The sequence below is a fragment of the Amycolatopsis circi genome (assembly GCF_003385235.1).
GTDB classification, from domain to species: Bacteria; Actinomycetota; Actinomycetes; order Mycobacteriales; family Pseudonocardiaceae; genus Amycolatopsis; species Amycolatopsis circi.
In genome coordinates this window covers 1-55,681 of record NZ_PQIA01000017.1, presented here as the reverse complement: position 1 = coordinate 55,681, position 55,681 = coordinate 1, and the positions used below count along the sequence as shown (strand labels likewise).

The 55,681-nt window shown below is 69.2% G+C and carries 56 protein-coding genes and 1 tRNA gene (1 of these 57 cut by a window edge); 31 read left to right on the top strand and 26 right to left on the bottom strand.

Translation table 11 applies throughout. The annotated features are described in order from the left end of the window. On the bottom strand, positions 1-176 hold the 5' portion of the coding sequence (locus D0D37_RS09440) for a hypothetical protein (protein WP_116200138.1). It extends 238 nt beyond the left edge of the window; only the first 176 of its 414 coding nucleotides appear in the window; the start codon lies at positions 174-176; the stop codon falls past the left edge of the window. Between the two features lie 81 nt (positions 177-257). Here D0D37_RS09440 and D0D37_RS09435 point away from each other — a divergent pair, with 81 nt between their 5' ends. From D0D37_RS09435 to D0D37_RS09405, 7 genes are all read left to right on the top strand, one after another. Further along, on the top strand, positions 258-1,256 hold the full coding sequence (locus tag D0D37_RS09435; protein WP_341867977.1) for a SurA N-terminal domain-containing protein: 999 nt from the start codon (positions 258-260) through the stop codon (positions 1,254-1,256). Beyond that, complete coding sequence (locus tag D0D37_RS09430) at positions 1,253-2,167, top strand: nucleoside triphosphate pyrophosphohydrolase (RefSeq protein WP_116200140.1); 915 nt, start codon at positions 1,253-1,255, stop codon at positions 2,165-2,167. Before D0D37_RS09435 ends, D0D37_RS09430 begins: the two co-directional genes overlap by 4 nt. A gap of 804 nt (positions 2,168-2,971) precedes the next feature. Then, a complete protein-coding gene (locus D0D37_RS09425; protein ID WP_116200141.1) occupies positions 2,972-3,526 on the top strand; it encodes an RNA polymerase sigma factor in 555 nt (184 codons plus the stop codon). Between the two features lie 29 nt (positions 3,527-3,555). Then, positions 3,556-4,344, top strand: coding sequence for a zf-HC2 domain-containing protein (locus D0D37_RS09420; protein WP_116200142.1), 789 nt, complete (start codon positions 3,556-3,558; stop codon positions 4,342-4,344). A 21-nt stretch (positions 4,345-4,365) separates the two neighbouring features. Further along, the gene (locus D0D37_RS09415; protein ID WP_116200143.1) at positions 4,366-5,169 is read left to right on the top strand and encodes an ABC transporter ATP-binding protein; all 804 of its coding nucleotides are present in this window, start codon (positions 4,366-4,368) and stop codon (positions 5,167-5,169) included. Beyond that, on the top strand, positions 5,169-6,515 hold the full coding sequence (locus tag D0D37_RS09410; protein WP_116200144.1) for a hypothetical protein: 1,347 nt from the start codon (positions 5,169-5,171) through the stop codon (positions 6,513-6,515). The genes D0D37_RS09415 and D0D37_RS09410 overlap by 1 nt, the downstream gene beginning before the upstream one ends. Further along, on the top strand, positions 6,515-7,078 hold the full coding sequence (locus D0D37_RS09405) for a hypothetical protein (protein WP_116200145.1): 564 nt from the start codon (positions 6,515-6,517) through the stop codon (positions 7,076-7,078). Before D0D37_RS09410 ends, D0D37_RS09405 begins: the two co-directional genes overlap by 1 nt. A gap of 77 nt (positions 7,079-7,155) precedes the next feature. On the opposite strand, the gene D0D37_RS09400 is transcribed toward D0D37_RS09405, so the two are convergent. The 5 genes from D0D37_RS09400 to efeU (D0D37_RS09380) all read right to left on the bottom strand — a co-directional run bounded on the left by D0D37_RS09400 (position 7,156) and on the right by efeU (D0D37_RS09380) (position 12,017). Continuing rightward, positions 7,156-7,566: a PPOX class F420-dependent oxidoreductase gene (locus tag D0D37_RS09400; RefSeq protein ID WP_116200146.1), complete on the bottom strand. Its 411-nt coding sequence runs from the start codon at positions 7,564-7,566 to the stop codon at positions 7,156-7,158. Between the two features lie 4 nt (positions 7,567-7,570). Then, positions 7,571-8,635, bottom strand: a complete 1,065-nt coding sequence (locus D0D37_RS09395) for an LLM class flavin-dependent oxidoreductase (protein ID WP_244223449.1) — start codon at positions 8,633-8,635, stop codon at positions 7,571-7,573. 105 nt (positions 8,636-8,740) lie between these two features. After that, positions 8,741-10,015 carry an iron uptake transporter deferrochelatase/peroxidase subunit gene (gene efeB / locus D0D37_RS09390; RefSeq protein WP_116200147.1) on the bottom strand — a complete coding sequence of 425 codons (1,275 nt, stop codon included), beginning with the start codon at positions 10,013-10,015 and terminating at the stop codon, positions 8,741-8,743. Then, a complete protein-coding gene (gene efeO / locus D0D37_RS09385; RefSeq protein ID WP_162834134.1) occupies positions 10,012-11,163 on the bottom strand; it encodes an iron uptake system protein EfeO in 1,152 nt (383 codons plus the stop codon). The genes efeB (D0D37_RS09390) and efeO (D0D37_RS09385) overlap by 4 nt, the downstream gene beginning before the upstream one ends. A gap of 2 nt (positions 11,164-11,165) precedes the next feature. Next, positions 11,166-12,017 carry an iron uptake transporter permease EfeU gene (gene efeU, locus D0D37_RS09380; protein WP_116200149.1) on the bottom strand — a complete coding sequence of 284 codons (852 nt, stop codon included), beginning with the start codon at positions 12,015-12,017 and terminating at the stop codon, positions 11,166-11,168. Between the two features lie 624 nt (positions 12,018-12,641). On the opposite strand from efeU (D0D37_RS09380), the gene efeU (D0D37_RS09375) reads away from it, so the two are divergent. From efeU (D0D37_RS09375) to D0D37_RS09355, 5 genes are all read left to right on the top strand, one after another. After that, positions 12,642-13,493, top strand: a complete 852-nt coding sequence (efeU, locus tag D0D37_RS09375) for an iron uptake transporter permease EfeU (RefSeq protein WP_116200149.1) — start codon at positions 12,642-12,644, stop codon at positions 13,491-13,493. A 2-nt stretch (positions 13,494-13,495) separates the two neighbouring features. Continuing rightward, positions 13,496-14,647: an iron uptake system protein EfeO gene (gene efeO, locus D0D37_RS09370; protein ID WP_162834134.1), complete on the top strand. Its 1,152-nt coding sequence runs from the start codon at positions 13,496-13,498 to the stop codon at positions 14,645-14,647. Beyond that, the gene (gene efeB, locus D0D37_RS09365; protein WP_116200147.1) at positions 14,644-15,918 is read left to right on the top strand and encodes an iron uptake transporter deferrochelatase/peroxidase subunit; all 1,275 of its coding nucleotides are present in this window, start codon (positions 14,644-14,646) and stop codon (positions 15,916-15,918) included. Before efeO (D0D37_RS09370) ends, efeB (D0D37_RS09365) begins: the two co-directional genes overlap by 4 nt. A 105-nt stretch (positions 15,919-16,023) precedes the next feature. Beyond that, positions 16,024-17,088, top strand: a complete 1,065-nt coding sequence (locus D0D37_RS09360; RefSeq protein WP_244223449.1) for an LLM class flavin-dependent oxidoreductase — start codon at positions 16,024-16,026, stop codon at positions 17,086-17,088. 4 nt (positions 17,089-17,092) lie between these two features. Next, positions 17,093-17,503: a PPOX class F420-dependent oxidoreductase gene (locus tag D0D37_RS09355; RefSeq protein ID WP_116200146.1), complete on the top strand. Its 411-nt coding sequence runs from the start codon at positions 17,093-17,095 to the stop codon at positions 17,501-17,503. Positions 17,504-17,580: 77 nt separating this feature from the next. On the opposite strand, the gene D0D37_RS09350 is transcribed toward D0D37_RS09355, so the two are convergent. The 7 genes from D0D37_RS09350 to D0D37_RS09320 form a co-directional block, all read right to left on the bottom strand. Continuing rightward, on the bottom strand, positions 17,581-18,144 hold the full coding sequence (locus D0D37_RS09350; RefSeq protein WP_116200145.1) for a hypothetical protein: 564 nt from the start codon (positions 18,142-18,144) through the stop codon (positions 17,581-17,583). Next, positions 18,144-19,490: a hypothetical protein gene (locus tag D0D37_RS09345; protein ID WP_116200144.1), complete on the bottom strand. Its 1,347-nt coding sequence runs from the start codon at positions 19,488-19,490 to the stop codon at positions 18,144-18,146. Before D0D37_RS09345 ends, D0D37_RS09350 begins: the two co-directional genes overlap by 1 nt. Continuing rightward, entirely contained in the window at positions 19,490-20,293 is an 804-nt protein-coding gene (locus tag D0D37_RS09340; protein WP_116200143.1) for an ABC transporter ATP-binding protein, read from the bottom strand. Before D0D37_RS09340 ends, D0D37_RS09345 begins: the two co-directional genes overlap by 1 nt. Positions 20,294-20,314: 21 nt before the next feature. After that, a complete protein-coding gene (locus tag D0D37_RS09335; protein WP_116200142.1) occupies positions 20,315-21,103 on the bottom strand; it encodes a zf-HC2 domain-containing protein in 789 nt (262 codons plus the stop codon). Positions 21,104-21,132: 29 nt separating this feature from the next. Further along, entirely contained in the window at positions 21,133-21,687 is a 555-nt protein-coding gene (locus tag D0D37_RS09330; RefSeq protein WP_116200141.1) for an RNA polymerase sigma factor, read from the bottom strand. An 804-nt stretch (positions 21,688-22,491) separates the two neighbouring features. Further along, positions 22,492-23,406: a nucleoside triphosphate pyrophosphohydrolase gene (locus D0D37_RS09325; protein WP_116200140.1), complete on the bottom strand. Its 915-nt coding sequence runs from the start codon at positions 23,404-23,406 to the stop codon at positions 22,492-22,494. Further along, entirely contained in the window at positions 23,403-24,401 is a 999-nt protein-coding gene (locus tag D0D37_RS09320) for a SurA N-terminal domain-containing protein (RefSeq protein WP_341867977.1), read from the bottom strand. The genes D0D37_RS09325 and D0D37_RS09320 overlap by 4 nt, the downstream gene beginning before the upstream one ends. A gap of 81 nt (positions 24,402-24,482) precedes the next feature. Here D0D37_RS09320 and D0D37_RS09315 point away from each other — a divergent pair, with 81 nt between their 5' ends. After that, positions 24,483-24,896, top strand: a complete 414-nt coding sequence (locus D0D37_RS09315) for a hypothetical protein (protein WP_116200138.1) — start codon at positions 24,483-24,485, stop codon at positions 24,894-24,896. Positions 24,897-24,902: 6 nt separating this feature from the next. Here D0D37_RS09315 and D0D37_RS09310 read toward each other — a convergent pair whose 3' ends face one another. Next, positions 24,903-25,694 (bottom strand): NAD(P)H-binding protein, encoded by a 792-nt coding sequence (locus tag D0D37_RS09310; protein WP_116200137.1) that lies wholly within the window; start codon positions 25,692-25,694, stop codon positions 24,903-24,905. A 110-nt stretch (positions 25,695-25,804) separates the two neighbouring features. On the opposite strand from D0D37_RS09310, the gene D0D37_RS09305 reads away from it, so the two are divergent. Beyond that, entirely contained in the window at positions 25,805-26,686 is an 882-nt protein-coding gene (locus tag D0D37_RS09305; RefSeq protein WP_116200136.1) for a LysR family transcriptional regulator, read from the top strand. Between the two features lie 3 nt (positions 26,687-26,689). Here D0D37_RS09305 and mfd read toward each other — a convergent pair whose 3' ends face one another. Both mfd and D0D37_RS09295 read right to left on the bottom strand, forming a co-directional pair. Further along, positions 26,690-30,250, bottom strand: a complete 3,561-nt coding sequence (gene mfd / locus D0D37_RS09300) for a transcription-repair coupling factor (protein WP_116200155.1) — start codon at positions 30,248-30,250, stop codon at positions 26,690-26,692. Between the two features lie 24 nt (positions 30,251-30,274). Continuing rightward, entirely contained in the window at positions 30,275-31,216 is a 942-nt protein-coding gene (locus tag D0D37_RS09295; protein WP_116200150.1) for an LLM class flavin-dependent oxidoreductase, read from the bottom strand. An 88-nt stretch (positions 31,217-31,304) separates the two neighbouring features. Here D0D37_RS09295 and D0D37_RS09290 point away from each other — a divergent pair, with 88 nt between their 5' ends. Continuing rightward, complete coding sequence (locus D0D37_RS09290; protein ID WP_116200135.1) at positions 31,305-32,081, top strand: helix-turn-helix transcriptional regulator; 777 nt, start codon at positions 31,305-31,307, stop codon at positions 32,079-32,081. Here D0D37_RS09290 and D0D37_RS09285 read toward each other — a convergent pair. Next, on the bottom strand, positions 32,059-32,565 hold the full coding sequence (locus tag D0D37_RS09285) for a DedA family protein (protein ID WP_116200134.1): 507 nt from the start codon (positions 32,563-32,565) through the stop codon (positions 32,059-32,061). The genes D0D37_RS09290 and D0D37_RS09285 overlap by 23 nt on opposite strands. Beyond that, on the bottom strand, positions 32,537-33,142 hold the full coding sequence (locus tag D0D37_RS09280) for a class I SAM-dependent methyltransferase (protein WP_116200154.1): 606 nt from the start codon (positions 33,140-33,142) through the stop codon (positions 32,537-32,539). The genes D0D37_RS09285 and D0D37_RS09280 overlap by 29 nt, the downstream gene beginning before the upstream one ends. A 146-nt stretch (positions 33,143-33,288) precedes the next feature. Here D0D37_RS09280 and D0D37_RS09275 point away from each other — a divergent pair, with 146 nt between their 5' ends. The 3 genes from D0D37_RS09275 to D0D37_RS09265 are packed head-to-tail and all read left to right on the top strand — an operon-like array spanning position 33,289 to position 36,239. After that, positions 33,289-34,413 (top strand): sensor histidine kinase, encoded by a 1,125-nt coding sequence (locus tag D0D37_RS09275; RefSeq protein ID WP_116200133.1) that lies wholly within the window; start codon positions 33,289-33,291, stop codon positions 34,411-34,413. Beyond that, positions 34,410-35,063 (top strand): response regulator, encoded by a 654-nt coding sequence (locus D0D37_RS09270; protein ID WP_037820214.1) that lies wholly within the window; start codon positions 34,410-34,412, stop codon positions 35,061-35,063. The genes D0D37_RS09275 and D0D37_RS09270 overlap by 4 nt, the downstream gene beginning before the upstream one ends. Positions 35,064-35,081: 18 nt before the next feature. Beyond that, entirely contained in the window at positions 35,082-36,239 is a 1,158-nt protein-coding gene (locus tag D0D37_RS09265) for a PQQ-dependent sugar dehydrogenase (protein WP_116200132.1), read from the top strand. Positions 36,240-36,241: 2 nt separating this feature from the next. Here D0D37_RS09265 and D0D37_RS09260 read toward each other — a convergent pair whose 3' ends face one another. Further along, a complete protein-coding gene (locus tag D0D37_RS09260) occupies positions 36,242-36,958 on the bottom strand; it encodes an SDR family NAD(P)-dependent oxidoreductase (protein WP_116200131.1) in 717 nt (238 codons plus the stop codon). 30 nt (positions 36,959-36,988) lie between these two features. On the opposite strand from D0D37_RS09260, the gene D0D37_RS09255 reads away from it, so the two are divergent. Genes D0D37_RS09255 through D0D37_RS09245 form a run of 3 tightly spaced genes read left to right on the top strand, consistent with a single transcriptional unit; the run spans position 36,989 to position 38,311 of the window. Beyond that, on the top strand, positions 36,989-37,522 hold the full coding sequence (locus D0D37_RS09255) for a MarR family winged helix-turn-helix transcriptional regulator (protein WP_116200130.1): 534 nt from the start codon (positions 36,989-36,991) through the stop codon (positions 37,520-37,522). 10 nt (positions 37,523-37,532) lie between these two features. After that, complete coding sequence (locus D0D37_RS09250) at positions 37,533-37,931, top strand: NUDIX hydrolase (RefSeq protein WP_116200153.1); 399 nt, start codon at positions 37,533-37,535, stop codon at positions 37,929-37,931. Beyond that, complete coding sequence (locus tag D0D37_RS09245) at positions 37,931-38,311, top strand: VOC family protein (RefSeq protein WP_116200129.1); 381 nt, start codon at positions 37,931-37,933, stop codon at positions 38,309-38,311. The genes D0D37_RS09250 and D0D37_RS09245 overlap by 1 nt, the downstream gene beginning before the upstream one ends. 4 nt (positions 38,312-38,315) lie before the next feature. Here D0D37_RS09245 and D0D37_RS09240 read toward each other — a convergent pair whose 3' ends face one another. Both D0D37_RS09240 and D0D37_RS09235 read right to left on the bottom strand, forming a co-directional pair. Further along, the gene (locus D0D37_RS09240; protein ID WP_162834135.1) at positions 38,316-38,906 is read right to left on the bottom strand and encodes a TetR/AcrR family transcriptional regulator; all 591 of its coding nucleotides are present in this window, start codon (positions 38,904-38,906) and stop codon (positions 38,316-38,318) included. A gap of 139 nt (positions 38,907-39,045) precedes the next feature. Further along, positions 39,046-39,999: an acyl-CoA desaturase gene (locus tag D0D37_RS09235; protein WP_116200128.1), complete on the bottom strand. Its 954-nt coding sequence runs from the start codon at positions 39,997-39,999 to the stop codon at positions 39,046-39,048. Positions 40,000-40,196: 197 nt separating this feature from the next. Here D0D37_RS09235 and D0D37_RS09230 point away from each other — a divergent pair. From D0D37_RS09230 to D0D37_RS09215, 4 genes are all read left to right on the top strand, one after another. Beyond that, positions 40,197-40,268: transfer RNA gene (locus D0D37_RS09230), tRNA-Gln, on the top strand. A gap of 90 nt (positions 40,269-40,358) precedes the next feature. After that, positions 40,359-42,038: a GGDEF domain-containing protein gene (locus D0D37_RS09225; protein ID WP_116200127.1), complete on the top strand. Its 1,680-nt coding sequence runs from the start codon at positions 40,359-40,361 to the stop codon at positions 42,036-42,038. Between the two features lie 45 nt (positions 42,039-42,083). After that, positions 42,084-43,580, top strand: coding sequence for a bifunctional UDP-N-acetylglucosamine diphosphorylase/glucosamine-1-phosphate N-acetyltransferase GlmU (gene glmU / locus D0D37_RS09220; RefSeq protein ID WP_116200126.1), 1,497 nt, complete (start codon positions 42,084-42,086; stop codon positions 43,578-43,580). Continuing rightward, entirely contained in the window at positions 43,577-44,557 is a 981-nt protein-coding gene (locus D0D37_RS09215; protein ID WP_116200125.1) for a ribose-phosphate diphosphokinase, read from the top strand. Before glmU ends, D0D37_RS09215 begins: the two co-directional genes overlap by 4 nt. 1,186 nt (positions 44,558-45,743) lie before the next feature. Here the strand turns inward: D0D37_RS09215 and D0D37_RS09205 are convergent. After that, on the bottom strand, positions 45,744-46,169 hold the full coding sequence (locus tag D0D37_RS09205; RefSeq protein ID WP_116200123.1) for a pyridoxamine 5'-phosphate oxidase family protein: 426 nt from the start codon (positions 46,167-46,169) through the stop codon (positions 45,744-45,746). A 96-nt stretch (positions 46,170-46,265) separates the two neighbouring features. Here D0D37_RS09205 and D0D37_RS09200 point away from each other — a divergent pair, with 96 nt between their 5' ends. Further along, positions 46,266-47,138 (top strand): TIGR03621 family F420-dependent LLM class oxidoreductase, encoded by an 873-nt coding sequence (locus D0D37_RS09200; RefSeq protein ID WP_116200122.1) that lies wholly within the window; start codon positions 46,266-46,268, stop codon positions 47,136-47,138. Here the strand turns inward: D0D37_RS09200 and D0D37_RS09195 are convergent. Further along, positions 47,074-47,751 (bottom strand): TetR/AcrR family transcriptional regulator, encoded by a 678-nt coding sequence (locus D0D37_RS09195; RefSeq protein ID WP_116200121.1) that lies wholly within the window; start codon positions 47,749-47,751, stop codon positions 47,074-47,076. The two genes, D0D37_RS09200 and D0D37_RS09195, sit on opposite strands and share 65 nt — an antisense overlap. A 110-nt stretch (positions 47,752-47,861) precedes the next feature. Between D0D37_RS09195 and D0D37_RS09190 the strand changes: the two genes are divergently transcribed. Next, complete coding sequence (locus tag D0D37_RS09190; protein WP_116200120.1) at positions 47,862-48,710, top strand: esterase/lipase family protein; 849 nt, start codon at positions 47,862-47,864, stop codon at positions 48,708-48,710. A 48-nt stretch (positions 48,711-48,758) separates the two neighbouring features. Here D0D37_RS09190 and D0D37_RS09185 read toward each other — a convergent pair whose 3' ends face one another. Beyond that, a complete protein-coding gene (locus D0D37_RS09185; protein ID WP_116200119.1) occupies positions 48,759-49,403 on the bottom strand; it encodes an NAD(P)-dependent oxidoreductase in 645 nt (214 codons plus the stop codon). A gap of 102 nt (positions 49,404-49,505) precedes the next feature. After that, positions 49,506-50,621, bottom strand: a complete 1,116-nt coding sequence (locus tag D0D37_RS09180; protein WP_208719875.1) for a hypothetical protein — start codon at positions 50,619-50,621, stop codon at positions 49,506-49,508. Positions 50,622-50,946: 325 nt separating this feature from the next. On the opposite strand from D0D37_RS09180, the gene D0D37_RS09175 reads away from it, so the two are divergent. The 3 genes from D0D37_RS09175 (at position 50,947) to D0D37_RS09165 (ending at position 52,835) form a co-directional block, all read left to right on the top strand. Then, complete coding sequence (locus D0D37_RS09175; protein ID WP_116200117.1) at positions 50,947-51,546, top strand: 50S ribosomal protein L25/general stress protein Ctc; 600 nt, start codon at positions 50,947-50,949, stop codon at positions 51,544-51,546. 10 nt (positions 51,547-51,556) lie between these two features. Beyond that, positions 51,557-52,150: an aminoacyl-tRNA hydrolase gene (pth, locus tag D0D37_RS09170; RefSeq protein WP_116200116.1), complete on the top strand. Its 594-nt coding sequence runs from the start codon at positions 51,557-51,559 to the stop codon at positions 52,148-52,150. Between the two features lie 316 nt (positions 52,151-52,466). After that, complete coding sequence (locus D0D37_RS09165) at positions 52,467-52,835, top strand: DivIVA domain-containing protein (protein ID WP_116200115.1); 369 nt, start codon at positions 52,467-52,469, stop codon at positions 52,833-52,835. A 110-nt stretch (positions 52,836-52,945) separates the two neighbouring features. On the opposite strand, the gene D0D37_RS09160 is transcribed toward D0D37_RS09165, so the two are convergent. Continuing rightward, positions 52,946-54,634 (bottom strand): fatty acyl-AMP ligase, encoded by a 1,689-nt coding sequence (locus D0D37_RS09160; protein ID WP_116200114.1) that lies wholly within the window; start codon positions 54,632-54,634, stop codon positions 52,946-52,948. A gap of 259 nt (positions 54,635-54,893) precedes the next feature. Between D0D37_RS09160 and D0D37_RS09155 the strand changes: the two genes are divergently transcribed. Further along, the coding region (locus D0D37_RS09155; protein ID WP_162834133.1) for a DDE-type integrase/transposase/recombinase at positions 54,894-55,681 on the top strand (788 nt) is incomplete at its 3' end.

Sequence of the window (55,681 nt, the reverse complement as noted above, 5' to 3'; positions counted from 1 at the left end):
TTCTCCTCCGAGGAAAACTCGATCTCCAGCGTGACGCCCCAGCGGTGGACGTGCCACGTCCATTGCTCGGCGCCGTTGGTCAGCGCGGCCTCGGTCAGCCGGTCGCCGTGAGCGCGTTGCCACGCGCTCGCCGCGAAGGCCCCGTCGAGGACTTCGATCGACAACCAAGAGTCCATATGTCGACAATAGCCCGCTGAATGCCTCGATGGTGTTGTGTTTCGAGGCCATGTGAGAGGGTAGGGCCTGTGATGCGGATCATGGGGCGCCGTCGTGCGCTGGGCGCCGTTCTCGCCGGAACTCTCCTCCTCGCCGGATGCGGTACCGGCCCTAGTCAGGTGGGCACCGCCGCGGTCGTCGACGGTCAGGTCACCACCATCGACCAGGTTCAGGCGCTGCTCGACCGCGCCGTGCAGGAGCAGCCGTACGCCCGGCAGCTCGCCGGGCGGCACCAGCTCGACCTCGTCGGGCGCGAGATCGTCCGGCAGTCGCTGCTGCACGAGGTCGTCGTGAAGGCCGCGCAGAAGGAAGGCATCTCGGTCGACGAGAACACCGTCAGCGAGGCCATGCAACAAGATCCGCTCGCGTCGCCGGTGCCCGAGTCCGTCACGCAAGATCAGTCCGCGGCTGTCACCCAGCTCGTCTGGCTGCTGCGCGATCACCGCGAGGCCGTGACCGACCAGTACTTGCAGCAGAGGATCGCGCTGAAGTACCTGCCGACGCTGTCGGTGAACTTCGACTACACCAGCATCGGCGCGCCGACCTCGGAGAGCCAGGCCCCGTCGATCGACCCGAAGGCCGCGCGCAGCCAGGCCATCGCCAAGGCCGAGGAGTACGCGGCCAACCCGGGCGCGATCCAGGCCGACATCCGCGGCGGCGCGCAGGGCAACGTCGGCCAGCAAGCTCCCGCGCTCTCGTCGCCGCAGGACGCCGCGACCGTGCTGTTCGGCGTTCCCGCGAACACCGCCATCGCGTTCCAGCCGAACCCGGCGAGCGCGCCGACCTGGTGGGTCACCGCCGTGGTGCGGAAGCGGACGACGGACGCGAAGGTCGCCACCGACCAGGTCCAGCAGCCGACCGCGGCCCAGCTGGGTGCGATCGGCGTGCGGATGCTCCAGCCGTATGTTGGCAACGTGGACTTCAAAATCAACCCGCGCTACGGCGTGTGGGACCCGGTCGGCATGAACCTCGCCCCCAGCGCGGCCGAGGTCACGGGCGTGGCCGTGCCGTTGCGCGGCGGTGCTCCGGCGCAGCAGTGACCGGCACCGTAGTCCTGGTCCGGGGAGCGACCCTCCCTGCGGCCGCCTTGCCACTTCTGCGCACCGCTGCCGTGTACGCCGCGACCGACGTCGACGCCGCGCAGCTCGGTGTCCCGCCGGTAGGCCAGTCCTTCGCGGACATCGTGCTGCTCGCCGCTTCCCCCGCCGAACCGACCGCGGCCGCGATGCTCGCTGACGGCGCGCAGCTGATCGAAACGCCCGTGCCGCCGCTGGTCGAAGCGGTCGAGGTCATGGACCGCCTGCGCTCCCCGGGCGGCTGCCCATGGGACGCCCGGCAGACGCACGAATCCCTGCGGCAGTACCTGGTCGAGGAAGCGTACGAACTGCTGGAAGCCATCGAGGACAACGACCGCGCGGCGTTGCGCGAGGAACTAGGCGACGTCCTGCTGCAGGTCCTGTTTCACGCCCGCGTAGCCGCCGAACACGGCCGAGCCCCCTTCACCATCGACGACGTGGCCAGCGACCTGGTGGACAAACTGGTAAGCCGCCACCCCAACGTCTTCGCCGACGCGGCCCGCATTGCCACGGCCGAACACCAGGAGCTGAAGTGGGAAGAGCTGAAGCAGGCCGAGAAGCAGCGTAAGTCCATTGTGGACGGTGTCGCGCTGGGGCAGCCCGCCGTCGCGCTGGCGGGGAAACTGGGCCAGCGCAGTGGTCGAGCCGGGATTCCGCTGGACCTGTTCCCGCAGGACTCCTCCGCCCCCGCCCAACTGTTCCGGACCGCGGCAACCGCGCGCCGGGGCGGATTGGACCCGGAGGGCGAACTGCGTGCGGTTGCGAAACAGTTCGCACTGGACGTCCGCGCGGCGGAGACGGCGGCCCGGAAGGCCGGGGTGGAACCGGCGACGTTGGAGGCTGAGGGCTGGCGGAAGTTCTGGCCCTCGGCTTGAGCTGGGTTGTCGTGATGCTGGGGTTTCTGTGACGACCGGGGCTGAGAGCTGGCGGGAATTCCGGCCTTCCGCCTGAGCCGGTTTTGGTGGGTTGCATGGATGCCCGTGACGTTCGGGGCTGAGAGCTGGCGGAAGTTCTGACCTCTCGCCCGAGCCGGTTTGGTGGGTGCATAGGTGTCTGCGACGCCCGGGCAGAGAGTTCAGGCGGAATTTCTGCCCCTCCGCCTGAGTCTCTCTGGTGTACTGCCGGGGTTTCCGCTGCCTGCGCAGGGTCTTTGGCCCGCCCTGCAGGACTCTCGTTCGCCGCTTGCCTTCGTGGGCCAGGTGCGCTCGTTGCCCGTCGTCCGCGAGTGCGATTGGGCGGGGCCACTGCGCTTCAGCGGGTTGGCTGGGTTCTCGTGAGTGTCTATGCCGGTTCTAACCGGCATAGACACTCACGAGTCCCGGCCGGGCACTGCCAGCTCCTCGGCCGTTCAGCCCGGTGCCCTAGCCGCCTGCATTCCTTGCGCCGATGCTTGTCCGCTCTCGGGGCCATCCGCGCTTCCCGCTCCAGCCGCACCGCCGCCTGAGCCTCCGCTCGCCAGCTCTGTTCGCCGTGGTCGCGCGCCCATGCGCCACCTCGCCTTCCCGCTCTCAGCCGGACCGGCCGCCCTCACCCGAAAGACGGAGCCCCCTCCCGTCCACCCACGCCTCCGCCTGCTCCCGGGCACGATTGCCTCGCCAAGCGAAGCACCTCAACATCAACTGTGACCTAGATCACTCATTTTCGAGAACCGGAAGCGCGGAGGTGGCGTCTTGCCGGGTGTGAAGCACAAGCCACCCAGGGAGCCGGACGAGGAACACCTCCTCCGGCGCATTGCTCGCGGTGACCTTGCGGCGTTCGAAGAGCTTTACCGCCGCACGTCGCCGTGGCTCGCGATTCGCCTGCGGCACCGCTGTTCCGACGACCAGATCGTCTCGGAGGTGATGCAGGAGACCTACCTCGCCGTGTGGCGTGCCGCGGGTTCGTTCGCGGGCGTCGTCGCCGGCGGCTCTGCCGTGGGCTGGGTCTGGACGATCGCGGTGCGCCGGCTCATCGACGCGTTCCGGCGGCGTGCGCACCACGCGAATCCGCCTCCCGCGGCGCAGGAGGCGCTGTCCGCACCGGCCGCCGAAGAGGAGGCGCTGGCCGGCACGGTCGGCGATTCGGTGGGGGACGCCCTGCGCAGTCTCGCGCCGGAACTGCGCGCGGTCCTGCAGGCCATGGTGCTCGACGGATTGTCGGTCCGCGAGACCGCGATCCTGCTGGGCCTGCCAGAAGGAACGGTCAAAACCCGGGCCCGCCGCGCCCGGATCGCGATGCGGGAGGCGCTGTCGTGAAACCAGGACTGGCCGAAGGAGGTCAAGCCATGAACCACGTATCCGACCGGATGCTCGCCGGCTACGTCGCCGGTCGCGAACTGCCGGGGGACGAGGCATGGGCGTTCGAAGGGCACCTGGAGAAGTGCGCGCAATGCCGGGCGCGGCTCGCCGGCGCGTCCACCGCCGAGGTGTCCGGTCTGCTCGACGTCGTCTGGGCCGGGCTGGAGCCGGACCTCGCCCGCGCGCCGCAGCCGATGCCGCGCCGGGTCGCGGGATGGCTGCGTTGCTGGGCGACCCCGGTCATGGTCCCGTGGCTGCTGATGGTCCTCATAGTCGGCGCGCTGTCGGTCTACCTCGACCGGTCGCTCCCCGACGGGCTGTCGTTCGTGCAGTTGCTTTCCCCCGTGCTGCCGGTCTTCGGGGTGGCGGCGGCGTGGTCAGGCGGGCTGGACCCGTCGTACGAACTCACCGCGGCCACCCCGCGCGCCGGGCTGGAGCTGATCCTGCGGCGGACTACCGCGGTCGTGGTGCCAGTGCTGGCGGTGTTGCTCGTCGCAGGCTGGCTGATCGGCGCGCGGATGGGGTTCGGGCTGCTGCCGAGCCTCGCGTTCACCACGGGGACGCTCGCGCTCGGCACGTTCATCGGCGTCGCCTGGGCGGCGTCGATCCTGATCGGGCTGTGGCTCGGTGCGCTGGTGGTGCCGAGCGTCGCGTTCGGGGGCTCAGCACTGCTGGAGGCCGCCACCTGGCCGGGCTGGCTCGCGGCCGCTGTCGTCGCGGCTGTCTTCGTAGTGCTTCGCCGGAACACTTTCACGCAGCTTGCTGCGCATCACTGACGGAAACGAGAGGGGACACCGATGCGGGCTGTGGAAGCCGCCGAGGTCGCTCCGGCGACCTACGCCTGGGAAATCCAGGCACAGGGACTGAAAGTGCGGGTCGGCCGCAAGCGCATGGCGGTCGACGGCCTCGACCTCGCGCTCGGCACGGGGGTGCACGGCCTGCTCGGGCCGAACGGCGCGGGCAAAACCACGTTGATCCGCACGTTGGCCACGGTCCTGCGGCCGACCGAAGGCAAGCTGGCGCTGCTCGGAGAGCCGATCGGGGGGCGTTTCGACCAGCGCACCCTGCGCCGCCGGATCGGCTATCTGCCGCAGAACTTCGGGTACTACAAGCGGTTCACCGTCCGCGAGTTCGTCGAATACCTGGCGTGGCTCAAGGAAATGCCGAAACAGGAGGTGCCGGGCGCGGTGCAGCGCGCGATCGAACGGGTCGGTCTCGCCGAGCGTGCCGAGGACAAAATGAAGACCTTGTCCGGCGGCATGGTCCGCCGCGTCGGCATCGCACAGGCGATAGTGAACGACCCAGTGCTCCTGCTGCTCGACGAACCCACCGCCGGGCTCGATCCCGCACAACGCCTGCGGTTCCGGGAGCTGCTGCAGGAGATCGGCCGGGACGCGTGCGTCGTCGTCTCTACTCACCTGGTCGAAGACGTCGCCGCAGCGTGCTCGGACGTCGTCCTGTTCGCCGCCGGGAAGCTGGTTTTCCAAGGCACGCCTGCGGATCTGGCCGCGGCGGGCAGCGAGGCGGACGTCGGCGACAGTCCGATCGAGCGCGGTTATTCGGCGCTGCTCGGCCACGCGCAGGGGAAGGGAGCCTGGTGATGAGCGCGTTCCGGACCGAACTCCGGCGCACCGTCGCCCCGTGGGTGCCCGTCGTGTTCCTGGCGGTAGGCCTGGGGTTGCTGCTGTTGTCCCCTGGGCCGTGGAGCCACGGCTCCGCGGCCTGGGACGCCACCTGGCTGACCGCGGTCCGGTGGTCCCGCTATCTGCTGGTGCTGTTGTGGCCGATCATCGTCGGGGCCGCGGCGATCCAGGGCATGCGGGACGCCCGCGCCGGCGTCAGCGAACTGTTCCAATCCACGCCACGACCCGCCGGACAGCGGGCCAGGACGCTCGCGTCCGCGGTCGGGCTCGCCGCGGTGGTCGGCTACCTGGTGCTTGTCGCCGCCGGGGTCGGGCAGGTCGTGGCTGACGGCGGGATGTTCACCGCGGCGTGGATGACGCAACTGCTGCTCGGCGTGCTGTCCGTGGTCGCCGGGGTGGCGCTGGGACTGGGGCTCGGGCGGCTGCTGCCGTATCCGATCACCGCGCCGGCGGTCGCGGTCGTCGCACTGGTCGGCGGACTGGTGCTGCAGGCGTCGGGCGAGACCGACCGGGTGCCGAATCCGGCCGCGTTGCTCGGAATCGGGCAGTTGGTGCCGCGAGGTCCGTTCGACGTGCCAGCGCCAGGGGTGCAGATCGGGCAGCTGTGCTGGCTGCTGGGGCTCTCCGCGGCTGGCTTCCTGTTGCTGCTCGCCAGTTCGGCGCGGATCAAGGCGCTCGCGTTGCTCCCGGTGGCGGCAGGGCTGGCAGTGGCCTTGCCGTTGTTCCCGGCCGCTGCGGAGAACAACTACATCGTCGACAAGGCGGCCGCCGCCCTCGTGTGCGACGGCCCGGTGTGCGTCACGCGGCTGCACGAGGATTGGCTGTCCACTGTGGCCGGCCCCGGCAAGGAAGCCATGCGGCTGCTGGAGAAACTGCCGCAACGTCCGGGCCGGGTCGAGGAATCGACGGTGTCGTTCGGCAACACCAAAGTGAGTCCTCGAGATCCGTCCCGGCTCCTGATGCAGCGGGACTCCTATGCGATGTACGACAAAAGCGGCCACAGCCTCACCGTGACGCTGCTGAGCGGTGCGGGGACGCTGCCCTGTCATGCCTCGTCCTACACAGGTGAGAAGAACGACCGTGAGGATGCCGCGCGCTGGGTAATGGCGCAGTGGCTGGTCGGTTCGTACGCGCCGCCGCGTTCGTATACCGAGCCTCCGCTGCAGACCCGGACGGACCCGGCGTGGTCCGCGCTGAAGGCCGTGCCGGCGGCGGAACAGACCGCCCGGGTCGCCGCGGCGCGGCAACTGGAACTGACCTGCACCGGTGACCCGCTGAAGGTTCTCATGGAAGGTGCGCGCTGATGCGATGGATAGCGCTGTACGCGCGTTCGCGCCACCTCGCAGTGTCGTTGGCGGCATTGTTGCTCTGTGCCGTCGTTCTTCCGCCGCTCCTGGGCAGCAACTGGACGACGCTCTTCGCGACAGTCACCCTCGGTGCCGCAGTCGCGGTAGCAGGCGTGGGCCTCAGCGGACAGGATCTCGACCTGGACCGCACGGCCTCCTTCCGCTGGCCGCCCCGGCGTCTGACGCACCTCCTGCTGATCGGTGCGGTGGCAGGCGGCGTAATGGTTGCGGCACAAGGCCTTGTCGATCTCCCGATGGGCGCGAGCTGGATCCTTCGCAACGCGGCCGGGCTCCTCGGCCTGACCGGGTTGGCAGCCACGCTGTTCGGCGGCCAGTTCGGCTGGACGCTGCCGATGGGCTGGGCGATGACGGCGGCATTCGTCCCGGAAGGCGTCGGCAAGGTCTACGACGTCGTGGCCTGGCCGATGGCGACAGCAGACGCCGCGGCGGCGTGGTGGACGGCCGGGTTGCTGTTCGTGGCGGGATCGGCGGCCTACACGGTGGCGGGTGCTCGTCGTTGAGAGTCAGCGGACCGGTGAAGCCAGGCGCAGCCCCGTCCCTCCCCCGGGCAGGGGCGGGACTGCGGACTGGCGCGTCTTCACACGTTCCGGTTGTTCGGCTTCACCTCGAGCGGTTCGCGGTCGGGGTCGTCGATGCCCATGCTAATGATGCGCTGCGGGTGGATGCGGATGACGGCGCCGTCGAGGTGGCCGTCCGGTGCGAAGGCGTCCGGCACGGCTTCCGCCCGGCCCCGGATCTCCAGGCAGCGGATGCGCATCGGCGTCGTCGAGGGCTGGTCGTCGATCACGATGGCGACCTGCCCGTTGGCCTCGACGTTGCGGTACTTCCGGCTCTTCGTCAGGTTGTACCCGGTCACGTCGATCGTCTGTGTTTCCGGATTCCAGGAGAACGCGACCGGGCTGACCTGCAGGGTTCCGTTCGGCTGCTGGGTGGCGACCCGGGCGAGGGGCTGGCCGGCCAGGTAGCTGAGTTCTGCGTCGGTGAACATGCACCTACCGTGCAAGTTCAAGTTTGCTTGAAGTCAAGCGCACGCGGGGGAGCACGTGCTCGGCGAACCGGCGCATCTCCGCTTCGAAGGGCTGAAATTGCAGCATAAACGTCTCGATTCCCAGGTCCGCCCACTCGCGGATCCGCTGCGCCACGGTGTCGTAACTGCCCACCAGACCGGCCGCGGTGCCGCCGTTCGTGCCTATGTGCGGGTACTTCGCGAACGTCTGAAACATCACCGCCTTCGGATCGGCGTCCGCGACCAGCGCCTCCCAGCGCGCCTTGCCCGCCTCGGCCAGTTCCCACAACGCCGCCAGCTCCGCTTCCGCCTCGGCGTCGGTTTCGCGAGCCACCACGAAGGCGGACAGTCCAAATCGGACTGGCGGGCCGACGCGCGGGCGGGCAGCGACGTCCGCGATCAGCCGGGAGACGTTCTCCCGAGGCTGCCCGTTGATGAACCACACGTCGGCCTTGTCCGCCACCAGCGCCCGCGCCGGGTCCGACTCGCCGCCGACGTACACGGCCGGCGCCGAACCAGCAGGACGCAGCTGGTATCCGTCGACCTGGAAATGCTTGCCCTCGAACGAAACCCGCTCGCCGGACAGCAACCCGCGCACGACGCTGATCCATTCGCGGCCGTACTCGTACCGCGCGTCGTGCTCGGCGAACGGAATGCCGGCTCGCGCCAATTCCGGCTTGTACCAGGCGTTCACCAGATTCAGCCCGAACCGGCCGCCGCTGATCTCCTGGATCTGCAGCGCCTGCTTCGCCAGTACCACCGGATGCACGAGATACGGCTTGATCGCCGCGACGATCTCGATCCGCTCGGTGAGCGCGGCGAGCGCCGCTGCGGACGTCCAGGTCTCCAGCTGGTCCAGTTCGTCGCCGAACGGGTTCACCACGTGCTGCGCGATGAGCGTCGAATCGAAGCCGAGCCGGTCGGCCTCGACGATCAGCCGCCGGTTGCGTTCCCAGCTCGCGTCCACCGGATCGTCCGGATGATCGAACGGGCCCCACGACCCGTAGACGACCGCCCACACCCCGAACCGCGGCTGTGCCACAGCGACCACGACCGAACTCCTCACCTCGCGCGGATGAACGCGGTCACCGTCGCTTGCCCGGAAGGCACCGGCAACCGGTCTCACGCAGTGGCGAGCCGGGGAGGTTTGTACTGGTCAGGCGAAGAGCCCGGCACCCCAGTCGCTGGTCGGGGTGAGGCCCGGCGGGATCGCGAAGTGCGCGGAACCGGTGTGCTGCAGGTACTCCATCATCGCGTCCTTGGACGAGAGCACCTGCTGCATCGGGACGTACTGCGTGCGCGTATCCCGGTTGAACGCCAGGAAGAACAGGCCCGCCTCAAGGTGCCCGACGCCGTCGGAGCCGTCGACGAAGTTGTAGCCGCGGCGCAGGATCTGCACGCCGTTGCGGGTCTGGCGCGAGGCCAGCCGGACGTGCGCGTCCTCGGCGATCAGCGGTGTCCCGCCCGCGCCGCCGACCTGAAGATCGACCTGGTCGAACTCGCCGGTCTGCCCGAGCGGCGCCCCGGTTCCCTTGGAACGCCCGACAATCTTCTCCTGCCCGGCGAGCGTCTCGCGGTCCCAGGTCTCGATGTGCATCCGGATCCGGCGCGCCACCAGGTACGTGCCGCCGGCCATCCACGCCTGACCGTCGCCGGCCTGCGCCCACACCTGGTCGCGGAGCACGTCGGTGTCCTCGGCCTTGACGTTGTTGGTGCCGTCTTTGAAACCGAACAGGTTGCGCGGCGTCTGCTGCGAGCGCGACGTCGACGAGCTGCGGCCGAACCCGAGCTGCGACCAGCGCACCTCGGTGACGCCGAAGCCCAGCCGCACCAGGTTGCGGACCGCGTGCACCGCCACCTGCGGATCGTTCGCGCAGGCCTGGATGCACAGGTCGCCGCCGCTGCGGGCCGGGTCGAGCTTGTCCTTCGGGAACACGGGCAGATCGATCAGCTGCGGCGGACGCTTCGAGGCAAGGCCGAACCGGTCGTCGAAGAGCGAGGGGCCGAAGCCGATCGTCAGCGTCAGGTCGGAGGCGGGCAGGTCGAGCGCCTCGCCGGTGTCGTCCGGCGGGGCCTGCGCGGACCCGCCGAGCGCGCCGTTCGGACCGACCTCCTGGCCCGCCGTCATCCGCCGTGCCGCGGCCGTCCAGGTGCGCAGCAGCTCGCGGAGCTTCTTGGCGTCCTTCGTCGTCACGTCGAGGGCGGCGAAGTGCAGGTTCGGCTGCGCCGGGGTGACGATCCCGGCCTGGTGCTCGCCGTGGAAGTCGACCGTGGACGTCGCGGCCGCGGCAGGGGGGTCGCCGCCGAGCCGGTCGAAGCCGACGCCGGCTGCCGCGCCCGCGCCGGCCAGCGCGACACCCGCGCCGGCCAGCCCGAACAGCTTCCGGCGGGAGACCTGGGTTCCCTCTTCGGTCCCGGCTTGAGATGTCACCGCGCCACGACCTCCGCGACCTTGCTCAGCGGCTCGCTGAGCGCGTCGACCGCCGAGGCGAACGCCTTGATCTGGTCCTGGGAGAGTTCGTTGTAGTACTTGAAACCGTCTCCGGCGCGAGTCTTGTCCAGCAGCCCCTGCACGTTCGCGAACTCCTTGTCCAAAGTGGACACCAGGGTCGCGTCGCGCTCCTGCAGGATCGGCCGCAGCGCGGCGATCGCACCCTTGGAACCGTCCAGGTTGGCCTGGAAGTCCCACAGGTCGGTGTGCGAGAAGGTCTCCTCCTCGCCGGTGATCTTCTTCGTCGCGACCTCGTCGAGCAGGCCCTTCGCGCCGTTGGCCAGGTCCAGGACGCTCAGCTGCAGTGTCTTGGTCTTGGCGACGAGCGCCTTCACGTCGGTGAGCAGCTTGTCCGCGATCTGCGGGCTGTCCGGCTTCAGGCCGGTGGTCCACAGGTCCTTCTCCAGCCGGTGGAAGCCGGTGAACTGCTGGCCCGGCTCGACGTCGGCCTCGCGGGCGTCGATCGACGGGTCGAGGTCGCCGAACTTCTCCGCGACCGGCTCGATCCGCTCGTAGAACACGCGAGTGCGCGCGTACTCGGCCTTCGCCTCCTCGACCTTGCCCGCCTTGACCGCGGCGACGAACTTCGCGGTTTCGGTCTCCAGCGCCGAACTGTTGTTCTCGACGTAGGTCGCGTAGCTCTTGGTGGCAGCGGTCTTCTGCGCGCTGGCGTTGCTCTGGCCCTGCGCGCCGCCGGTGACGGTGAAGTCGCCGCGGATGCCGTTGCCCGCCATGCCCGGCTTGCACGCGGTCTGGTACTTGCCCGCGTCCGGGACCTCGACGATGAGCCGCCGGTTCAGCCCCGGCGCGATGTTCTCGACCTCGCCCATGATCCGGTCGCCCTCGGCGTAGAGGTAGAACTCGGTGACCTTGCTGCCCTTATTGGCGATCTCGAAGGTCAGGTTGCCCGCGGCCGCGGTCGTCGCCGAAACCGAGCAGGCGGTGTCGGACGCCTCGACCTTGATCGGCCCGCCCGCGGCCGCGCCGGACGGACCGGACGCGGAGTTCGTGCTGTCGCAGGCGGTCAGCGCGACGAGCGCGCCGAGGCCGGTCAGCACAGCCGTCGAGGTTTTGCGGAACTGGGGCACGGTCACTCCTTGGCGGCGGCCGGGGCGGCGGGCGCCGCTTCGGTCTTGTTCTTGCGGGCGGGCTTGAGGAACAGCGGCAGCACGATCGCCACGTAGACGACCCACGCGATCGCTTGCAGCACAGTGGTTTGCTGCGAATAGTTGAAGATCCCCTTGAGCAGCGCGCCGTACCAGGAGGTTTCCGGCAGCGTGCTCGACGCGTCGAAGGCGAGCGTGGTCAGTCCGGGAATGAACCCGGCCTCCTGCAGGTCGTGCAGGCCGTAGCCGAGGACACCGGCGGCGACGAACACCAGCAGCACGCCGGTGATCGTGAAGAACTTCGCCAGGTTGAACCGCACCGCGCCGCGGTAGAGCAGGTAGGCGAGCACGATCGCGGCGGCGATCCCGATCACGAACCCGATCAGCGGCTGCAGGGTGTCGGACTGCGCGGTCTGCACGGCCGAGTAGAAGAAGACGGCGGTTTCGAGCCCTTCGCGGCCCACCGCGAGGAACGACAGCAGCAGCACCGCCGCCGGACCGACCTTGAGCGCGTCCTCCATCTTGCCGCGCAGTTCCGCCGCGATGTGCCGGGAAGCCTTGCGCATCCAGAAGATCATCGCGGTGACGAAGACGACCGCGACGATGGAAAGAGTGCCGCCGAGCAGTTCCTGATGCTCGAAACTCAGCTGCGCGGTGCTGTAGGTGAGGATCGCGCCGACGCCGACCGACAGCAGCACCGCCGCGCCGACCCCGGGCCACACGAACCGCAGCGCGTGCCGTCGTTCGGTCTTGACCAGGAAGGCGACCAGGATGCTCACCACAAGCGCGGCTTCGAGGCCTTCGCGCAGCCCGATGAGCGCGCTCGAAAACACCACTGTTCAGTCCTCCTTCGACTACCTGACCTGATGTTTTTAGGTAAGGCTTGCCTGTAAGTCCAGAGGGAGTTTCGCTGAACGGGCCCGGCAAAACGGGCAAAACGACGTTCTGTGGATAGTTAGGTTAGGGTAACCGCAGGTCAGAGCGTCGCCGAAGGATCACGTAACGAATTGTGTGACCTGGGCGGCTCCGGCCGTGAGTTAACCATCCGCTTGCCATTCGCCCAGTCCAGCGTCCCTCGGCCGGGTTCATCAGTAACCTGTCCGGGTGGCCGATACCACTCAGCCGACCATCGCCCCGTCTCCGGCGGGCCCGCCGGAGACGGGGCGATGGTCGGCTGAGTGGTATCGGCCACCCGGACAGGTTACTGATGAACCCGGCCGAGGGACGCTGGACTGGGCGAATGGCAAGCGGATGGTTAACTCACGGCCGGAGCCGCCCAGGTCACACAATTCGTTACGTGATCCTTCGGCGACGCTCTGACCTGCGGTTACCCTAACCTAACTATCCACAGAACGTCGTTTTGCCCGTTTTGCCGGGCCCGTTCAGCGAAACTCCCTCTGGACTTACAGGCAAGCCTTACCTAAAAACATCAGGTCAGGTAGTCGAAGGAGGACTGAACAGTGGTGTTTTCGAGCGCGCTCATCGGGCTGCGCGAAGGCCTCGAAGCCGCGCTTGTGGTGAGCATCCTGGTCGCCTTCCTGGTCAAGACCGAACGACGGCACGCGCTGCGGTTCGTGTGGCCCGGGGTCGGCGCGGCGGTGCTGCTGTCGGTCGGCGTCGGCGCGATCCTCACCTACAGCACCGCGCAGCTGAGTTTCGAGCATCAGGAACTGCTCGGCGGCACTCTTTCCATCGTCGCGGTCGTCTTCGTCACCGCGATGATCTTCTGGATGCGCAAGGCTTCCCGGCACATCGCGGCGGAACTGCGCGGCAAGATGGAGGACGCGCTCAAGGTCGGTCCGGCGGCGGTGCTGCTGCTGTCGTTCCTCGCGGTGGGCCGCGAAGGGCTCGAAACCGCCGTCTTCTTCTACTCGGCCGTGCAGACCGCGCAGTCCGACACCCTGCAGCCGCTGATCGGGTTCGTGATCGGGATCGCCGCCGCGATCGTGCTCGCCTACCTGCTCTACCGCGGCGCGGTGCGGTTCAACCTGGCGAAGTTCTTCACGATCACCGGCGTGCTGCTGGTGTTCGTCGCCGCCGGTGTCCTCGGCTACGGCCTGCACGACCTGCAGGAGGCCGGGTTCATTCCCGGACTGACCACGCTCGCCTTCGACGCGTCGAGCACGCTGCCGGAAACCTCCTGGTACGGCGCGCTGCTCAAGGGGATCTTCAACTATTCGCAGCAAACCACTGTGCTGCAAGCGATCGCGTGGGTCGTCTACGTGGCGATCGTGCTGCCGCTGTTCCTCAAGCCCGCCCGCAAGAACAAGACCGAAGCGGCGCCCGCCGCCCCGGCCGCCGCCAAGGAGTGACCGTGCCCCAGTTCCGCAAAACCTCGACGGCTGTGCTGACCGGCCTCGGCGCGCTCGTCGCGCTGACCGCCTGCGACAGCACGAACTCCGCGTCCGGTCCGTCCGGCGCGGCCGCGGGCGGGCCGATCAAGGTCGAGGCGTCCGACACCGCCTGCTCGGTTTCGGCGACGACCGCGGCCGCGGGCAACCTGACCTTCGAGATCGCCAATAAGGGCAGCAAGGTCACCGAGTTCTACCTCTACGCCGAGGGCGACCGGATCATGGGCGAGGTCGAGAACATCGCGCCGGGGCTGAACCGGCGGCTCATCGTCGAGGTCCCGGACGCGGGCAAGTACCAGACCGCGTGCAAGCCGGGCATGGCGGGCAACGGCATCCGCGGCGACTTCACCGTCACCGGCGGCGCGCAGGGCCAGAGCAACGCCAGCGCGCAGAAGACCGCTGCCACCAAGAGCTACGCGACCTACGTCGAGAACAACAGTTCGGCGCTGGAGACCGAAACCGCGAAGTTCGTCGCCGCGGTCAAGGCGGGCAAGGTCGAGGAGGCGAAGGCCGAGTACGCGCGCACTCGCGTGTTCTACGAGCGGATCGAGCCGGTCGCGGAGAAGTTCGGCGACCTCGACCCGTCGATCGACGCCCGCGAGGCCGACGTCGAGCCGGGCCAGCAGTTCACCGGCTTCCACCGGCTGGAGAAGGACCTGTGGACCACCGGCCTGAAGCCGGACAGCCCGCAGATCGCGGACAAGCTGCTCACCGACGTGAAGGCGCTCGTCGCCAAGACCAAGACACTGCAGCTGAGCGTCCTGGACCTGGCCAACGGCGCGAAGGGCCTGCTCGACGAGGTCGCGACGAAGAAGATCACCGGCGAGGAGGAGACCTTCTCGCACACCGACCTGTGGGACTTCCAGGCCAACCTGGACGGTTCCAAGGGTGCGATCGCCGCGCTGCGGCCGATCCTGCAGGAGCGCGACGCGACCCTGGTGTCCACTTTGGACAAGGAGTTCGCGAACGTGCAGGGGCTGCTGGACAAGACTCGCGCCGGAGACGGTTTCAAGTACTACAACGAACTCTCCCAGGACCAGATCAAGGCGTTCGCCTCGGCGGTCGACGCGCTCAGCGAGCCGCTGAGCAAGGTCGCGGAGGTCGTGGCGCGGTGACATCTCAAGCCGGGACCGAAGAGGGAACCCAGGTCTCCCGCCGGAAGCTGTTCGGGCTGGCCGGCGCGGGTGTCGCGCTGGCCGGCGCGGGCGCGGCAGCCGGCGTCGGCTTCGACCGGCTCGGCGGCGACCCCCCTGCCGCGGCCGCGACGTCCACGGTCGACTTCCACGGCGAGCACCAGGCCGGGATCGTCACCCCGGCGCAGCCGAACCTGCACTTCGCCGCCCTCGACGTGACGACGAAGGACGCCAAGAAGCTCCGCGAGCTGCTGCGCACCTGGACGGCCGCGGCACGGCGGATGACGGCGGGCCAGGAGGTCGGTCCGAACGGCGCGCTCGGCGGGTCCGCGCAGGCCCCGCCGGACGACACCGGCGAGGCGCTCGACCTGCCCGCCTCCGACCTGACGCTGACGATCGGCTTCGGCCCCTCGCTCTTCGACGACCGGTTCGGCCTTGCCTCGAAGCGTCCGCCGCAGCTGATCGATCTGCCCGTGTTCCCGAAGGACAAGCTCGACCCGGCCCGCAGCGGCGGCGACCTGTGCATCCAGGCCTGCGCGAACGATCCGCAGGTGGCGGTGCACGCGGTCCGCAACCTGGTGCGGCTGGGCTTCGGCGTCACCGAGGTGCGCTGGTCGCAGCTCGGGTTCGGCCGCAGCTCGTCGACGTCGCGCTCGCAGCAGACGCCGCGCAACCTGTTCGGTTTCAAAGACGGCACCAACAACGTCAAGGCCGAGGACACCGACGTGCTCCGCGACCAGGTGTGGGCGCAGGCCGGCGACGGTCAGGCGTGGATGGCCGGCGGCACGTACCTGGTGGCGCGCCGGATCCGGATGCACATCGAGACCTGGGACCGCGAGACGCTCGCCGGGCAGGAGAAGATTGTCGGGCGTTCCAAGGGAACCGGGGCGCCGCTCGGGCAGACCGGCGAGTTCGACCAGGTCGATCTTCAGGTCGGCGGCGCGGGCGGGACACCGCTGATCGCCGAGGACGCGCACGTCCGGCTGGCCTCGCGCCAGACCCGCAACGGCGTGCAGATCCTGCGCCGCGGCTACAACTTCGTCGACGGCTCCGACGGCGTCGGGCACCTTGAGGCGGGCCTGTTCTTCCTGGCGTTCAACCGGGATACGCGCACGCAGTACGTCCCGATGCAGCAGGTGCTCTCGTCCAAGGACGCGATGATGGAGTACCTGCAGCACACCGGTTCCGCGCACTTCGCGATCCCGCCGGGCCTCACCCCGACCAGCGACTGGGGTGCCGGGCTCTTCGCCTGACCAGTACAAACCTCCCCGGCTCGCCACTGCGTGAGACCGGTTGCCGGTGCCTTCCGGGCAAGCGACGGTGACCGCGTTCATCCGCGCGAGGTGAGGAGTTCGGTCGTGGTCGCTGTGGCACAGCCGCGGTTCGGGGTGTGGGCGGTCGTCTACGGGTCGTGGGGCCCGTTCGATCATCCGGACGATCCGGTGGACGCGAGCTGGGAACGCAACCGGCGGCTGATCGTCGAGGCCGACCGGCTCGGCTTCGATTCGACGCTCATCGCGCAGCACGTGGTGAACCCGTTCGGCGACGAACTGGACCAGCTGGAGACCTGGACGTCCGCAGCGGCGCTCGCCGCGCTCACCGAGCGGATCGAGATCGTCGCGGCGATCAAGCCGTATCTCGTGCATCCGGTGGTACTGGCGAAGCAGGCGCTGCAGATCCAGGAGATCAGCGGCGGCCGGTTCGGGCTGAATCTGGTGAACGCCTGGTACAAGCCGGAATTGGCGCGAGCCGGCATTCCGTTCGCCGAGCACGACGCGCGGTACGAGTACGGCCGCGAATGGATCAGCGTCGTGCGCGGGTTGCTGTCCGGCGAGCGGGTTTCGTTCGAGGGCAAGCATTTCCAGGTCGACGGATACCAGCTGCGTCCTGCTGGTTCGGCGCCGGCCGTGTACGTCGGCGGCGAGTCGGACCCGGCGCGGGCGCTGGTGGCGGACAAGGCCGACGTGTGGTTCATCAACGGGCAGCCTCGGGAGAACGTCTCCCGGCTGATCGCGGACGTCGCTGCCCGCCCGCGCGTCGGCCCGCCAGTCCGATTTGGACTGTCCGCCTTCGTGGTGGCTCGCGAAACCGACGCCGAGGCGGAAGCGGAGCTGGCGGCGTTGTGGGAACTGGCCGAGGCGGGCAAGGCGCGCTGGGAGGCGCTGGTCGCGGACGCCGATCCGAAGGCGGTGATGTTTCAGACGTTCGCGAAGTACCCGCACATAGGCACGAACGGCGGCACCGCGGCCGGTCTGGTGGGCAGTTACGACACCGTGGCGCAGCGGATCCGCGAGTGGGCGGACCTGGGAATCGAGACGTTTATGCTGCAATTTCAGCCCTTCGAAGCGGAGATGCGCCGGTTCGCCGAGCACGTGCTCCCCCGCGTGCGCTTGACTTCAAGCAAACTTGAACTTGCACGGTAGGTGCATGTTCACCGACGCAGAACTCAGCTACCTGGCCGGCCAGCCCCTCGCCCGGGTCGCCACCCAGCAGCCGAACGGAACCCTGCAGGTCAGCCCGGTCGCGTTCTCCTGGAATCCGGAAACACAGACGATCGACGTGACCGGGTACAACCTGACGAAGAGCCGGAAGTACCGCAACGTCGAGGCCAACGGGCAGGTCGCCATCGTGATCGACGACCAGCCCTCGACGACGCCGATGCGCATCCGCTGCCTGGAGATCCGGGGCCGGGCGGAAGCCGTGCCGGACGCCTTCGCACCGGACGGCCACCTCGACGGCGCCGTCATCCGCATCCACCCGCAGCGCATCATTAGCATGGGCATCGACGACCCCGACCGCGAACCGCTCGAGGTGAAGCCGAACAACCGGAACGTGTGAAGACGCGCCAGTCCGCAGTCCCGCCCCTGCCCGGGGGAGGGACGGGGCTGCGCCTGGCTTCACCGGTCCGCTGACTCTCAACGACGAGCACCCGCCACCGTGTAGGCCGCCGATCCCGCCACGAACAGCAACCCGGCCGTCCACCACGCCGCCGCGGCGTCTGCTGTCGCCATCGGCCAGGCCACGACGTCGTAGACCTTGCCGACGCCTTCCGGGACGAATGCCGCCGTCATCGCCCAGCCCATCGGCAGCGTCCAGCCGAACTGGCCGCCGAACAGCGTGGCTGCCAACCCGGTCAGGCCGAGGAGCCCGGCCGCGTTGCGAAGGATCCAGCTCGCGCCCATCGGGAGATCGACAAGGCCTTGTGCCGCAACCATTACGCCGCCTGCCACCGCACCGATCAGCAGGAGGTGCGTCAGACGCCGGGGCGGCCAGCGGAAGGAGGCCGTGCGGTCCAGGTCGAGATCCTGTCCGCTGAGGCCCACGCCTGCTACCGCGACTGCGGCACCGAGGGTGACTGTCGCGAAGAGCGTCGTCCAGTTGCTGCCCAGGAGCGGCGGAAGAACGACGGCACAGAGCAACAATGCCGCCAACGACACTGCGAGGTGGCGCGAACGCGCGTACAGCGCTATCCATCGCATCAGCGCGCACCTTCCATGAGAACCTTCAGCGGGTCACCGGTGCAGGTCAGTTCCAGTTGCCGCGCCGCGGCGACCCGGGCGGTCTGTTCCGCCGCCGGCACGGCCTTCAGCGCGGACCACGCCGGGTCCGTCCGGGTCTGCAGCGGAGGCTCGGTATACGAACGCGGCGGCGCGTACGAACCGACCAGCCACTGCGCCATTACCCAGCGCGCGGCATCCTCACGGTCGTTCTTCTCACCTGTGTAGGACGAGGCATGACAGGGCAGCGTCCCCGCACCGCTCAGCAGCGTCACGGTGAGGCTGTGGCCGCTTTTGTCGTACATCGCATAGGAGTCCCGCTGCATCAGGAGCCGGGACGGATCTCGAGGACTCACTTTGGTGTTGCCGAACGACACCGTCGATTCCTCGACCCGGCCCGGACGTTGCGGCAGTTTCTCCAGCAGCCGCATGGCTTCCTTGCCGGGGCCGGCCACAGTGGACAGCCAATCCTCGTGCAGCCGCGTGACGCACACCGGGCCGTCGCACACGAGGGCGGCGGCCGCCTTGTCGACGATGTAGTTGTTCTCCGCAGCGGCCGGGAACAACGGCAAGGCCACTGCCAGCCCTGCCGCCACCGGGAGCAACGCGAGCGCCTTGATCCGCGCCGAACTGGCGAGCAGCAACAGGAAGCCAGCCGCGGAGAGCCCCAGCAGCCAGCACAGCTGCCCGATCTGCACCCCTGGCGCTGGCACGTCGAACGGACCTCGCGGCACCAACTGCCCGATTCCGAGCAACGCGGCCGGATTCGGCACCCGGTCGGTCTCGCCCGACGCCTGCAGCACCAGTCCGCCGACCAGTGCGACGACCGCGACCGCCGGCGCGGTGATCGGATACGGCAGCAGCCGCCCGAGCCCCAGTCCCAGCGCCACCCCGGCGACCACGGACAGCACGCCGAGCAGCAGTTGCGTCATCCACGCCGCGGTGAACATCCCGCCGTCAGCCACGACCTGCCCGACCCCGGCGGCGACAAGCACCAGGTAGCCGACCACCGCGGCGAGCCCGACCGCGGACGCGAGCGTCCTGGCCCGCTGTCCGGCGGGTCGTGGCGTGGATTGGAACAGTTCGCTGACGCCGGCGCGGGCGTCCCGCATGCCCTGGATCGCCGCGGCCCCGACGATGATCGGCCACAACAGCACCAGCAGATAGCGGGACCACCGGACCGCGGTCAGCCAGGTGGCGTCCCAGGCCGCGGAGCCGTGGCTCCACGGCCCAGGGGACAACAGCAGCAACCCCAGGCCTACCGCCAGGAACACGACGGGCACCCACGGGGCGACGGTGCGCCGGAGTTCGGTCCGGAACGCGCTCATCACCAGGCTCCCTTCCCCTGCGCGTGGCCGAGCAGCGCCGAATAACCGCGCTCGATCGGACTGTCGCCGACGTCCGCCTCGCTGCCCGCCGCGGCCAGATCCGCAGGCGTGCCTTGGAAAACCAGCTTCCCGGCGGCGAACAGGACGACGTCCGAGCACGCTGCGGCGACGTCTTCGACCAGGTGAGTAGAGACGACGACGCACGCGTCCCGGCCGATCTCCTGCAGCAGCTCCCGGAACCGCAGGCGTTGTGCGGGATCGAGCCCGGCGGTGGGTTCGTCGAGCAGCAGGAGCACTGGGTCGTTCACTATCGCCTGTGCGATGCCGACGCGGCGGACCATGCCGCCGGACAAGGTCTTCATTTTGTCCTCGGCACGCTCGGCGAGACCGACCCGTTCGATCGCGCGCTGCACCGCGCCCGGCACCTCCTGTTTCGGCATTTCCTTGAGCCACGCCAGGTATTCGACGAACTCGCGGACGGTGAACCGCTTGTAGTACCCGAAGTTCTGCGGCAGATAGCCGATCCGGCGGCGCAGGGTGCGCTGGTCGAAACGCCCCCCGATCGGCTCTCCGAGCAGCGCCAGCTTGCCTTCGGTCGGCCGCAGGACCGTGGCCAACGTGCGGATCAACGTGGTTTTGCCCGCGCCGTTCGGCCCGAGCAGGCCGTGCACCCCCGTGCCGAGCGCGAGGTCGAGGCCGTCGACCGCCATGCGCTTGCGGCCGACCCGCACTTTCAGTCCCTGTGCCTGGATTTCCCAGGCGTAGGTCGCCGGAGCGACCTCGGCGGCTTCCACAGCCCGCATCGGTGTCCCCTCTCGTTTCCGTCAGTGATGCGCAGCAAGCTGCGTGAAAGTGTTCCGGCGAAGCACTACGAAGACAGCCGCGACGACAGCGGCCGCGAGCCAGCCCGGCCAGGTGGCGGCCTCCAGCAGTGCTGAGCCCCCGAACGCGACGCTCGGCACCACCAGCGCACCGAGCCACAGCCCGATCAGGATCGACGCCGCCCAGGCGACGCCGATGAACGTGCCGAGCGCGAGCGTCCCCGTGGTGAACGCGAGGCTCGGCAGCAGCCCGAACCCCATCCGCGCGCCGATCAGCCAGCCTGCGACGAGCAACACCGCCAGCACTGGCACCACGACCGCGGTAGTCCGCCGCAGGATCAGCTCCAGCCCGGCGCGCGGGGTGGCCGCGGTGAGTTCGTACGACGGGTCCAGCCCGCCTGACCACGCCGCCGCCACCCCGAAGACCGGCAGCACGGGGGAAAGCAACTGCACGAACGACAGCCCGTCGGGGAGCGACCGGTCGAGGTAGACCGACAGCGCGCCGACTATGAGGACCATCAGCAGCCACGGGACCATGACCGGGGTCGCCCAGCAACGCAGCCATCCCGCGACCCGGCGCGGCATCGGCTGCGGCGCGCGGGCGAGGTCCGGCTCCAGCCCGGCCCAGACGACGTCGAGCAGACCGGACACCTCGGCGGTGGACGCGCCGGCGAGCCGCGCCCGGCATTGCGCGCACTTCTCCAGGTGCCCTTCGAACGCCCATGCCTCGTCCCCCGGCAGTTCGCGACCGGCGACGTAGCCGGCGAGCATCCGGTCGGATACGTGGTTCATGGCTTGACCTCCTTCGGCCAGTCCTGGTTTCACGACAGCGCCTCCCGCATCGCGATCCGGGCGCGGCGGGCCCGGGTTTTGACCGTTCCTTCTGGCAGGCCCAGCAGGATCGCGGTCTCGCGGACCGACAATCCGTCGAGCACCATGGCCTGCAGGACCGCGCGCAGTTCCGGCGCGAGACTGCGCAGGGCGTCCCCCACCGAATCGCCGACCGTGCCGGCCAGCGCCTCCTCTTCGGCGGCCGGTGCGGACAGCGCCTCCTGCGCCGCGGGAGGCGGATTCGCGTGGTGCGCACGCCGCCGGAACGCGTCGATGAGCCGGCGCACCGCGATCGTCCAGACCCAGCCCACGGCAGAGCCGCCGGCGACGACGCCCGCGAACGAACCCGCGGCACGCCACACGGCGAGGTAGGTCTCCTGCATCACCTCCGAGACGATCTGGTCGTCGGAACAGCGGTGCCGCAGGCGAATCGCGAGCCACGGCGACGTGCGGCGGTAAAGCTCTTCGAACGCCGCAAGGTCACCGCGAGCAATGCGCCGGAGGAGGTGTTCCTCGTCCGGCTCCCTGGGTGGCTTGTGCTTCACACCCGGCAAGACGCCACCTCCGCGCTTCCGGTTCTCGAAAATGAGTGATCTAGGTCACAGTTGATGTTGAGGTGCTTCGCTTGGCGAGGCAATCGTGCCCGGGAGCAGGCGGAGGCGTGGGTGGACGGGAGGGGGCTCCGTCTTTCGGGTGAGGGCGGCCGGTCCGGCTGAGAGCGGGAAGGCGAGGTGGCGCATGGGCGCGCGACCACGGCGAACAGAGCTGGCGAGCGGAGGCTCAGGCGGCGGTGCGGCTGGAGCGGGAAGCGCGGATGGCCCCGAGAGCGGACAAGCATCGGCGCAAGGAATGCAGGCGGCTAGGGCACCGGGCTGAACGGCCGAGGAGCTGGCAGTGCCCGGCCGGGACTCGTGAGTGTCTATGCCGGTTAGAACCGGCATAGACACTCACGAGAACCCAGCCAACCCGCTGAAGCGCAGTGGCCCCGCCCAATCGCACTCGCGGACGACGGGCAACGAGCGCACCTGGCCCACGAAGGCAAGCGGCGAACGAGAGTCCTGCAGGGCGGGCCAAAGACCCTGCGCAGGCAGCGGAAACCCCGGCAGTACACCAGAGAGACTCAGGCGGAGGGGCAGAAATTCCGCCTGAACTCTCTGCCCGGGCGTCGCAGACACCTATGCACCCACCAAACCGGCTCGGGCGAGAGGTCAGAACTTCCGCCAGCTCTCAGCCCCGAACGTCACGGGCATCCATGCAACCCACCAAAACCGGCTCAGGCGGAAGGCCGGAATTCCCGCCAGCTCTCAGCCCCGGTCGTCACAGAAACCCCAGCATCACGACAACCCAGCTCAAGCCGAGGGCCAGAACTTCCGCCAGCCCTCAGCCTCCAACGTCGCCGGTTCCACCCCGGCCTTCCGGGCCGCCGTCTCCGCCGCGCGGACGTCCAGTGCGAACTGTTTCGCAACCGCACGCAGTTCGCCCTCCGGGTCCAATCCGCCCCGGCGCGCGGTTGCCGCGGTCCGGAACAGTTGGGCGGGGGCGGAGGAGTCCTGCGGGAACAGGTCCAGCGGAATCCCGGCTCGACCACTGCGCTGGCCCAGTTTCCCCGCCAGCGCGACGGCGGGCTGCCCCAGCGCGACACCGTCCACAATGGACTTACGCTGCTTCTCGGCCTGCTTCAGCTCTTCCCACTTCAGCTCCTGGTGTTCGGCCGTGGCAATGCGGGCCGCGTCGGCGAAGACGTTGGGGTGGCGGCTTACCAGTTTGTCCACCAGGTCGCTGGCCACGTCGTCGATGGTGAAGGGGGCTCGGCCGTGTTCGGCGGCTACGCGGGCGTGAAACAGGACCTGCAGCAGGACGTCGCCTAGTTCCTCGCGCAACGCCGCGCGGTCGTTGTCCTCGATGGCTTCCAGCAGTTCGTACGCTTCCTCGACCAGGTACTGCCGCAGGGATTCGTGCGTCTGCCGGGCGTCCCATGGGCAGCCGCCCGGGGAGCGCAGGCGGTCCATGACCTCGACCGCTTCGACCAGCGGCGGCACGGGCGTTTCGATCAGCTGCGCGCCGTCAGCGAGCATCGCGGCCGCGGTCGGTTCGGCGGGGGAAGCGGCGAGCAGCACGATGTCCGCGAAGGACTGGCCTACCGGCGGGACACCGAGCTGCGCGGCGTCGACGTCGGTCGCGGCGTACACGGCAGCGGTGCGCAGAAGTGGCAAGGCGGCCGCAGGGAGGGTCGCTCCCCGGACCAGGACTACGGTGCCGGTCACTGCTGCGCCGGAGCACCGCCGCGCAACGGCACGGCCACGCCCGTGACCTCGGCCGCGCTGGGGGCGAGGTTCATGCCGACCGGGTCCCACACGCCGTAGCGCGGGTTGATTTTGAAGTCCACGTTGCCAACATACGGCTGGAGCATCCGCACGCCGATCGCACCCAGCTGGGCCGCGGTCGGCTGCTGGACCTGGTCGGTGGCGACCTTCGCGTCCGTCGTCCGCTTCCGCACCACGGCGGTGACCCACCAGGTCGGCGCGCTCGCCGGGTTCGGCTGGAACGCGATGGCGGTGTTCGCGGGAACGCCGAACAGCACGGTCGCGGCGTCCTGCGGCGACGAGAGCGCGGGAGCTTGCTGGCCGACGTTGCCCTGCGCGCCGCCGCGGATGTCGGCCTGGATCGCGCCCGGGTTGGCCGCGTACTCCTCGGCCTTGGCGATGGCCTGGCTGCGCGCGGCCTTCGGGTCGATCGACGGGGCCTGGCTCTCCGAGGTCGGCGCGCCGATGCTGGTGTAGTCGAAGTTCACCGACAGCGTCGGCAGGTACTTCAGCGCGATCCTCTGCTGCAAGTACTGGTCGGTCACGGCCTCGCGGTGATCGCGCAGCAGCCAGACGAGCTGGGTGACAGCCGCGGACTGATCTTGCGTGACGGACTCGGGCACCGGCGACGCGAGCGGATCTTGTTGCATGGCCTCGCTGACGGTGTTCTCGTCGACCGAGATGCCTTCCTTCTGCGCGGCCTTCACGACGACCTCGTGCAGCAGCGACTGCCGGACGATCTCGCGCCCGACGAGGTCGAGCTGGTGCCGCCCGGCGAGCTGCCGGGCGTACGGCTGCTCCTGCACGGCGCGGTCGAGCAGCGCCTGAACCTGGTCGATGGTGGTGACCTGACCGTCGACGACCGCGGCGGTGCCCACCTGACTAGGGCCGGTACCGCATCCGGCGAGGAGGAGAGTTCCGGCGAGAACGGCGCCCAGCGCACGACGGCGCCCCATGATCCGCATCACAGGCCCTACCCTCTCACATGGCCTCGAAACACAACACCATCGAGGCATTCAGCGGGCTATTGTCGACATATGGACTCTTGGTTGTCGATCGAAGTCCTCGACGGGGCCTTCGCGGCGAGCGCGTGGCAACGCGCTCACGGCGACCGGCTGACCGAGGCCGCGCTGACCAACGGCGCCGAGCAATGGACGTGGCACGTCCACCGCTGGGGCGTCACGCTGGAGATCGAGTTTTCCTCGGAGGAGAAACGGGGTCGCTTCCGGCTCCTGCCCGCGGTGACCGCCGCTCTCGACGCGGTGCCGGATCCGGAGCGCGGGCTGCTCGTGTACCCGGGTCGCGGCGGGGGTTCGGGAGCCCGGGTGCCGCGGCGTCCCCGGCCGTTGCCGATGTCCGGCTGCGGTGCGCTGCCGACGCCGCAGGAGGAAGTGTCGTTGCGGCTGGCCACCGCGCAACCGCCGGGGTTCGAGGTCTTCGCGGCGAGATGAAAGCGATCACCGGAACGCGGCGACGTTCTCCATCGCCCACTGGCGGAAAGTGCGGCCAGGACGACCGGTGATCCGTTCGACGCTCCGGTCGGACTCGCCAGGCAATTGCGCCCAATAGTCCAAGATCGCCTCGGCCAACGGCGCGGGCAACTGCTGGACCGCTTCACGCCGGGTCGGCTCGCGCAGTTCGATTTCCTTGCCGAGCACCTCCGCCAAGATCTTTGCCTGGTCCCGGAAACTGAGCACCTCCGGCCCGCCCAGGCTGATCGTCTCGCCGTTCAACGCGTCGGTGGACAGCGCCAGTTCGGCGACGTCGGCGATGTCCTCGGGGTGGATGACGTCGAGCCGGGCGTCCGGGTACGCCTGGCCGACCGGCTGACCGGCGCGGACGGATTCGGCCCACCCCAGCGTCATCGTGGCGAACCCGCCGGGTCGCAGCACGGTCGAGGTCAGCGGTGTGGCCAGGAGGGCCTGTTCGACCAGAAAGTGGTGGCGGGCCAAAGCATTGTGCTCGGCATCGGGCGAGGTCACCGAGTCCGAGGACAGCAGGACAATCCGCTGTACTCCGGCCGAAACCGCGGCGTCCAGCAGTTCCTCGATGCCGGTCGGCTCGGCGTAGAGGAACACGGCGGTGATCCCGGCCAGCGCGGGAGCGAACGTCGCCGGCTTGGCGAGATCCAGCTCGACGGCCGGGAAACCGAGCTGCTGCGGGGCGCGGCTGGCCGCTCGAACGTCGGTCAGCCGGCGCAGCAGGCTCGCACCGATACCGCCGCGAGCGCCGGTGATCAAGATCGTCAAGGGGTACCTCCGCAGGGGATTCGGTTCTGGGGACCACCTTTCCCGCGCCGACTGATCGAGTCCAACAAAGATTACTGGTCACATTGATCGAGCAGTGCTATGAATCCGGCATGGAGTTGCGGCAGCTTGAGTGCTTCGTCGCGGTCGCGGAGGAAGCCAGCTTCACTCGCGCCGCCACCCGGCTGCACCTCGTGCAGGCCACGGTGTCGGCGACCATCGCGTCCCTGGAACGAGAGCTGGACGCGCCGTTGCTGCTGCGTACGACCAGGCGCGTCAGCCTCACTGACGCCGGTCTCGCGCTACTGCCGAAAGCACGCGCCGCGCTCGATGCCGCCCGCGATGCTCGCGACACTGTGCACGCGGTCCGGGGCGGCCTGCGCGGCACGCTGCGCATCGGGACCATGAGTTCGCTCGGGTTGATCGATTTGCCCGCGCTGCTGGGCGAATTCCACCGGGAGCACCCTCGCGTGTCGGTGCACCTCGCGACCGCGTCGTCCGAAGGCGGATCGCCCGGGCTGATCGCGGCGATCGCCGAAGGACGGCTCGATCTCGCCTTCGTCTCGATTCCCGGGCACCCACCGGCAACCGTGCGTCTGCGTACGGTGACCAGCACACCGCTGGATCTCGTCGTTCCCCGCGAGCACCCGCTCGCGCACCGAAACGACCTGACGCTGGCGGACCTCGCCGACGAACCGTTCATTGATTTCCCGCCCGGCTACGGAAATCGCGCGGTGACCGATCGCGCATTCGCCGCCGCCGGGGTACGACGGCAGCTCGCCATCGAGATCACCGACCTCGCCGCGGGCACCGATTTCGTCCGGCAGCGGCTTGGCGTGGCGCTGCTGCCCCGCGCGATCCTTCCAGCCGACGACGACCTCGTCGCACTGCCGATCGCCGACGCCGACCTGGACTGGCCCATCGCCCTGGCCACCCCGGCGGGGCGCACCGCCGGGGCCGCCGCGAGGGCGTTCACCGAGCTAGTCACGCACTAGCACTCACACCGCCGCCGGGGTTTTCGTCAGCTGGGACAACAGCTTCGTGCACCAGTCGAGCAGTTCCTGATCCCGCAGCACCGGCGCGCCCATCCGGCCGCCCGCCGGGCCTTCGGTCGGTTTCGGCACCGACACCGTGTTGGTGATCGCCTTGTACGACGCCTTGGGGTACAAGCGTTTCAGCCGCACCAGCTGCGAGTCCATCAACGGCAGCGGCGCGAACCGGATCGTGTTGCCCTGCACCGCGACCTCAGTGACACCGGCAGCGCGGCAAGCGTGCCGGAACGCCGCGACCGCGAGCAGCCGGGTGACCGGGGCGGGCGGCTGGCCGTAGCGGTCGACCAGTTCCTCGCGCACCGCGTCGAGTGCCGCGGTGTCCGGGGCCGCCGCGATCTTGCGGTACGCCTCCAGCCGGAGCCGTTCGCCGGGGACGTAGTCGTGCGGGATGTGCGCGTCCACCGGCAGGTCGACGCGGACATCGGCCAGTTCCTCGTCCTCCGCCGGCTCCGCGCCCGCGTGCCGCCGGAACGCCTCGACCGCTTCGCCGACCAGCCGGACGTACAGGTCGAACCCGACGCCCGCGATGTGCCCGGATTGTTCCGCGCCGAGGATGTTGCCGGCACCGCGGATTTCCAGGTCCTTCATCGCGACCGCCATGCCCGCGCCGAGTTCGGTGTTCTGCGCGATGGTGGCGAGCCGGTCGTGCGCGGTCTCGGTGAGCGGCGCTTCCGGCGGATACAGGAAGTACGCGTACCCGCGCTCGCGGCCACGTCCGACCCGGCCGCGCAGCTGGTGCAGCTGGGCGAGGCCGAGCATGTCGCCGCGTTCCACGATCAGCGTGTTGGCGTTGGAGATGTCCAGGCCGGTCTCGACGATCGTGGTGCAGACGAGGACGTCGTACTCATTTTCCCAGAAGCCCTGGATGATCTTTTCGAGCTTGTCCTCGTTCATCTGCCCGTGCGCGGTGACGACGCGCGCCTCCGGCACCATCTCGCGGATCCGTTTCGCCGCCTTCTCGATCGACGACACCCGGTTGTGCACGTAGAAGACCTGGCCGTCGCGCAGCAGCTCGCGCCGGACCGCGGCGCCGACCTGCTTGTCGTCGTACGCGCCGACATAAGTCAGGATCGGATGCCGGTCTTCCGGCGGGGTGAGGATGGTCGACATCTCGCGGATGCCCGCCAGCGACATCTCCAGCGTGCGCGGGATCGGCGTCGCCGACATGGTGAGCACGTCGACGTGCGTGCGCAGCGCCTTGATGTGTTCCTTGTGCTCCACGCCGAACCGCTGTTCCTCGTCCACGATCACGAGGCCGAGGTCCTTGTAGCGGATGCCGGTCTGCAGCAGCCGGTGCGTGCCGATGACGATGTCGACCTCGCCGTCGGCGAGCTGTTCGAGGGTCCGGTCCGATTCGGCCTTGTGCGTGAACCGCGAAAGGCCCTTGATGGTGACCGGGAACGACGCCATGCGCTCGGTGAACGTGTTCAGGTGCTGCTGCGCGAGCAGGGTGGTCGGCACGAGCACGGCCACCTGCTTGCCGTCCTGCACCGCCTTGAACGCCGCGCGCACCGCGATCTCGGTCTTGCCGTAGCCGACGTCGCCGCAGATCACGCGGTCCATCGGGACGCCGCGCTCCATGTCCGACTTGACCTCGTCGATGGCCGCGAGCTGGTCGTTGGTCTCGGTGAACGGGAAAGCGTCCTCCAGCTCGGACTGCCACGGCGTGTCCTGGCCGAACGCGTGGCCGGGCGCGGCTTGACGGGCGGCGTAGAGCTGCACCAGTTCGGCGGCGATCTCCTTGACCGCTTTTTTGGCGCGTGCCTTGGTGTTCTTCCAGTCCGAGCCGCCGAGCTTGTTGAGCGTGGGCAGCTCGCCGCCGACGTAGCGGGACACCTCGTCGAGCTGGTCGGTGGGCACGAACAGCCGGTCGCCGGGCTGGCCGCGCTTGGACGACGCGTACTCCAGCAGCAGGTACTCGCGGGTCGCGCCGGCGACCGTGCGCTGCACCATTTCCACGAACCGGCCGATGCCGTGCTGGTCGTGCACCACGTAGTCGCCCGCCTTGAGCGCCAGCGGGTCGACCGCGCCGCGGCGGCGCGACGGCATCTTCGTGTTCAAGTCCTTTGTGGACGATCCGGCATTGGCGCCGCGGCCGGTCAGGTCGGACTCGGACAGCACGACGAGCGCGCGCTCCGGCGAGATGAAGCCCTCCGCGAGCCCGCCGCAGGTGACCGTGACGACCCCGGCCGACGGCACGTCGGCGAGCACCTCGACGTGCTTCGCCGGAACCTCGGCCGCCATCAGCTGCTCGACCGCGCGGCTGGCGGTGCCCTGCCCGGCGACGACGAGCACGCCGGTGCCGCCGGAAGCGAGGTGCGCGCGCAGGTCGGTCATCGCGCGTTCCAGCTCGCCCCGGTAGGCGGGCGCTGGCTCGATGGCGACGCGGTAGACGTCCGGGTCTTCGCTGGTCAGCTGGGTGAGCGTCCACCACGGGCGCTTGGTGTCCTGCGCGTGCGACGCGATCTCGGCCAGATCGCGGTACGCCGACGCGCCGAGGTCGATCGGGGCCTGCCCGCCCGCCGCGGCGGTGGTCCAGGAGGCTTCCAGGAACTCCTGCCCGGTGCGGACGAGGTCGGCCGCGCGGGCCCGGATCTTCTCCGGATCGGCCAGCAGCACGTGGCTGCCTTGCGGCATCGCGTCGGTGAGCAGGGCCAGCTCGCCCTCGCAGAGGACCGGGATGAGCGCTTCCATGCCCTCGACCGGGATGCCGTCCGACAGCTTGGTGAGCATTTCGGCCAGGTGCGCGTCGGCCTCGTACGTGGTGGCCAGCTCGGCCGCGCGCGTCTTGACGTCCGGCGTGAGCAGCAGCTCGCGGCACGGCGGCGCGGTGACCCGCTGGATCTCGCCGGGCAGCGAACGCTGGTCGGACACCGCGAACGCGCGGATCTCGCTGACCTCGTCGCCCCAGAACTCGACGCGGACCGGATGCTGCGCGGTGGGCCCGAACAGGTCGAGGATGCCGCCGCGGACCGCGAACTCGCCGCGTTTCTCGACCATGTCCACGCGCGTGTACGCCAGCTCGACCAGCCGTTCGAGCAGGTCCTCGAAGCTCTGCTCCTCGCCGACGACCAGGTCGATCGGCGCGAGCGAGCCGAGCCCGGGGGCCATCGGCTGGATGAGGCTGCGCACGGTCGAGACCACGACCCGCAGCTCGTCGTCGCCGGTGTGCAGGCGGTGCAGCACTTCCAGCCGCCGCCCGACGGTGTCCGCGCGCGGCGAAAGGCGCTCGTGCGGCAGCGTCTCCCAGGACGGGAAGTCGGCCACGCGGTCGGACCCGAGCAGCGCGCTGAGCGAAGCGGTCAGCTCGTCGGCTTCGCGCCCGGTGGCGGTGACGGCCAGCACCGGGCGGCCCGCGCCGCCGCGCTCGGGGTCTTCGGCCAGCGCGGCGGCCACGAGCTGCCGTACGGCGACAGCGCCTTGCAGTTCGAGCAGCGGGGCGCCGGCGCGCTCGACAACGCCGCGCAGCGCCGGGTCGGGAAGGATGGCTTGGAGGAGTCCGGACAGTACAGCGTCGGTCACCGTCCCAGCCTACGTCGCGGCACCGACAGGTTTCCGCTCCCCGGCGATCACCTCCGCCAACAGGGGCAGCTGCCGCTCGACCGCACCGGGTTCCACGGAGCCGACGCGCAACAGCACGTGCTCGGCTCCGGCCTCGGCGTATCGGCGCACAGTCGCCGCGACCTCCGAGACCGGGCCGGTCACCGTCGCCTGGATGGTGCTGATCTGCGCCAACGACCGCTGATAGGTCGCCTGGGCGTAGTCCTCCAGAACGCTACGGCCGCGGCGCGGGTCGGGATCGACGTAAACGGTCAGGAACAACGACGGGGTGACCGTGCGAGCAGTGGCGGCGCGGATGGTCGCGAGGCCGGACGCGTAATCCGCGGGGTCCGGCGGGTACGGGAGCCAGCCGTCGTAACGCAGTGCGGTGCGGCGGAGCGCGGCTGGCGTCGCGCCGCCCAGCCAGATTGGCGGGCCGCCAACGCGCGCGGGGCGGATCGCTGGCGGCAGCCAGTCGTAGTGCAGCACCTTGCCGTGGAACGAGCGCGGCTGCCCGGTCCACAGTTCGCGCCAGAGCGTGACCACGTCGTCCAGATGCGAGAACCTCGTCCGGAAATCGACGCCGGCCAGCTCGAACTCTCGCTCGCTGAAGCCCGGGAAGCCCGCGCCGACGCCGACTGCGAGCCGTCCTTCGGAGATCAGGTCGACTGAGGCGAGCGTCATCGCGGTCTGCACTGGGTTTCGGTGCGCGGGCAGCAGCACGGCGGTGCCGACGGTGACGTGTTCGGTCGCCTGCGCGACCGCGGTGAGCAGGGTGAGCGGTTCGATCCGCGGCCGGGAAAGCGAGTCACCGGCCCAGATCGACGCGAATCCGAGCCGTTCGGCTTCGCGGGCCAATGCGACGAGGGCACGCGGGGTGCCGCCTGTTTCGAGCTGCGCCTGTCCGGCGGGAAGAAGTAGTCCGAATTCCACGCCGTCGACGATCCAGCGCGGCCCGGCGTCCCGGCAATTCCCTCCGGGGAATGGCCCGGCAGCAGAAAACTCGGCCAGAATCGCGCAGGTGCCCACCTCGTTCGCCGACGCCTTGCGCGACGCCCGTTCCCGCCGCCGGCTCAGCCAGCTCGACCTCGCGTTGAAAGCCGGGACGACGCAACGCCACGTCAGCTTCATGGAACGCGGCCGCTCGCTGCCCGGTCGCGGCATGGTGGTGCGCGTCGCCGAGGCGCTCGGCCTGCCGCTGCGCGAGCGCAACGCCTTGCTGCTGACCGCCGGGTTCGCGCCGGTCTACCCCGAAACGCGGCTGGACGACCCCGCGCTGACACCGGTGCTGGAGTCGCTGCGCGCGCTGCTCGCCGGGCACGAGCCCTACCCGGCACTGGTCGTGAATCGCTACGGCGATCTCGTCGCGGCGAACGACGGCTTCGGCCTGCTCACTGAGGGCGTCGCGGCGGAACTGCTCGAACCGCCGGTCAATGTGCTGCGGCTGGCGTTGCATCCGCGCGGGATGGCTCCGCGGATCCGGAACTTCGCCGATTGGGCGCAGCACGTGCTCGAACGCCCTCGCCGCGGTCTGGCACACGGGCCCGATCCGCGACATCAGGCGTTGCTGGACGAACTCACCGGATACCTGCGGACGCCAGGTGAACCGTCCGGCGACCACCTCGGCTTCGCGGTGCCGCTGCAGCTGTCCAGCTCGGCGGGCGAACTGCGGCTGCTCACCGCGATCACGCAGTTCGCCACCGCCGTAGACGTGACGGTCGCCGAGCTGAGCCTCGAAACCTTCCTGCCCGCCGACGCTTCGACCGCGGAACTGCTCAAGGTGCGGCCCAGCCGGTGACCTGCCCCATCGTCAGCTCCACGCCCGCCCACAGCACCGCCGCGCACAGGCTTCCGGCGAAGAAGCGTCGGTACGACAGTCCGGCAGAACCCGCGACGCGCGGCACGAGAGTGCGTACGCCAGCGAGGCACCGCCCTAGGACGACTGCTGGCACGCCATAACGCGCGACAGTCGCTTCGGCCTTGTCCCACTTCGCTTCGCCGATCCGCTGCCCCACGCGCGACTGACGCAGCTTCGGTCCCCACAGTCGTCCCTCCCAGTACGCGAGCTGGTCCCCCGCTAGCGCCGCCGCGACGCAGACCGTGAGCGCTGGCCACAGCTGTAAAGTCCCGCGCTGCACTAGGAAACCCATAAGCAGCAAGGTGGACAGCGTCGGCAGCACGATGCCGGGCAACAGCGCCGTCTCGGCCATGATCACCAGTGCGCAGATCAAGTAGACGAGCGGCGCGGGAGCGTCAAGAAGTGGCTGAAGCAGGCTGCCCATAGCGATCCAGTCCCGACCGCACCGGCAAAGCCGCGCGGTACACGTACGCCGGCGGCAGGTTCCGCCAAACCACACTGGTGCGTTCGACGACCGCGAAGCGGCTTCGCAGCAACCGTGCGAATCGACGCGCTGGCGGTGTCCAAGCGGTGTGCGCGTACGCGAAGGTGGTGAAGCGGCCTTGTGGGGAAAGCACCTCGCAGACGGAGTTCAGTACCGCAGCCTGGGGCGCGGCATGCATAGCTGTCCACGGCAGACCGGAGACGACCACGTCGACCGGCATCGTCACGTACGCAGCGACGTGTTCCGCAGAGCCTTCCGCAACGTGCAACGACGGAAAGCGTGCGCGTAGCTCCTGTACGAGGTGGGTGTTGATTTCCACCGCGGTGAAGTGCGCGTCGCGCTGAAGCATGCGAAGCAGTGCTTCAGTGAACACTCCCGTCCCCGGCCCCAACTCCACGACGCTGTGCGCGCTCTCGAGACCCAACCCCGCGGTCATCACTCCGGCCAGCCGTGCCGAACTGGCCGCGATCGCGCCAGTACGCATCGGGTGCCGGAAGAACTCCCTGGTAATCGACATGTTTTCGACGGTAGGAAGCGGCTCGGTCGTCGCGGATCGGCTCGGTCGGCGGGAAAAGTCGTTCGCTCGGAGGACCACGGCCATCCTCCGGAACGACGCGCGCGACGACGATCTCGCGTTACGTTCGTTTCGTGCGGAGACTGGTCATGTGGGGGCGCAAGCAGCGGTGGTTGCTGGACTTGCCGCTGTACGCCGTCTTCGTCGCCTTCGGCCCCAACATCGCGGATCAGCAAACCTGGCTGCTGCGCATGGTTTCGATGCTCTTTCTGCTGCCTCTGTTGCTGCGTCGCCGCTACCCGCGCACAGTCGCGCTCCTGATCCTCATCGGAGTAGCGCTCGTCTATACGAACGAGATATGGGCGTATGACCGTGGCCGCAGCGACCTCGCGATGGCGGTGGTCCTGTACACGCTCGTCAAAGCCGGTGACAGATGGTTCATCGGCTTCGCGGTAGCTGTCGTGGGCCTGGATGCCTTCTGGGGATTTACCTGGGGCACCAACACTCTGAACCCGACGCTCACCATCTTCGGCGCACTGCCGCTGTACTTGGCGGCCTGGGCTCTCGGCGCGTTCTTCCGGACGAAGGAACAACTCGCCGAAGAAGAACGACTGCGAGCGGAGCTGGCGGCCTCCGAAGAACAAGCGCGCAGTCGCGCGTCAATAGCCGAAGAGCGTACGAGGATCGCGCGCGAGCTTCACGACGTACTCGCACACAGCATGAGCGTGATCGTCCTGAACGCCGAAGGAGCGAAGCTCGCGCGCCATCACGACCCGGACGCTGTCGACCGTACGCTCGACACCATCAGCAAAACCGGTCGTTCCGCGTTAGCCGAGCTTCGGCGGCTGCTGGAGGTAATGCACGCTGGCGAACCCGCGCGCGCTCCGCAGCCGACGCTCGACCAGTTGCGCACGCTAGTCGCGCAGTCCGGCCGCGACATCACCCTCGAAGTCAACGGCGACATCGCCGACCTGCCCGCCGGTGTCGCGCTTCAGGCGTACCGCATCGTCCAGGAGGCCTTGACCAACATGCTCAAACACGCGCCGCCCGACGCGACCGGACGGGTCCGAGTCACCTTCGCCGGTCCGGAAATCCGCCTCGAAGTCACCAACTCCGGCGGGCGGCAACCGGTCGCGGCGGGACTGCCCGGGTCCGGACGCGGGCTCACCGGCATGGCCCAGCGCGTCGCGATGTACCACGGCAAACTCGAAACGGGCGCGCGGCCGGACGGCGGCTACCGCGTGTCGGCGACGCTGCGGACGGACGCCGCATGACGTCCGTGCTGATCTGCGACGACCAGGAGCTGGTGCGCGTCGGGCTGCGGATGATCGTCGACAGCCAGCCCGACCTGGAGGTGGTCGCGGAAGCGGGCGACGGCGCGGAAGCTGTCGAACTCGCCCGCGCGCGGCGGCCGGACCTCGTGCTGATGGACGTGCGGATGCCGGTGCTCGACGGCGTCGCGGCCACCGCGCAGATCTGCGCCGAACTGCCGGACACCTCGGTGCTGGTGATCACGACGTTCGACCTCGACGAGTACGCCTACTCCGCGCTTCGCGCCGGCGCCAGCGGATTCCTGGTCAAGGACGCGCCGTCGGACGAGATGCTGGTGGCGATCCGCGGCGTGCTGCGCGGCGACGCGATGGTGTCGCCGTCGGTCACGAAACGCCTGCTCGACCGCTATCTCAGCGCGCACCGGACGCCGCTGGACGAGCAGAAGCTGGAGACGCTGACCGAACGCGAAAAGGACGTGCTGGGCCTGATCGCGCGAGGACTGTCGAACACCGAGATCGCCGGGACGCTGTTCATCGGCGAGACGACGGTGAAGACGCACGTCGGACGGTTGCTGAACAAGCTCGGGCTGCGCGATCGGGTGCACGCGGTCGTGTTCGCGTACGAATCCGGATTGGTTCGTCCTGGCGGCTGAATCGGGCATGCTGGACCCATGCGTCTCGTCGCGTTGCTCGCCTCCGTCCTGGTGCTCGCCGCCTGCTCGGCCGCGCCAGCGAGCGCCCCGGCTCCAGCGGCACCGGAGTCCGGCAAGTTCGCCGTGCAGGAGGTCGCCGACGGCCTCGAACACGGCTGGGACGTCGCGTTCCTTCCCGACGGTTCGCTGCTCGTGCCGCAGCGTCCCGGCAAGCTCGCGCTGATCCGCGACGGCCGGAAGACCGACGTGCGCGCCGATTTCTCCGACGTCCTCGTGCAGGGCGAAGGCGGTCTGATGGGCCTGGTCCTGGCGGCGGATTTCGCGACGTCGCGCGAGTTCACCACCTGCCAGACGCATCAGGAGAACGGACGCGCGGTAGACGTCCGGCTCGTCACCTGGCGGCTCGCCGACGACGGCGCGAGCGCGGCCAAGGTGCGCGACCTGCTGACCGGCCTGCCGGTGAACCCGAGCGGACGGCATTCCGGCTGCCGCCCGACGCTCGCTCCGGACGGCGCGCTGCTCGTCGGCACCGGCGACGCCGCGCGGTCGACGGTGGCGCAGGACCGGCACAGTCTCGGCGGCAAGGTCCTGCGCATCAACGCGAAGACCGGGGAACCGTTGCCGGGCAACCCGTTCCTGTCGTCCGCCGATCCGAACGAACGCCGGATCTACACCTACGGCCACCGGAACGTGCAAGGTGTCGCGATCCGGCCGGGAACCGGGCAGGTGGTCACCTCCGAGCACGGACCGGCGTTCGACGACGAGGTGAATCTCCTGCGGCCAGGCGGGAATTACGGCTGGGACCCGTCGAAGGGCGGCACCGACCCCAACTACGACGAGAGCGTTCCGATGACCGACACCACCCGGTTCCCGGACGCGGTTCGTCCATTGTGGACCACCGGACAGATCACCGAGGCGACCAGCGGCGACGCGTTCCTCACCGGCAAGCAATGGGGAGCGAACGAAGGCGCGTTGGTCGTGGTGGCGTTGAAGGGGCAGAAACTCCTGCTGCTGCACCTGGACGCCGCCGCGAAGGTCACCGGAGTGACGCTGCCCGCGGAATTCAACGACAAATTCGGCCGGTTGCGAGCCGCCCGAAGCGGCCCGGACGGCTCGCTGTACGTGACGACTTCCAACGGCAGCAACGACAAAGTGCTGCGCGTGACCCCTGGCTGAGGTCAGCCGACGTACGCGCCGCCGTTCACGTGCACGACCTGGCCGGTGACGTGTCCGGCCTCCGGGGAAGCCAGGAAACGCACTACCTCGGCGACATCCTCCGGTTTGCCCGCGCGTTTTGTCATCGTGTTCTCGACCAGCCGCTCCTGACGTTCGGCGGAGAGTTTGCCGCGGAAGAATTCGGTGTCCACGATCAGCCCCGGCGCGACAATGTTCGAGGTGATCCCGCGCGACCCGAATTGGCGAGCGGTTTCGGTATTCCAGACTTCCACCGCAGCCTTCGCCCAGCCGTACGATTCAGCGCCGGTGTGCCCCGCGATCGAGCCGATGGTGACGATGCGGCCGTTGTCGGCCAGTCGCTCCCGCAGCGCTGTCGTCACGAACGCGGCGCTGAACAGATTCGCCCGGATGTTGGCCGTCCAGGCAGCGTCGAGCGCTTTCAATCCCTCGCCAGCGGAGCCCAGGAAATCCGTGTTGCCGCCAGCGTTGTTCACCAGCACGTCGATGCGTTCGGGCAACTGATCGCACTCCGCCTCGACCGCCTCGGGGTCGCTCGCGTCGAAGCTCACCGCACGCGCGCCGAGCAGCGTCGCCGCCTCGGTGAGCACGTCCTCGCGCCTTCCGGTGATCGTGACCTGATCGCCGTCCCGGACAAACGCCGCGGCGATCGCGTATCCGATTCCAGCGCTTCCCCCGGTTACCACTACGTCCCGTTTCATCTCACGTCCTTTATTGCTAAAGTACCTCTGGTGGACGACGGTACCGGCGGCGGGGAAAACCCGTCAAGCGACGAGGTGGACGAGATTCAGCAGGCGTGGCTGCGAGAGCGGCCGGGCACGCCGGTGTCGTCCATCGGCGTGATCACGCGGATCTGGCACATCGCGAAACTGCTGGAGGACGACCGGCGCGCGACCATGCTGGAACTCGGGATGGACGCGTCCACCCGCACTTTGCTCAGCACGCTGCGCCGGGCCGGGCCGCCGTACCGGCTCAGCGCGGGCGAACTCGCGAAACGCTGCCGGGTCAGCCCCGGCGCGATCTCCCAGCAGACCGCCCGTGCCGAACGCGACGGCCACGTCCGCCGGGTGAAGTCCACTTCGGACCGTCGCGGGGTGTACGTCGAGCTGACCGAGGACGGTCACGAGCTGATCGAGCGAACCGTCGGATATCTGCTGGAGCACGAGGAAACCTTGGTGTCCGCACTGTCCCCGGCCGAACGCGATCAACTGGCGGATCTCTTGCGCATCCTGCTCGCGGACCTGGACCGGCGGGCGCGGAGGTAAGGTGGCTGGCATGCCCACCATCGACAAAGTCGCCTGGCTGCACGTGGTCGACGGCAAGCTTCTCGCCGCGCGTTCAGCGGGCAAGGACACCTGGTACCTGCCCGGCGGGAAACGCGAAGAGGGCGAGTCGGACGTCGAAACGCTGGTCCGGGAGATCTCCGAGGAACTGAGCGTGACTCTGGATCCGGCTTCCGCGCAGCTGGCCGGTTCTTGGGAAGCACAGGCGCACGGCAAAGCGGACGGCGTCGTGGTGCGGATGACTTGCTACACCGCGGATTACACCGGCGAGCTGAAGCCGAGCAGCGAGATCGAATCGTTCGGCTGGCTCGCCCACGCCGACCGCGACCGGGTGTCGGCGACGGTCCAGCTGATCCTGGACGACCTGCACGCACAAGGAAAACTGGTCTGATGCTGCGACTCGGAATCACGGTGCTCGGAGTCGCCGACGTCGAACGCGCGATGCGGTTCTGGTCCGAGGCGCTCGGGCTCGCCGAGGACCCGGAATGGGCGAGCGAGACGTGGCGGACGCTGGCACATCCCGGCGGCACGCACGCACTGGGGCTGATGCGCAGCGAATCGCCCGCTGAGTCGAGGCCTCGGCTGCATCTGGATCTGTACACCGACACCGCCGATGAGCAACGCGCCGAGGTGGAACGGCTCATCGACCTCGGCGCACGACGGGTCGACTGGAAGCACTACCCGCCCAAACCGGACTTCGTAGTCCTCGCCGACCCTGACGACAACCTGTTCTGCGTCGTGGACCTCAGCAACGCGCCCTCCGGCGGTTAAGCACTCAGCCGAGCAACCGCGGCTTGTTCTCCAAGTGCGACAACCCGTTCCACGCAAGATTCACCAGATGCGCGGCGACCTCGTCCCGCTTCGGTTTGCGTGCGTCCAGCCACCACTGCCCGGTGAGCGCGACCATGCCGACGAGCGCCTGCGCGTAGAGCGCGGACAGCTTCTCCTCGTACCCGCGCGCGGCGAACTGCTGCGCGAGGATGTGCTCGACCTGGCTGGCGATGTCGTTGAGGACCGTCGAAAAGGTGCCGGTGGAGCTGGCGACCGGCGAATCACGGACGAGAATGCGGAAACCGTCGTGCGAATCCTCGACGTAGCTCAGCAACGCGACGGCGGCCTGCTCCAGCATCACCCGCGGATGTCCGCCGTGCAGCGTCGAGATCATCCGGTCGAGCAGCAGCTGCGTCTCGCGGTCCACAACGACGGCGTAAATGCCTTCCTTGCCGCCGAAGTGCTCGTAGACGACCGGTTTGGACACGTTCGCCCGCGCGGCGATCTCCTCGACGGACGTGCCGTCGAAACCCTTTTCGGCGAACAGCGCACGCGCCACGTTGAGCAATTGCTGTCTGCGCTCGGTGCCCGTCATGCGCACCCGGGCGACCGGTGCGGCCGGTCGCGCGCCGGTGACCGCCGCTTCTCGCTTCGCCCGTCGTCTCCCCGCCATTCGCAGCAGGGTAGTCGTGAGTGGCAATCCCGGTTAGAACCGGGATTGCCACTCACGACCCTTACTCAGCCGCGATCCGGGCCAGCCGCTGCGGGGTCGGCCACCGCACGTCGTGCACCCAGCCGAACTTCTCGAAGATCCAGATCAGCCGCGCCGACATGTCGATCTGGCCGCGCTTCACGCCGTGCCGGGCCGAGGTCGGGTCAGCGTGGTGCAGGTTGTGCCACGACTCGCCGAAGGAGAAGATCGCCAGCGGCCAGAAGTTCGCCGAACGGTCGCGCGCGGCGAACGGACGCTCGCCGATCATGTGGCAGATCGAGTTGACCGACCAGGTCACGTGGTGCAGCACGCAGACGCGGACCAGGCCCGCCCAGAAGAACGCGGTCACCGCGCCCCACACCGACCACGAGATCAGGCCGCCCAGCAGCGCCGGGCCGAACAGGCTCACCAGCGACCACAGCCAGAACAGGTCGTCGACCTTGCGGATGGCCGGGTCCTTCACCAGATCCGGCGCGAACCGCGCCTGGTTGCTCTGGTCGCGCTCGAACAGCCAGCCCATGTGCGCGTGCCAGAAACCCTTGGCGATGGCCAGCGGCGAGGTGCCGTAAGCCCACGGCGAGTGCGGGTCGCCGTCGCGGTCGGAGAACGCGTGGTGGCGCCGGTGGTCAGCCACCCAGGTGATCACCGGTCCCTGCAACGCGACACTGCCCGCGATCGCCATCACGACGCGCAGCCACGGCTTCGCCTTGAACGAACCGTGGGTGAAGTAGCGGTGGTAGGCGACGGTGATGCCCAGCCCGCTGATTCCGTAGAACACGACAAACAGCGCGACGTCCGTCCAGGTCAGTCCCCAGCCCCAGGCGAACGGAACCGCGACCAGCAGCGCCACGATCGGCAGCAGCACCCCGAAATACACCGACAGCTGAACGCCGATCCCGCGCTGTCCGTCGATGATCGGCTTGGGGCCCTTCGGCGGGTCGCCCGCTGACTGAGAACGATCGAGGGTGGCCGTCATGCGCTCACTTCTTTCCTCTCACAACCCCTGGCGAAGGGTGCCCTTACCTACGGTGTCGTAAGTTACGGTACAGGAGGTTTCCGGCGCTGTGGAGGCCCGAAAAGTCCGATTGCCCGGTGCCCGGGACGGCCCTGTGGCGCACGCCTCCCCCTCCTGGCGCCCCCGTCCTCGATCATCGCTATCCTGACCAGGACCGATCCGCCGTAGTGTAATCGGCAGCACTTCAGATTTTGGTTCTGACAGTTCAGGTTCGAATCCTGGCGGCGGAGCTGCACATCCGGCGAGGGCGATGGGAGTGGGGGCGGCTGAGCGAGGAACCGAGCGACCCCGCGGGCGCCCGTCGCCCGACCCTGGTCGAGATGTCGGACGCGTGGCTGGTGGGGCGCGCGCGGGAACTCATCGCGGCCGTTCAGCGCCAGGAGCACGAAAACCAGCTCGAGATCGTCAAGATCATGGACGAGCTGCTCGAGGAGACTCTGCGCCGGGGAGAACCCACGCTCGTCGCCCAGCTGCTGCGCGCCTCCGCCTTCTCCCGGCTCGTCACCCGCGGCCTCGCCGCCGAGGCCGAACCCCGGCTCGACGAAATGCTCGCGCACACTCGCCGGCACGGTCTGTCCCTTCTTCGCGCGGACGCGCACGCGCTGCGCGGGCGCCGGCTCGTGCTCGCCGCGCAAGAAGACGCCGCGCTCACCGAGATCGCCCGCGCGCTCGCGATCCTCGACGACTCCACGATTCCGGACCGCCAGATCGGCGTCCGCAACTGGAACCGCATGCAGTCGATGGCGCTCATCGACTGCTGGATAGTGCTCAACCAGCTCGGCGTCTACGAGGCCGCCGAAGAGGTGATCGGCCGCGCGCACCAGGCGATCCGGGAAAGCGCTAGCCCGCACGAGATCACCCTGCAGCTGATGAACCGGGTCAAGATGCTGCTCGGCTGGGGCCTTCGGCTCGAGCGGATCGAGCAGTACGACGAATCGGCGGAGAAGTTCCGCACCGCCGCGTCGATGGCGGTGGCCGCGGAAGGCCCGTTCGCCGAATCGCTGTTCCCGCGCAAAATCGGAGTGTCCGCGGTCGACCAGGTCGGCGTGCTGGCCGCGGCGCTCGCGCTGCACGACCCGGCCGCCGAGCACGTCGAACGGCTGCAGGGCATGCATCTCGGCCACCACTATCCGCACGAGCAGGAACTGGTCGCGATCGCGCTGGCCCGCTGCCTCGACCAGGCCGGCCGCCGCAGCGACGCGCTGCAGGTGCTGCGCGAGGCCCGCGACGTGCTGGCCGAGGACGTCTCGCAGCCCTCGATGCGGCTCACTCTCTCCCGCGAACTCGCCCGGCTCGACCCGGAAGCCGCGAGCCAGTCGCTGATCGACTACGCGACCGCGCTGGAAACCGAAATGTGGGCGCTGCGCGAATCGCAGATCGCCACGCTGAACGCGCGCCGCGAGCATGAACGGCTGTCCGCCGAACACGGTGCGATCACCCAGCAGGCGCTGCAGGATCCGCTCACCGGCCTGCCGAACCGGCGCGCGCTCGACGAACGGCTGCGCGCGCTGGCGTCGTCGGCGGACGCGCAGCCGCTCGCGGTCGCGCTGGTCGACCTCGACGGGTTCAAGGGCGTCAACGACAAGCAGTCGCACGCCGAGGGCGACAACGTTTTGCGTGTTGTCGCAAGCACTCTGCGCGACGCTCTGCGCGGCGACGACGTGGTGGCCCGCTACGGCGGCGACGAGTTCATCGTGCTGCTGCCCGGCGCGCCGGCGTCGGCGGCGAAGATGGCGCTCGGTCGCGCGGCCAAATCCGTCGCGACACTGCCTCATCACCTGTCGCACGGTGTGACGCTGTCCATTGGTCTCGTGTCGTTGCGTCCGCAGGAGCGGGCCGAGCAGGTGCTCGCGCGCGCGGATGCGGCGATGTACGAAGCGAAACGCGGCGGTGGCAACCAGGTGGCGTCGGCCAACTCGATGGCGGGCGACGGCATGGGCGGCTGGCCTGGGGAAACGGCTCCGACCGACCCCGCGTGGAGCGCGGAGAACCCCACGTAGGATCGTTGGTGCTCGTCAACGCACCGGTGAATCGTTGGGAGACTCGTGAGCGGCCCGCTGAGCACGCTGATCCTCGCTGCGGGTGAGGGCACCCGCATGCGTTCCTCCACTCCTAAGGTGTTGCACCCGATCGCCGGAAGGCCGCTGGTGGAACACGCTGTGCGCGCCGCCGCCGGCCTCGCGCCGCAGCATCTGGTGGTCGTGATCGGACACGGCCGCGACGCCGTGCGCGCCGAACTCGACCGGGTCGGCGAGGCGCTCGGCCGCGAGGTCGCCACCGCCGTGCAGGAAGAGCAGAAGGGCACCGGGCACGCCGTTTCGTGCGCGCTGGCCGAACTGCCGGAAGGACTCACCGGCACCGTCGTCGTCAGCTACGGCGACGTTCCGCTGCTGGACACCGAAACCCTCGAAGCACTGCGGGCCGAGCACACCAAGGCGGGCAACGCGGTCACCGTGCTCACCGCCGAGGTCGCCGACCCGACCGGCTACGGCCGCATCGTCCGCGGTGCCGACGGTTCGGTCAGCGCGATCGTCGAGCACAAGGACGCGACGCCGGACCAGCGGGCGATCACCGAAATCAATTCCGGTGTCTACGCCTTCGACGCGGCCGTGCTGATCGACGGCCTGTCGCGGCTGTCGACCGACAACGCGCAGGGTGAGCTTTACCTCACCGACGTCCTCGGCATCGCGCGCGAGGACGGCAAGGGCGTCGGCGCGCTCGTGGTTGACGACCCGTGGGTCACCGAGGGCGTGAACGACCGCGTGCAGCTTTCGGTGCTCGGGGCCGAGTACAACCGCCGCATCGTGCGCCGCTGGCAGCGCGAGGGCGTCACGGTCACCGACCCGAACACCACCTGGATCGAGGCGGACGTCACGCTCTCGCGCGACGTGCTGATCGAGCCGAACACCCAGCTCAAGGGCCGTTGTTCGGTCGGCGAGGGCTCCGTTGTGGGCCCGGACACCACGCTGACCGACGTGCAAATCGGCGCGGGCGCTTCGGTCGTCCGCGTGCACGGTTCGGGCTCTGAGCTGGGCGACGGCGTGAATGTCGGCCCGTACACGTTCCTGCGGCCGGGCACGAAGCTCGGTGCGAAGGGCAAGCTGGGCGCGTTCGTCGAGACGAAGAACGCGCAGATCGGCACCGGAACGAAGGTGCCGCATCTCACGTACGTAGGCGACGCGATCGTCGGCGACCACAGCAACATCGGCTGTTCCAGTGTGTTCGTGAACTACGACGGGGTGAGCAAGCACCAGACCGTTGTCGGTTCGCATGTCCGGCTCGGGGCGGACAACACGCTGGTCGCGCCGGTGCGGATCGGGGACGGCGCTTACAGTGGAGCCGGTGCGGTGATCCGCGACGACGTCCCGCCTGGCTCACTGGCGCTGTCGGCCGGTCCGCAGCGCACCATCGAAGGCTGGGCGGTCCGGCGCAGGCCGGGCACGCCCGCGGCGGAGGCGGCGGAAGCCGCTCTCGCCGCCCAGCAGCAGGACACCGTTGTGTCCGAGTCAGCAGCAGGAACCGACGGGGAGTCGCCAGCATGAGTCCGAAGTCAGGTACGCCGAAGAAGAATCTGATGCTCTTCTCCGGGCGTGCGCACCACGAGCTCGCGGAAGAGGTCGCCAAGCACCTCAACGTGACGATCACCCCGCAGACCGCGCACACGTTCGCCAACGGCGAGCTGTTCGTGCGGTTCGAGGAGTCGGTGCGCGGTACCGACGCGTTTGTGATCCAGGCGCACACCACGCCCATCAACGAGTACGTGATGGAGCAGCTGATCATGGTGGACGCGCTCAAGCGCGCGAGCGCCAAGCGGATCACCGTGGTCATGCCGTTCTATCCGTACGCGCGCCAGGACAAGAAGCACAAGGGCCGCGAACCGATCTCGGCGCGGCTCATCGCGGACCTGTTCAAGACCGCGGGCGCGGACCGGATCATGACGGTCGACCTGCACACCGCCCAGATCCAGGGCTTCTTCGACGGCCCGGTCGACCACCTGATGGCACAGTCGGTCCTCGCCGACCACATCAAGTCGACGTACGGCAACGCGGACATCACCGTCGTTTCGCCGGACTCGGGCCGCGTGCGCCTGGCAGAGAAGTGGGCGCAGCAGCTCGGCGACCGGCCGATCGCGTTCATCCACAAGACGCGCGACCCGGACAAGCCGAACCAGGCGGTCGCCAACCGCGTGGTCGGCAAGGTCGAGGGCAAGCTCTGCGTGCTGATCGACGACATGATCGACACCGGCGGCACGATCGTGAAGGCCACCGAGGCACTGCTGGAGGAAGGCGCGGCGGACGTGGTCATCGCGACCACGCACGGCATCCTCTCCGACCCGGCCACCGAGCGGCTTTCGCAGTGCAAGGCGCGCGAGGTCATCGTGACGAACTCGCTGCCGATCCCGGAAGAGAAGCGCTTCCCGGGGCTGACCGTGCTGTCCATCGCGCCGATGCTCGCGGAGGCCATCCAGCAGGTGTTCGAGGACGGCTCGGTCACCTCGCTGTTCGACGGCAACGCCTGAATCTCGGCAGCTTTCTGAACGGTTCTGAACTACGCGGCCCGAGTTGGCGGCGCGGCCTGAATGAGGTCGCACCCGCTGGCTCGGGTCGCGTCGTTTGGTGACTGCGCCCGTTTGCCGGGGTGGTGCACGCCTAAGCAGTGCTGTCCGCGCCGGGCGGCCCGGTGTGAGGCAGGCGGTGCTGCCGCCGTGCGCAGGCACACCGAACGTTAGGCAAAGTCGACTGCTCCGGGCCGCGCCGCCGATCTAGGCGCACCGTCCAATCCAGACCGCATCGCCCAGCCCAGCCACGTCGCCCCGGTGAGGCTGCGTCATCGGGCCCCAACCGCCGCTCAATGCGAGCCACGGTCGCCCAGCCCAGCCGCGTCACCCGGCCCAGCCACGTCACCCGGCCCGGCCGCATCGCCCAGCCCAGCCGCGCTGCCCCGCCGAGACCGCGCCATCGTGCCCGACCACCGCTCAACTCGAGCCACGGTCGCTCGGCCCAGCCGCGCGACCCCACTCCGGCCGCATCGCCCAGCCCAGCCGCGCTGCCCGCCGAGGCCGCGCCATCTGGCCCGACCGTCGCTCGGCTCAAGCCACGGTCGACCCAAGCCCAGTCGCACCACCTCGACCGGCCGCACCACCTCGACCGGCCGCATCGCCCAGCCCAGCCGCGTCACCTCGGCCCGGCCGCGTCACCCACTCCAGCCGCGTCACCTCGGCCCAACCGCGCCACTCCACTCCAGACGCGTCACCTGGTCCGGCCGCATCGCTCGGGCCAGCCGCGCGCGCTGCCCCGCCGAGACCGCGCCATCAGGCCCCACCACCGCTCAACTCGAGCCACGGTCGCCTGGTCCGGCCGCATCCCTCAGCCAAGCCGAGCCACCCCCGCCGAGGCCGCATCCCTCAGCCCAGCCAAGCCACCCCGCCGAGGCCGCGACGTCTGGCCCAGCCCAGCCGCGCCACCTCGACCCGGCCGCATCGCCCAGCCCGGCCACACCGCCCCACTCCAGCCGTGTCACCTCGCCTCTCCGAGGCCGCACCTCGCCTCGTCTGACCGAAGCAGCCCGTCCAGGCCGTCGGATCCGTTAAGGCTTCGCCGCGTCCAGCTCCGCCCGCGAACCGCACCGCCGCTACCGAGCAGCCGCGCCATTGTCATCAGCCAAAGACAACCCTCCGCTCCTCACTTCGCGCCCTAGTCAAACCGTCACACCGCGCCCATGTCCGAGGACAACCACCTCTCCGGCCGCATATGGATCGCCATGTGCTCCCCCAGCTGCGTCCGCTCGAACTCCACATACCCGGCCACCTTGTCGGCAGGCAGGTACCGCGACGCCATCTCCCACGTCAGCTCGTAGCTGCCCGGCCGCGTCCGCACGACCGGACCCTCCACCGACACGTACCGCACCGTCGGCTCGACCCGTTGCACCATCAGGCTGAACCGTCCGGCCGCCTCGATCGCCTTTGCCTTGCGCGAGTTCGGTTCCGTGATCACCCACAGCTCGCCGCCCGGGGTGTACTGGTACCAGATCGGCACCGTCAACGGCGCGCGGTCCGGGCGCTCGACCACGGCGAGCGCGCCGATGTGCGGTTCGGCCAGAAACTGTTCCCGTTCTTCAATCGACAACACCATGCCCTCGAAGCTAGCGACGGGGTACGACAAAAACCGGGTTCCGCCGGGGGCGAAAACTGATGCATCACCCGTCCGGGACTGGCTAGCGTCGCAGCCATGGGGAAATTTGAATTCGGCGTCAGTCTGCGGCTCACGGCCGACGGCACTGAGTGGACCGAGAAATGCCGGCGCGCCGAGGAACTCGGCTACGACCACCTGACTGTGCCCGATCACCTCGGGCCGGGGCGGCTGTCGCCGTTCCCGGCGCTCACGGCCGCGGCGGCGGTGACCGAGCGGGTGCGGGTCGGCACGTTGGTGTCCAATGTGCCCTTCTATAACCTGGCGCTCTTCGCCCGCGACGTCGCCACCACCAACAAACTCACCGGCGGCCGCTTCGAACTCGGCCTCGGTTCGGGCCACATGAAGCACGAGTTCGACGACGCCGGACTGCCGTGGCGCAAAGCCGCCGACCGGATCGCGTACCTCACCGAAGGTCTCGCCGAGCTGCGCACCCGCGTCGAGGACGAGGGCGGCATGCCGAAGCTGCTGATCGCGGGCAACAGCGACGGCGTGCTGAAGCTCGCGGCGGAACACGCGGACATCGCCGGGTTCGCCGGTCTCCGCCAGGATCGCGGACGTCCGCCGGGCACGTTCGTGCTCGACAACGACGTGGCGATGGACGAGCGGATCGCGTATTTCCGTTCCCTGGCAGGGGATCGCGAGATCGACTACAACATGCTGATCCAGCGCGTCGTGGTCACCGACGACCGCCGCGAAGCCGCTGCGGAATGGCACGTCGAGACCGAGGAACGCAGCGCAGCGGACGTCGACGAGCTGCTGCGCGCACCGCAGCTCCTCTTCGGCACGGTGGACGAAATGGTGCAGCAGCTGATCGCGCACCGCGAGCGGTACGGCTTCTCCTACTTCACCGTTTTCGAGGCGATGATGGAGACTTTCGCGCCGGTGGTGGCTGAACTGCGGGGTCGCTAGCCGCCGCCTGCACCTTCGCGACGGCGTCCCCGGCGATCAACGTCAGCACTCGGCCGAGGAGACCGTCTGGCACCGCTTCGTCGTCGATGTCGGCTTCCACGGCCAATCCGTTGCTCAACGCGAGCAGCACGACGGCGAATTCCTCGGCAGGCAACGGAAGTTCGAGGTCCAACCCCTCGGCGAGCCGGTTCAACGCACGCGCGATCGTGTCGCGAACTTCCCGGCGGCGCCGGCGCAATGCGTCGCGCCGCCGGTCGTCGTGGTGCGCCATCGCGAAGAACTCGGCCAGCAACCGGTGCCACACCGCGTCGGCGCGCATTTCGTACATCAGCACCGCGGCGACGTTCGCCAATCCCGCGCCGCCGTCGTCCGCTCCCGCGAAACCCGCCAGGCTCGCTTCGAGCCGGTGCGCGGCGTGCTCTTCCATCAACGCCAGCACCAGCTCGTCTTTCGACGCGAAACTCGAGTAGACCGCGCCTTTCGTCAGCCCGGCCGCCGCGGCCACCTCGGTCAGTTTCGTCGCGGCGATGCCCTGTTCCCCGAACACGGCGAAGGCCGCGTCGAGAATGCGCCGCCGGGTCTCCGCCCGTGTCGGCCGCGTCCGGCCGGTCATCGGCTTCTCCCTCATCCGGGGGTTGACACTGGATCAGTCCGCTCAATACCTTCAGGTATCCAATACCCCCGGGTATCCACTGTCAAGGACGACAGGGAAGGACCGCTCCGATGAGGTTGCGCATCGTCCTGGCCGCCGCGGCATTGCTGACCGCCGCGTTCGCCGCCCCAGCCACCGCCGCGGCAAGGACCGGCGGCGTCAACGATCCCGGATGCCGGCCGAGCGCGGCGCATCCGCGTCCGGTGGTGTTCCTGCACGGACTCGGCGCGACGTCCTATGAGGACTTGAACTACCTGCAGGATCACGTCGCTGCCAAGGGATACTGCACCTTCAGCCGGACCTACGGCGCGTACCCGCAGTTTCCGGTAGTCGGCGGACTTCGCCCGATCGCTGACTCCGCAACGGAAATCAAGCAGTTCGTCGGCGAAGTACTGGCGGAAACCGGTGCGGTGCAAGTGGATCTGGTCGGGCACTCCGAGGGCGGATTCCAGTCCCTGTACGTCACGAAGACGCAAGGCATCGCCGACCGGATCGGTTCCGTCGTGGCGATCGCGCCGCCAACGCACGGCACCACATTCGCCGGGCTGACGAAGCTGGCCTACCTGCTGGGAGCGCGCGACGAGGTCGGCAAAGCGCTCGCCGCGGTCGGCTGCCCAGCTTGCGACAACCTGATCACCGACGGCAGCGCGGTCCAGACGCTCACGAACGGTCCCATCGCGCAGCCCGGCGTGCGCTACACCGTCCTCACGTCGCGGGTCGACGAACTAGTCACGCCCACCGAAACGTCTTTCGTGCGCGAGCAGGGCGTCACGAACGAATACGTCCAGGACACCTGCCCGTTCGACCCCGTCGGGCACATCGGCGAGGCCTACGACCTCAACGTCTGGAACCTGGTCACCAATGCGCTCGACCCGGCGCACGCCGAGAAATTCCTTTGCACCGCCGGATCTCCCGGCTGACGCACTGCAAAACCCGGTGGTGCCGCGAAGCATCACCGGGTTCCGCGCTCAGTACGCCAGCGTGAACCGGGCGCGCGAGTGCTTCGGCTCTTCGATCTCGTCCAGGAACGCGATCGCCAGGTCCGCGCCGCTGATGTGGGAGCGGCCGTCGGCGTCGCTGACCAGCACGTCGCCGCCGAGGCGGAACTTGCCGGTGCGTTCGCCGGGGATCCAGGAACCGAACTCGGCCGCCGGGCTGACGTAGAACCAGTCGACGTCGCCGGGCAGTTCGCGCAGCGCCTCCAGGACGAGGACGTGACTGCCCGCCTCCGGCTTGTACTCCTCCGGGAACTCCGGGGTGTCGATCACGCGCGGCCCGTCCTCGCTGACGCGCAGCGAACCGGCGCCGCCGACGATCGCCAGCCGCGCGCCGTTCGCGCGAGCCGCTTCCACCAGCGTCGGCAGGGCGTCCACCAGACGGCGGCCTTCGTCGTCCGCGCGGCCCGGCGTCGCGATCACCAGCACGTCAGCGCCCTTGGCCACCGAAGCGACGAATTCCGCGTCGTGCATCGACCCCGACCGCGCCTCGACACCGGAGGGCAAACCCTCGGCCTTGCGCGCGACCCCGGTCACGGAGTGCCCGCGCCGCAGCGCCTCGTCGGTGATCCGGCCGCCGGCGAATCCCGTTGCGCCGAACACCACCAGCTTGCTCATTGCCGCTCCTCGAAAAGAAAGTCCGTCTCGTCGCAGCCGATGGTAAGGATCGGTCTTCGGCTACTTCAACGGAAGAAGCGCACCCCGAGGTGAGCGTGCAGGTCAGCCGCCGAGCGCGGCGAACGCGGTGGCCAGCTTCGCCTTCACCGCGTTCGCGTCGACCGGCGACCGCACCTCGGCGACCGCCGTCGGCTTCGCCAGCACCTGGTAGCTCGCGGTGCGGTTGGGCAGGCTGAATTTGACCGAACAGGACATCGTGATGGTCGCGTCCGCGGCCGCGTCGCCCTCGGTGGCGCAGCTTTGCGAGCCGAGCGTGTCCGCGCTGATCTCCACCGAAAGCTTGATGTGCACGTTCGGTTTCGAGCCCGGCTGATTGCCGACGACGCTGTTCGAAACGTCCACTGTGGTCTTGCAGGAACCGACGTAGTCCTGGCAGTCGAGTTTGTCGTTGAGCACCGTGACGCTCGCCTGCGCGAGGCCGTCGAACGGCTGCCCGACCGCGTCGACCGCGGCGTTGAAATCGGTGTGGAACTGCTTGATCTCAGCATCGCTGAGCGGCCGGACGCGGAACGCCGCACCCAGCTTCGGGCCGCCGCGCGGGTCGAGCAGCGCCGGCGCGAACCCGGTGACCCGATGCGGTTCGGCAGTGGTCACCTGCAGCGCGCCGCCGAGGTCGTACACCTCGGTGCCGTCCGGCAGCTTCTGCTTCCGCGGCGCGCCGGTCCCGAGTCCGCCGAGCGCCTTGCGCAGTTCGCCGGCGAGCTTCGGCGGGGCCAGCCGGGCGGCCGGGTCGACCGGCAGTTCGCTCCCGACGGTGTGCACCCATCCGCCGCCGAACTGGGTGCTGTTCTCCTCCAGGCCGTGCGACTTCCAGTAGTCCGCGTCGGCCGCGAGGTACAGCTGCCCGTCCGGTTCGGTGATCCGCACGGACTTGCCTTCCAACGGCAGCGCGCCGAAGCCGTTGCCGTCGCGCGCGACGCGATACGTCAGCGTCGCCGGGTTGCCGGCGCCGTCCTTCAGCGTCGCGTCGTATTGCAACGCCGGCGCCTGCTCCAGCGCCTGCAGCGCGGCGTCGACCGCCGTCTGCTGCTGCGCACGCTGCGTAGCCAGCTGCCGGTCGGCATCGGACAGGCCCGCCGTGCCCGTCACCGCGACCTGGCAGCCCGCCAGAAGCCCGCCCAGCAGCACCAGTGCTGTCGCAGTCCATCGAACCCGCATGTCGGCCGCCCCTCTTTCCGCGGGAATCATGCCACCCCCGCGAGAACGGCGGGCGGGACGGGAATTGTGTCGTCACCCACCCGCCCGGGGGAGCCTCTCCCTACCCGGTGCGTGCCCGCGCGGACCGGCTGGTTTACACTTCTCGGGTTGTCTCGGCGAGGCGGGTGCGCCTGTAGGTGCCCGGCGTGATCGACGCGGCGGCTCGAGAAGCCCCGTGGTCTGCTCACGCCCGCAATCTCGCCGCCGTGCACAACCGCCCCCGAGCAGAGATCGACGATCCCGCCGCCCCCTGCCGCACGTCGTGTGATTGAAGGAGTGCTACACCGTGTCCGAGGTACGTCTTTCCGTCGAACCGCGCACCGAGTTCGGAAAGGGTGCCGCCCGCCGCACCCGTCGCGCCGGCAAAATCCCCGCGGTGCTCTACGGGCACGGCTCGGACCCGCGGCACTTCGCGCTGCCGGCCATCGAGTTCGCCCGCGTCGTCCGCGAGAACGGCACCAACGCCGTCATCACGCTCGACCTGCAGGGCGCCGTCGAGCTGGCGCTGACCAAGACCATCGTGGTCCACCCGCTCAAGAACTACATCGAGCACGTCGACCTGCTGGTCGTCAAGCGCGGCGAGAAGGTCACCGTCGACGTCCCGGTCGTCGTCTCCGGCACCCCTGGCCCGGGCACCCTGGTCGCCCAGGACATCGACACGATCCAGGTCGAGGTCGAGGCGCTGCACATCCCGGAGCAGTTCGAGGTCTCCGTCGAGGGCATCGAGGCGGGCACCCAGATCACCGCCAGCCAGATCAGCCTGCCCGCGGGCGCCGAGCTGGTCACCGACCCCGAGGCGCTCGTCGTCGCCGTCAACGAGGCCCCGCGCGGCTCCGCTGACGAGGACGCCGAAGCCGAGGAAGCCGCTGCCGAAGCCGCCGAATAAACTCGCTTTCGTGAGTGAAGACCTGCCCGGGGCCGGCGAGCTGATTCTGCTCGCCGGCCTTGGCAATCCCGGGCCGCAGTACGCCGGAAACCGGCACAACGTCGGGTTCATGGTGCTCGACGAGCTGGCCCATCGGGTCGGCGGCAAGTTCAAGGCCCATCGCAGCGGGGCCGAGGTGCTCGAGGGCAGGCTTTCGGGCTCCCGCGTGGTGCTGGTGAAGCCGCGGTCGTTCATGAACCTCTCCGGCGGTCCGGTGGTCGGCGCGGCCCGGTTCTTCAAGGTCCCGCCGTCCGGCGTCGTGGTGGTGCACGACGAGCTGGACGTCGATTTCGGCGCGCTGAAGCTCAAGCTCGGCGGCGGCGACAACGGGCACAACGGACTGCGGTCCATCACCAAATCGCTCGGCACGCGCGACTACTACCGCGTGCGTTTCGGCATCGGGCGGCCGCCGGGCAGGCAGGATCCGGCGGATTTCGTGCTGAAGGATTTCTCGACGGTCGAGCGCAAGGAGCTCCCGTTCGAGGTCGACCGGTGCGCGGACGCTACTGAGGCGTTGCTTTCGCAGGGGCTGGCGGCGGCGCAGAACGCGTTTCACGCGGCCTGAGCCTTCTGCCCGTCCCGCAGAAGTCCGTGAGGGGAACCCTGACGGACTCTGATTCCCTCAGGGTTCCCCTCACGGACTTCCACACTCCGGATCGGCGGATCGGCGATACTGCGCGCGACCTCGTCGGGGTCGTTTGGGCCGTTGTGCGTGTGGGTGAGTCGCGGTGGCCGTGCGTGACGGAATTCTCACTCGATGGGCGGCTTCTGGGGCCCTGATCGAGTCGTCCCGGCGGGTGCGGGCTTCCCGGGGTCGCCGGGACCGGTTAGGACGGGTTCAGGAGAACGCATCACCCCGACCCTGAATCGGAGAATGATCCATGTCGTTTACCGCCGAGGATCTCGCTGAGGTCGCTTTCGGTAACGCCCCGATCGGCCGTCGCGGCTACGCCAAGCAGGAGGTCGACGACTTCGTGCGGCGGATCGCCAAGACGATCGCCGACGAGGACGATCTCACCGCGGCCGAGGTCCACCACGTGCTGTTCTCCAAGCCGCTGATCGGCAAGCGCGGATATGACGAGCGCGAGGTCGACCAGTTTCTTGACGAGGCGGAGACGCAGCTGGCCGAACGCTCCGGACGGCGGGCCCCGATGATCCCGGGAAGCCGGGACCACAGCGAGGCCACCGCGGGGCGCGCCGCCTGGCCCGTCGTCGCCGAAGCCCCGGCCGAACGGCTGCCCGGCCGGTAATTCCGCGAATTCTGCCGCGAAGGCCGCTTCGAGGAACCCTCGAAGCGGCCTTCGTCGCGTTCAGGTGCGGCCCGGTCGCCTGGCGAAAACCCGCGAACGGCCGGGAAAGATCAACTGTCCGCGTTCTTGGCGATCTTCTCCGCATACTGCGCCGCGGTAGCCGCCCGCTTCACCTTGCCGGAAGGGGTCTTGGGCAAGCTCCCCGCCGGAAGCACCACCACTGCGAAGGGGCGCATGTCCACCGCGTCCCGGACCCGGGCGGCGATTTCCTTGGACAAGCGGGTTTCCTCGGCGGCGTCACCGGCCAGTTTGGACTCCACGACCACGGCGAAGCGCTCGCGACGGCTGCCCGCGTCCAGGCGGACCGCGACCGCGTTGCCTGCCCGGACGCCGTCCACCGAGCCAGCGGCACGCTCGATGTCTGTCGGGTACAGGTTGCGGCCGCCCATGATGATGACGTCCTTGCGGCGGCCGCAGATCACGATCTGGCCGTCGGCCAGGTAACCCAGGTCGCCGGTCTTCATCCAGCCGTCCGGGTCCTGCGTGTCCACCGGGCCGTTGACCGTCAGGTAGCCGGGCGTCACGGCCTCGCCGCGCAGGCGGATCTCGCCGACCTGACGATCGCCCAGTTCGGCACCGGATTCGTCGACGATGTCCGCTTCCAGGCCGTCCAGCGGGCGGCCCAGCAGGGCGAACGAGCGCACCTCGTCCGTGCCGCGGCGAGGGTCGCCTTCGGGGACTGGCACTGCGCGGTTGTCGGCTTCCAGAGCGTCCGCCTCGACGACGTCCAGGGTGAGGCCGGTGAACAGCGGCGCGAACGAGACCGCCAGCGTCGCCTCTGCCATGCCGTACGCGGGGAACACGCACTCGGGCGGCATGTTGAACCGCTTTCCGGCGTCCACAAAGGTCTGCACGGCCGTTTCGTCGATCGGCTCCGCGCCGTTGAGCGCGATGCGCAGCTTCGACAGGTCGTAGGCGTTGTCGTCCTCGACTCGCGCCATGCGCTTGCCGACGATGGCGTACGCGAAGTTCGGCGCGGCCGTCGTGGTGCCGCCGTACTTGCTGATCAGCTCCGGCCAGATCAGCGGCCCGGTCAGGAATTCGACCGGGGTGATCTTGACCAGTTCGACGCCGAACGTCATCGGCACGGTCAGGAAGCCGACCATGCCCATGTCGTGGAAGGTCGGCAGCCACGACACCATCACGTCGGTGTCGAACTCGAACTCCGCGCGGTCGACCATCGCCTTGACGTTGGTGTACAGGTTGCCGTAGGTGATCCGGACGGCCTTCGGCTCCGCGGTGGATCCGCTGGTCAGCTGCAGCAGCGCGGTGTCGCCCTCGGCGGTCTTCACGATCTCGGCCAGCGGTTGCGCGGCCGCCAGTTCGGAGATCAGCCGGTAGCTGATGCCCTTGCCCTCGAGCACCGGGGCGAGCTGGTCGAAGGGTTCGCCCAGCACGACCAACTCGGCCCCGATCATCTCGAGCACCTTCACCGTGTCCTCGGCCCATTCGGCGAGGTCGGTGCGCGGCGTCGGCTGGTGCAGCATCGTCACGCTGCCGCCGGTGAGCCACACCGCCTGCACGGTCGGCGCGATGAGCACCGGGGCGGCGGCCAGCACCGCCACCGCGCTTCCCGGCTTCAATCCGCCGCTGACCAGCCCGCCCGCGATCCGGCGCGCTTCGTCGTGCACCTGGGCCCAGGTCCGGCGCACCGGCTCCTTGGGCTCGCCGGTCACCATGCCGCGCCGTTGCCCCCGGTCCGCCGCAGTCCCGACGAGTGTGTCCACAAACCGACTCATGTGCGTCAGATTACTGTCCGGTTTTTCCGGCACTGCCCTAGGCGGCGTGAACAGCGGATGTCCGAAGTCAGACGGGTCGCGGACGCACCCGGTCCAGATACGCCTGCGGCAGCTCCTCGCGGGCCTCGTGAGTGGCTACGCCGGTTCTAACCGGTGTTCAGTCTCATGAGTTGTGGCGTAGGGCGTGTCTTTGGTGATGTGTCGCTTGGTCGTCGTTTTGGCTTGGGCCATGGCGAGGAAGCAGGCGATGATGCGTCTCATGGACGCGACTCTGGTTGCCGGTGCGAAGATCGACAACGTGGCCCAGTGGTGCCGGGTCAACGGGGTGAATCCGCGCACGTTCTACCGGCACCGCAAGCGGATCGAGGAAGAAGGGCGGTGGGAGCCGCGGTCGCGTCGGCCGAGGACCAGTCCGACCGCGACGCCGGAGCAGGTGGTGTCGGCGATCGTGCGGTTGCGCGGGGAGCTGGCCCCGGACAACGGCGCGGACAACATCCGGGCCGCGCTGGAAACGCTCGCCGCCGAGCAGGACTGGGCCGGGCGGGGCTGGCGGGTGCCGGTCCGGGCGACGGTCAACCGGGTCCTGGACCGGGCGGGCCTGCTGGCGAAGAACCCGGCCAAACGGCCCCGGTCGTCCTGGCGGCGGTTCTCCTACGCCCGGCCGAGGGACTGCTACCAGATCGACGGCACCCGGCACACGCTGGCCGACGGCACGAAGGTCGTGGCCGTCGACGTGATCGACGACTGCTCCCGGGCCTGGGTCGCCTCCCACGTCGCACCGGCCGAAACGGTCGAGGCGGCGCTGGCCGCGATGGACAAGGCGATCGCCGAATGGGGCGCCCCGGGCATGGCGCTGGCCGACAACGGCGCCGCGTTCGCGCACCGCGACCGCGCCAAGGACAAGACCCTGACCAGCCGTTTCTCCCGCACCCTCGCCCGCGACCACGGGATCCGGGTGATCCACTCCAGCCCGTACCACCCGCAGACCTGCGGCAAGGTCGAACGCCTGCACCAAACCGCGGACAAACTGCTCGACCACCACTACCC

Excerpts from the sequence above, each read along its gene's own strand:
- D0D37_RS09240 (WP_162834135.1), bottom strand. The coding sequence starts at position 38,906 with ATGACGGGCACCGAGCGCAGACAGCAATTGCTCAACGTGGCGCGTGCG.
- D0D37_RS09415 (WP_116200143.1), top strand. The coding sequence starts at position 4,366 with ATGCGGGCTGTGGAAGCCGCCGAGGTCGCTCCGGCGACCTACGCCTGG.
- D0D37_RS09340 (WP_116200143.1), bottom strand. The coding sequence starts at position 20,293 with ATGCGGGCTGTGGAAGCCGCCGAGGTCGCTCCGGCGACCTACGCCTGG.
- D0D37_RS09410 (WP_116200144.1), top strand. The coding sequence starts at position 5,169 with ATGAGCGCGTTCCGGACCGAACTCCGGCGCACCGTCGCCCCGTGGGTG.
- D0D37_RS09355 (WP_116200146.1), top strand. The coding sequence starts at position 17,093 with ATGTTCACCGACGCAGAACTCAGCTACCTGGCCGGCCAGCCCCTCGCC.
- D0D37_RS09185 (WP_116200119.1), bottom strand. The coding sequence starts at position 49,403 with ATGAGCAAGCTGGTGGTGTTCGGCGCAACGGGATTCGCCGGCGGCCGG.
- D0D37_RS09205 (WP_116200123.1), bottom strand. The coding sequence starts at position 46,169 with ATGGTGTTGTCGATTGAAGAACGGGAACAGTTTCTGGCCGAACCGCAC.
- D0D37_RS09335 (WP_116200142.1), bottom strand. The coding sequence starts at position 21,103 with ATGAACCACGTATCCGACCGGATGCTCGCCGGCTACGTCGCCGGTCGC.
- D0D37_RS09180 (WP_208719875.1), bottom strand. The coding sequence starts at position 50,621 with ATGCGGGTTCGATGGACTGCGACAGCACTGGTGCTGCTGGGCGGGCTT.
- D0D37_RS09315 (WP_116200138.1), top strand. The coding sequence starts at position 24,483 with ATGGACTCTTGGTTGTCGATCGAAGTCCTCGACGGGGCCTTCGCGGCG.
- D0D37_RS09400 (WP_116200146.1), bottom strand. The coding sequence starts at position 7,566 with ATGTTCACCGACGCAGAACTCAGCTACCTGGCCGGCCAGCCCCTCGCC.
- D0D37_RS09190 (WP_116200120.1), top strand. The coding sequence starts at position 47,862 with ATGAGGTTGCGCATCGTCCTGGCCGCCGCGGCATTGCTGACCGCCGCG.
- D0D37_RS09195 (WP_116200121.1), bottom strand. The coding sequence starts at position 47,751 with ATGACCGGCCGGACGCGGCCGACACGGGCGGAGACCCGGCGGCGCATT.
- D0D37_RS09250 (WP_116200153.1), top strand. The coding sequence starts at position 37,533 with ATGCCCACCATCGACAAAGTCGCCTGGCTGCACGTGGTCGACGGCAAG.
- D0D37_RS09200 (WP_116200122.1), top strand. The coding sequence starts at position 46,266 with ATGGGGAAATTTGAATTCGGCGTCAGTCTGCGGCTCACGGCCGACGGC.
- D0D37_RS09345 (WP_116200144.1), bottom strand. The coding sequence starts at position 19,490 with ATGAGCGCGTTCCGGACCGAACTCCGGCGCACCGTCGCCCCGTGGGTG.
- D0D37_RS09435 (WP_341867977.1), top strand. The coding sequence starts at position 258 with ATGGGGCGCCGTCGTGCGCTGGGCGCCGTTCTCGCCGGAACTCTCCTC.
- D0D37_RS09215 (WP_116200125.1), top strand. The coding sequence starts at position 43,577 with ATGAGTCCGAAGTCAGGTACGCCGAAGAAGAATCTGATGCTCTTCTCC.
- D0D37_RS09235 (WP_116200128.1), bottom strand. The coding sequence starts at position 39,999 with ATGACGGCCACCCTCGATCGTTCTCAGTCAGCGGGCGACCCGCCGAAG.
- D0D37_RS09165 (WP_116200115.1), top strand. The coding sequence starts at position 52,467 with ATGTCGTTTACCGCCGAGGATCTCGCTGAGGTCGCTTTCGGTAACGCC.
- D0D37_RS09350 (WP_116200145.1), bottom strand. The coding sequence starts at position 18,144 with ATGCGATGGATAGCGCTGTACGCGCGTTCGCGCCACCTCGCAGTGTCG.
- D0D37_RS09405 (WP_116200145.1), top strand. The coding sequence starts at position 6,515 with ATGCGATGGATAGCGCTGTACGCGCGTTCGCGCCACCTCGCAGTGTCG.
- D0D37_RS09245 (WP_116200129.1), top strand. The coding sequence starts at position 37,931 with ATGCTGCGACTCGGAATCACGGTGCTCGGAGTCGCCGACGTCGAACGC.
- D0D37_RS09260 (WP_116200131.1), bottom strand. The coding sequence starts at position 36,958 with ATGAAACGGGACGTAGTGGTAACCGGGGGAAGCGCTGGAATCGGATAC.
- D0D37_RS09420 (WP_116200142.1), top strand. The coding sequence starts at position 3,556 with ATGAACCACGTATCCGACCGGATGCTCGCCGGCTACGTCGCCGGTCGC.
- D0D37_RS09305 (WP_116200136.1), top strand. The coding sequence starts at position 25,805 with ATGGAGTTGCGGCAGCTTGAGTGCTTCGTCGCGGTCGCGGAGGAAGCC.
- D0D37_RS09320 (WP_341867977.1), bottom strand. The coding sequence starts at position 24,401 with ATGGGGCGCCGTCGTGCGCTGGGCGCCGTTCTCGCCGGAACTCTCCTC.
- D0D37_RS09265 (WP_116200132.1), top strand. The coding sequence starts at position 35,082 with ATGCGTCTCGTCGCGTTGCTCGCCTCCGTCCTGGTGCTCGCCGCCTGC.
- D0D37_RS09225 (WP_116200127.1), top strand. The coding sequence starts at position 40,359 with ATGTCGGACGCGTGGCTGGTGGGGCGCGCGCGGGAACTCATCGCGGCC.
- D0D37_RS09270 (WP_037820214.1), top strand. The coding sequence starts at position 34,410 with ATGACGTCCGTGCTGATCTGCGACGACCAGGAGCTGGTGCGCGTCGGG.
- D0D37_RS09285 (WP_116200134.1), bottom strand. The coding sequence starts at position 32,565 with ATGGGCAGCCTGCTTCAGCCACTTCTTGACGCTCCCGCGCCGCTCGTC.
- D0D37_RS09280 (WP_116200154.1), bottom strand. The coding sequence starts at position 33,142 with ATGTCGATTACCAGGGAGTTCTTCCGGCACCCGATGCGTACTGGCGCG.
- D0D37_RS09275 (WP_116200133.1), top strand. The coding sequence starts at position 33,289 with ATGTGGGGGCGCAAGCAGCGGTGGTTGCTGGACTTGCCGCTGTACGCC.
- D0D37_RS09160 (WP_116200114.1), bottom strand. The coding sequence starts at position 54,634 with ATGAGTCGGTTTGTGGACACACTCGTCGGGACTGCGGCGGACCGGGGG.